Genomic DNA, 57671 nt, shown 5'->3' on the forward strand with positions numbered 1-57671 from the left:
TGTGACCCCGGAACAGATGCATCAGGACCTTGCAGCAGGGATTATCGCTGAAAGAAAAAGAGTATTGGGAAAGCAGCAGAAACTTCGTAAAATGTACTGGTCAGCAAATCAAACAACCGGAAGCGGGCTGTAGTTTATTGGAAACCCGTTTCGCGACATCATCCAAAAATCACGCCGCTTGATTGGTATTTTGAGTCCTTGTTTTATTTTGCGGTTTCAATTCTGGTTTTACCTGCATATTTTGCCTTTATTAACAAGGCTCTCCGCCGAAGTTAAGGGTATCTCTAAGAATTGAGTTTTGATATAATAAATAGTACACTATTGTGGTCTTGAAAAAGTATTGGCTTGTGGTATCATGGGATGGTTTCCCTCAATATGCGGCTAGGCTTGTTCGTGCTGTAATTGAGCGTATTGAGGTTCCGTGTTTAGTTATTGGTACTCATCCTAATGTGCCAATTGATGGTATGGAGGATGCATTAGGTCAAGCTGTTACATGGGTTGATGGCGGGGATCAGATGACGTGGAGTCAGCTTGGTTTAAAACCACCATCAATTTTTATTCAGTCTGGGTGGAACAGGACGGCTTTTTCATCGCTCGGACGTGAGGTAAAGCGAGCGGGGGGTCTTGTGATCGGGTTGAGTGATGCTAATTGGCGAGCAGATTATAGGCAACTTGTGCTTGGGCCGATAGCGTTTAGGTTGCTATATAAGTCTCATTTTGATGGCATGATTGTTCCTGGGAGTCAAGGAACCCGATTAATGAAATATTTTGGCGTGGATAAATTGTGTATAAGGGAGGGCATGTATGGTGCTGATTCGAGTATATTTAAATCAGGACCTCCTCTTAATGAGCGTTCAAAGACTATTCTCTATGTGGGTCAGTTTATCGAGAGAAAGAATGTATTGCGACTCGTGGACGCCTTTCTTAAGTTTGTAGATAAATATCCTGAATGGAAATTGCATTTGGTAGGGTCTGGAAGTTTAAAAAATAAAATACCAAAAAGTGAAGGTGTTGTTGTCGAGGATTTTGTTCAGCCTGAAAAGTTAGCTCGTTACTATCAAGATGCGAAGTTTTTTGTTTTACCTTCTCTTGTCGAGGCGTGGGGATTAGTTGTTCATGAAGCTACGCTTTGCGGATGTGGTTTATTATTAAGTAATGCTGTGGGGAGCGCTCCTGATTTGTCGAATGATGTGAACTCTGTTAAATTTGATCCTCGTGATACGCTCTCGATTCAGCACGCTTTCGATGTGATGGCATCAATGGACGAGGTTCGTTTATCTGCGGTCGAGTTAGAGTCATATAGATTGTCTTGCCGCTTCGGTCCGGATCGATTTGCGGAGTCGTTTTTTAGTCTTGTTGACTATCTGAGCGTCACAGGAAACGCAAATGGAGTTGCAAGAGAAAAATGACCACTTTAAGGGATCTCCGCCGGCCAGAATGATATATCAAAACTCAATTCTTAGAGGTCCCCTTAAGCAGCAGTCTTATATAGCCCGGGTTCCTGCCTTGGACCTGTGCGATCAATATTGTTTTCTCCAAGCCACAGTCAAAACATCTCGTGGTCTTGGCGGTCCGATGCAGAGTTTGATTAATCTGGTTGATGTAATCCGTGGCCGTGTTAGCCAGGCGGTTAAGGGCGCTCGTGATTATACTAAAGTTACGAGTCTTATTCGCTGACTTAATAGCAACGCTATTAAATATATAATAACAAACATTCATGAGTAAAAAAGTATTGGTAACCGGTGGTGCCGGGTTCCTCGGCTCCCATTTATGTGAGCGATTGCTTGAGCAAGGGCACGATGTCCTTTGTGTCGATAATTTCTTCACCGGCACGAAGCAAAATGTCATGCACCTCATAGGTCATCCTTACTTTGAGCTCATGCGTCATGATGTCACTTTTCCCCTTTATGTGGAGGTTGATGAAATTTACAATCTTGCCTGCCCCGCCAGCCCGATCCATTACCAGTTTGATCCAGTACAGACTACTAAGACCAGCGTGCACGGTGCTATCAACATGCTGGGCCTTGCTAAACGCCTCAAGGCTCGGATCCTTCAGGCTTCAACCAGCGAGGTGTATGGTGATCCTGAAGTCCACCCGCAACATGAGGGGTATTGGGGTAAAGTGAATCCTATCGGTATCCGCAGCTGCTACGATGAAGGCAAGAGATGCGCTGAAACTCTCTTCTTCGATTACCACCGTCAGCATAATCTCGACATCAAGGTGGTGAGGATATTCAACACATACGGGCCGAGGATGCATCCGAATGATGGGCGTGTTGTCAGTAACTTCATCGTTCAGGCTCTTAAGGGGGAAGATATCACCATCTATGGCGACGGCACACAGACAAGAAGCTTCTGCTATGTCGATGATATGGTAGAAGCGTTCCTGCTCATGATGCAGACTAAGGCTGGATTTGTGGGGCCGGTCAATGTTGGCAATTCAGGAGAGTACTCCATGCTTGAGCTTGCTGAAAAAACACTCAGTCTTGTCGGGGGTAAATCCAAGATTGTTTATCAACCATTGCCGCAGGACGATCCGAGGCAGAGAAAGCCGGATATTACGATTGCGGAGTCAAAACTCGGATGGTCGCCGACTGTGCCCCTTGACGAGGGACTTGAACGGACGATTGGGTATTTCAAAGAACACCTATTTGGACATGAATTGAGCGATTAATATCTGACCGGCAGCATCAGCCGGTGAAAAAATCCCGGTTGTCCCTATAGGGCTACCGTTTTAATATTTTGTTCTGGTCCCCGGAACAGATGCATCAGGACCTTGCGGTAGGGATTATCGCTGAAAGAAAAAGAGCATGGGGAAAGCAGCAGAAACTTCGTAAAATGTACTGGTCAGCAAATCAAACAACCGGAAGCGGGCTGTAGTTTATTGGAAACCCGTTTCGCGACATCATCCAAAAATCACGCCGATCTCATATGTCGGCGGAACGATCTGCAATGGGCTGGACGGTTCCTTCTGTTGATGGCCTCTGTCTGCATATTGCTTCGACGAAGGAGGATGCTTCCGCTCTGGCGTATTCTGCGTCAGGAGAAAGCATTCACCTGACGCAGGGACTTCGTTCCAATGGGGTGGTTTCTGCTGCACAGCGCGTGATTGCCCAGCGCGGTCTGAGGCATCTTTCTCTCATAGAGTCCATCGACTTTCGTGGGCTGGCTGGAAGGGTTCGCCCCTTGCTGTATGGGGCGCTCCTACTGCGCTGGCGAAATAGATTGGAGGGGGTGCTGGCAATTGGGGCCGATACTTCCGCCTGGCTCTCAAGAGTCGCTCCTGCCGGCCTTAATGTCCGGCCGTTCGCTTATTTTTTGGCGGAGAATTCACAACCGCGTTATACGAGTGATGGGGGACTTTTCCGGGTCCTGTTTGTTGGTGCGCTGATCCCTCTGAAGAGGGTCGGTTTGTTGCTAGAGGTGCTTGGGCGGCTTGCAGAGTACCCCTTTGCGGTGGATATCGTCGGAGATGGTCCCCAGCGACATGAGTTGGAAGAAGTTGCCGGACGGTGTTTGGGCGGTAGGGTCCGTTTCCATGGTACACAGTCTATTGACGGTATTGCGAGCTGGATGCAGCGGGCAGATTGCCTTGTCTTGCCTAGCGCTCATGATGGCTGGGGGGCTGTAATATCGGAGGCGCTTCAGGCAGGGACACCGGTCATCTGCAGTTCCGCTTGTGGTGCAAAGGCACTCGTCTCCGCTAGTGGCAAGGGCGGGGTTTTTGATAAAGACGACACTGCTGAATTTCTTGATATGATGCGAATACAGCTGGATATTGGGCGGGTGAGTATAATGGATCGTCAAGAGCTGAGTCGGTGGGCTCGTTGTGCCGGAGCACAGGCTGGCGCGAAGTATCTTGAAGAGTTGCTGGTTGGGGCGATGGTTACGCCGGTATTGCCGCCGTGGGAAAAAGGGTCCCTTTAGGAGGCATTCTGTATGAGAATGATTGTTTTATGAGAATTGCCCATGTGACATCTGGACTGGCTCGTTCTGCGGCCGGGGTTCGCGAAACCGTGATGGCCCTTTCCCGAGAGCAACAGAATCTTGGCCACGAGGTTGTCGTATTCGGATTAAATAGCTCTGAATGGGCTGACGATGCCGGCGTATGGCGTGGTGCGCCTGCCAAAGCTTTTGATGTTCGTGGTCCGCGTGCGCTTGGCTATGCGCCAGAAATGGTTGCAGGGTTAGCCGGTTTCGATCCCGATATTGTGCATCTCCATGCCTTATGGATGCATCCCGGGCGAAGCGTCCTGCAATGGCACCGACGAAGCGGCAAGCCTTTCATCCTTTCTCCGCACGGAATGCTTTCGCCGGTGGCGTTGCGGTTTAGCCCGTTGAAAAAGCGGCTGGTGAGATGGTTGTTCCAAGATGCGGTTTTCGATGCAGCCTCAGCGATCCATGTTACTTCGGAGAATGAAGCTCGAGAGGTTCGGGATTTCGGGATTGAGTCTCTAAGTGTGGTTTTTCCGAACGGGGTGCCGAAGATGGATCGGCCCGAAGGGTGTTCGGAAGGGTTTTCTTCACGGGTATTATTTCTTGGGAGGCTGCACCCCATAAAAGGTTTGGATATCCTGATTCGTGCATGGGCGTTGCTGGGGCCTGAATTTCCGGAATGGCAGTTGGACATTACCGGTCCTGATGAGGGGGGGGAGTTAGCGCGCCTAAAACAGCTTGTGGCCGAACTTGGCCTTCGTTCGGTATGCTTCGGGCCGCCTGTGTTTGGCGACCAAAAAATTGCTTGTATGGCTGATGCCGAAATCTTTGCTCTTCCTTCGCTCAGTGAGAATTTTGCAATAACAGTTGCTGAAAGTTTGATGTTGGAGGTGCCTGTCGTTGTCTCAAAAGGAGCGCCGTGGAGCGGTGTCGAAGCCAATAAGTGCGGGTATTGGGTGGAAATTGGGGTGGAACCTATGGCTGAAGGGCTGCGAAAGCTCATGCTGGCGAGTTCCAGAGAGCGTCGAAGTATGGGGCGAAATGGACGTGAATGGATCCAGCGCGAGTTTAGTTGGCCTATCATCGCTGCCGGTTTGATTACTGCTTATCGACGTGTTCTTGGGTTGCCATGATGGGAGTGGGATACTTCTCCGCATTAGTAAATTGTGTTCTTCGCTGAATTAAGTGGGAATGCGGGAGGAAATGGATAGCTTGACAGTAGTCTCAAGCCTCACCAATCCAGCCCGCAGTACCGTTATGGAATCCCTGATCTCTCATTACCAGCAGCTTCTTGGCCTTCCTTCAACCTGAAACGTCGACAACGTGGATCTCTCCTTGCCACACAAGCGGGTGACCATCAAGCTCAAGTATGTCGGTCAGGACGTCATATGCCCGGAATGCAAGGCATCATCCAGCATCTCGGCATCGACGAAAAGAGCTTCAGGGCCGGTCACCAGTACGTGACGATCATGAACGACCTGGACGGCGGGAGAGTCCTTGATGTGGTCGAAACCAGAACCACCAAAGCCACGGTAAAGCTCTTGACCAGCCTTGCTGCAAAGCAGCGGAAGCAGGTGCTGTCAGTCTCGGTCGACATGTGGAATCCATTTGCCCATGCCGTCCGGAAAAAGGTTCCCCAGGCAGACCTCGTGCACGACCGTTACCACATCAGCAAGTATCTCAATGATGCCGTCGATGCTGTTCGGCGTCAAGAGTCCAGAGCGCTCAAGTCGGCCGGCGACAAAACACTCATCGGCTCGAAGTACGCCTGGCTCCGCAACCCGGAAAACATGAGCGACAAACAGCGCGCCGACTTCGACCAGCTGATGACCTGCGAGCTGCAAACCGGCACCGCATGGTCGCTGAAGAACATGTTCAGGGCGTTCTGGGTGTTGACCAGCAGAGACGCCGCCGAGTACTTCTTCCAATACTGGAGCGATGCCGTCGACCGCTCCAAACTGAAGCCGATAATCAAGGTCAAGGACATGATGGTCCGTCATCTTGAGGGTATCCTGAACTTTTTCCGGCACCGCACAACCAATGCGGTTTCGGAAGGGCTGAACAGCAAGATCCAGTTGATCAAGGCCTCAGCCCGTGGGTTCCACAGCTTCGAAAGCTACCGAACCCGAATCCTGTTTTACTGCGGGAAGCTCGACATGGCAATCTGACAATGCAGTAGTTTGCCGAAGAGCGACCCACTAAATTCGACGAAGGGCCATTACAATAGCTCGTTTTGGCGTCGGGTTATCTCGGCATTGTCGTTTTCCATAGCTGCATTTCTCATAACGGGCTCAAGGCAGGATACACTATTCCTGTGGCTGGTGAGTTGTTTGGCTATAGCGATTAGGCGTGATTTCGCATTGATTGCGATCCCATTTATTTACGGCTTTATGCCTGTTTTGACTTACGTGTATTCGCTTTTTCTCAACTCGCATGACACGATTGTTGTTAGGGCTACGTCTATATTAATTGCACTGTCAAATGTGACTTTATTTGGGCATGGCATGATCCCTCCTGTCGCAGAGTTCGTTTCAACATTTTCTTTTGGGTATTTTGTTCCTGCGGATATACTCTATCTTGGTCTCATCTATGAAATGGGGGTTGTTCCGTTTATTGTTTAAGATGATGTTTCTTGTCTATTTGGCTAAATCTTATTGGGGGCGGGTGAATAATGCCACAATAGCTGTGGCTTGTTCTGTCGGAATTTTTGAATACAACCTTACTCATATGGTGTTTGAGTTTGCAGTAAGCGCTATCGTGTTTAAGTTTACAGCGTTTCGTTTGGGTTCGGACTAAACACGGCTTTTCTAGATTTTTATGTTGATTATTAAGCCGGCAAATAAAACTCGCAATTATGATATAAGATCGTTATATTGCGAGCATGGAAAAAATCGATATCAGGCAACTCTCTGACCGAGAGCGCGCATTATTGCGGAAACAGGTCATTCGGCTCCGAAAGCAAGGGCAAAGGCAATAAAGAGGTCGCAGAGCTTTTAGGGCTATCTGTTCAAACAACAAGCCGCTGGTGGCAATGGCATCTGAGAGATGGAAACGCGATGCTTGCCGTGCCGAAACGGGGCCGAAAGCATGGTGAAAAACGGCACCTCTCGGCTGAACAGGAAAAGCAGATCCAGAAGATGATCGTCGATCATTACCCGGATCAGCTGAAGTTGCCCTTTGCGCTCTGGGACCGCCAGGCGGTCCGGCAGCTGATCAAGCTGCAGTTCGGCTTCGAGATGCCTATCCGCACCGTCGGCGAGTATCTCTCCCGGTGGGGCTATACTCCCCAGAAGCCGATCCGGAAAGCCTATGAGCAGCGCCCGGTCGAAGTCGCCCGTTGGATGGATGAGTCGTATCCGGCCATCCATGCGAAGGCAAAGGACGAAAATGCCGAGATTTACTGGGGCGACGAGACCGGTCTCTCAACCCAGGGCAACCTGGTGCGGGGCTATGCCCCGGCCGGAAAACCCCCTGAGCTGAGACTGAATGCCCGGAAAGAACATGTCAGCATGATTTCGGCAGTCAACAATCAAGGAAAGCTACGGTTCATGCTCTATGACGATGCTATGAACAGCCAGCGCCTCATCGAGTTCATGAAACGACTGGTCAAGGATGCCGGTCGCAAGGTGATCCTGATCCTTGACAACCTGCGGGTCCATCACAGCAAGCCGGTCAAGGCGTGGCTCGACGAAAACAAAGATAAGATCGAGGTGTTCTATCTGCCTGCGTACTCACCGGAATTGAATCCGGACGAGTATCTGAACAACGATCTGAAGAGTGCTGTGCATGGAAACAAGGGCGGCGTAGCACGCAACAAGGAGACAATTCGGAAGAAGACAATTTCGCATCTGAGACATCTGCAGAAATCGCCTGGAAAAGTTGCAAAGCTATTCAACCACCCCAAAGTTCGTTATGCGAAGGCTTCGTAGTTTTAATTGCCGGAGTAATAACAGGTTTGGAGCCACTCGGTACGACCCGGCAGTGCGATCTGCTCTCGATTCACCGGTCTGGCTTGTACTGCCAGCCGAAAAAGGCCTCCAGCCTTATGTGTCGTCGGGTAACAGCGGTGCATTGCTACACCCCTGCTACCCGACGACATAAGGCGATAAGTTTGATTTGTTTCCCATAAGCTGCCTTTGCCAAAACCCCCTATGAAAGCAGGCCTGTTTACTTATCATTTTAGCGACAACTACGGTGCGCTCTGCCAGGCTTATGGGCTAAGGCAGTGGCTACGCGAGCGCGGTATTGATGCTGAATTCATCAACTATCAGCCCACCTATGTGGAGCAAGGCGGCCCACTCGATCGTCCCTGGATGCCTTCCCTCTGGCGCAAAAACCTGACCATCCTGTACATGAAGCAGGCTTTTCTCCGACATAAGTTTTTTGGCGACAAGGCGCAGCATAAACTCTTTGAGAGCTTTCGCCATGAAGTGTTGGGGGTCACCGGTCCGCGCATCAGACATCACCAAGACCTTGCTCCACTGATGTCAGACTATGACATGCTAGTTTGCGGATCGGACCAAATCTGGAACCCTTCGATTCAGAAAGGCTTGGATCCGGTCTATTTTCTGGATATTTCGGGTTCCGATCACGCGCATAAAGTGGCCTATGCGCCGAGTTTCGGCCGGAGTATGATCCAGCCAGAATATCACGCTGACCTCGCTGCCCTCGTTAGCAAGCTTGATGGGGTTTCTGTACGCGAAAAGAGCGGCCTTGATGTGCTGAAAGCAGCGGGCATCAAGTGTGAACACGTTCAAGTTGCTCCTGATCCAACTGTTTTACTTGGGAATTTTGATGCGCTTTTGGACGATGACGCGGACATAGATAACAGTGTTTTCTGCTATGCACTGCGAACTGATGAGGTGATCCGCGACGTTGCGAAACAGGCCGCGCAACTGAGTGGCGGTCCGCTTATTTCGCCGCGCTCCATTCACCAACGTTGGAGCGATATCGGTCAGGGCGTCACGCCCGGGCCAGTGGAGTGGCTGCGGATGCTGGCAAGGGCACGGGTCGTGGTGTCAAACTCGTTCCACGGAGTGGCGCTAAGCGTGTTGCTTAATAGGCCCTTTATCGCCGTTGGATTGCCGGGCAAACGCGCCAAGATGAATACGCGGGTACAGAGCCTTCTGACCATAGTGGGACTCACTGACCGCATCTTGGACATCGCCGATCCCCCCGCTGTGTGCGCCTTAATGAACATCCCCATCAACTGGAAGGCCGTCAACGCCCGTCTGGCTGCCGTGCGCACAGATGCTGAAGCCTATTTGGATAATCACATCGCACAGGCGAAGTTCAAACAAAAGACACGGTATAAATGAGCGAGACCATTAATCAGGTTCTGAAATCAGGGTCCTGTGTCGGTTGCGGAGGCTGTGCGTTTGCAGCTAGCGGGAAGATGGCTCTTGATGCACACGGATTTTATGCCCCCCAGCTTAAAGGAGCAGAATACGATTCTGCGTTAGCCTCAGCATGTCCCTTTCTTTCGCCCGATCTAAACGAAGATTTTTTAGCGGACCGCTTCTTGCCGATGTTGCCCCATCGCGATCACAAGATCGGCAAGTATGACGCAGTCTTTGCCGCACATGCCGAAGAAAACAGCTTTCGTCGAGCAGGCAGTTCCGGTGGAATTGGATCATGGTTTGCAGTGGAACTGCTACAGAGAAAGCTCGTCGATGGGGTGATCCATGCGCGCCCCGTACCCCGTCGCGGCGCCGAAGACCCGTTCTTCCGCTATGGCATCAGCCGCAATATTGAAGACGTAAAAAAGGCAGCCCATTCCCATTATCACGTGGTCGAGATCTCGGAGGTATTGGACGAGGTTAAACGCACTCCTGGTCGATATCTGTTTATCGGTGTTCCCTGCATGGTAAAGGCTGTCCGTCGCGCACAGTTGCGCGACGGACAGATGGCGGACAGGATCGTATACACGATGGCACTGGTCTGCGGGCATCTCAAAAGCGTGCATTGGGCGCTGTCATTGGGTTGGGGTGTGGGCACCATCCCTGAAGATATCGAGTCTATTACGTTTCGTGTGAAATCCAATAATGTCGCCGCTAAAGCCTATTACTTTGGCATCCGAAAACGGGGGGGAACTGTACTGGAGGTCCACGATTCTGCACCTCTGACCGGGGGGAAATTCAATCTGGGGGCCATGATGCCTGACGCCTGCAATTATTGTGACGATGTGGTTGGCGAGACCTCAGATCTGACCATCGGAGACGCTTGGCTGCCGCGCTATGCCTTAGATTCGCGGGGAAAAAACATGATCGTTTCGCGCAATCCAGAATTAACTGCACTGATGCAGCGTGCAGATAGAGACGGTCGCATTGTAATCGAGCCGATGACCGCGAAAGAGGCTGCTGATGCCCAGTCTGGGGGGTTCCGGCAGCGCCGAGAGGGGCTGGCACATCGTCTAGCCCGTCGCCGCTTAGGCGGCCTTTGGGTGCCGATCAAACGTGATTTGCCCGACATGGTGCGTCCAGGCCTACTTAGAGCACGCATCTACGATCTGCGGGAACAGGTTTCGGTACGGTCTCGAAAGAGCTTCAGACGTGCGCTCGACCAGAGGGATCTTTCCGTCTATGAGCGCGAAATGGCCACAACGTTCAAGCAACTACGTCTGATGGAAATATTCGCCTCGGCGACTCGCATTGCGTCGGTGCGGTTGCGTGCTCTATTTTCCCGGAGGCGATCTTGACAACCGCATCACGTTTGTACGTGGACAGCCGCAGCAAACGCGACAAGATTTTACGCGCACTTTGGCAGGTCGTGCGGGCGCTGTTTTTCGCCGTGCTGCCAGGACCGTTATTTAAACGCTGGCGGTTGTTTGTATTGCGATGCTTTGGTGCAAAGCTCGGCAAAGGGTGCCGAGTCGAAGCCTCTTGTATCGTCTGGTGGCCCGGTAATCTGGTGATGGGGGACTACGCTTGCCTCGCGCAAGGAGTAGATTGTTACAACGTAGCTCCAATCGTCATCGGAGATTATGCAACGATTAGCCAGCGGGCTTTTTTGTGTTCAGCCAGTCATGCCACAGATTCATTGGCACGCCCGTTAGTCTTTTCACCGATTTCGATCGAATCACATGCATGGGTTGGTGCCGAGGCTTTCGTTGGTCCGGGTGTCACCGTCGCCGAGGGGGCCGTGCTTGGAGCGCGAGCGGTGGCGATTCGAGACCTGTCAGCATGGTCGATTCATGTGGGCAATCCGGCGAGAGCCATCAAACAGCGCGAAATCCGACAATGACCTTGACTATCATAATCTTAACTCGCGATGAGGCCCAACACATCGGACGAGCCATCCGGTCTGTGCAATCAGTGGCAAATCGCATTGTCGTCGTCGATTGCTTTTCGACCGATTTGACTGTCGCCATAGCTCAATCGCATGGCGCAAGGGTCTTGCAGCATCCCTGGGTGAATTATTCCATGCAATTCAATTGGGCGTTGAGTCAGTTGCCTGCGGATACGGAGTGGGTATTGCGATTGGATGCTGATGAGTACCTCACCGATGAGTTGTCTTCTGAGATCGCCTCAGCGCTTGCTACGGTTGATCCGTCCGTTGAAGGAATAAATTGTCATCGTCGCATGACGTTCCAGGGGCGCTTGATTATGCACGGGGGCGTTTTTCCAATTAGGGTCCTGCGATTGTTCCGCTATGGCTGCGGTGAATGTGAGAATCGTTGGATGGATGAACACATCAAGGTGTCCGGATCGACCCTGGATTTGAAGGGAGAGATTATCGACGACAATTTGAATTCCCTCACATGGTGGACGGAGAAGCACAATAAATATGCCAGTCGAGAGGCCGTGGATTTACTCAATCTGGATCATGGCTTTATGCCGCATGATTCGGTTGCACAATTTCGCGGGGGTTCAGAGGCCGGTTTCAAGCGCTGGCTGAAAGAGCGGGTCTATGCCCGTATGCCGGGAGGGTTTCGGGCATTCGTCTATTTTTTCTATCGGTACGTGCTCCGTCTTGGCTTCCTGGATGGTCGGGAGGGTACTGCCTTTCATTTCCTGCAGGGGTTCTGGTACCGTTATCTGGTCGATGCCAAGGTTGAGGAGGTGAGGCGTTACATGCGCGAGCGGAAGGTCGATGCGCCTCAGGCTATTTTGCAGGTGCTGGGTATAGATGTTGCACGATGAGCTCCGGGCGTGAGGGGTGTATGCGTGCCCGTGCGTTCAGCGTGTGCTGTTGTCTCATCGTGGATGTTCACCCTTTGAGCGGTACGTTGCTAGCATGGTAAAGATCTCTGTCATTACCGCCGTCTATAACCGGGTCGGTACCGTGGCCGGAGCGGTCATGAGCGTGAGACGGCAGTCGTATGCCGCCGTCGAGCATGTGGTCGTCGACGGCGCTTCATCTGATGGTACTGCCGCGCTGCTGAACAGCATGGCCGATGAGCGTGCGCACGATATGCAGTTCCTCAGTGAGCCCGACGGGGGGATTTATGATGCGCTCAACAAGGGGTTTGCGCTCTCATCGGGCGAGGTCATCGGTCTCATGCATTCGGATGATTTCTTTGCCGACGATTATGTTTTGGAACATGTCATGGATGCGTTCAAAGATCCTTCCGTTGATGCCGTCTATGGGGATTTGGATTATGTCGATAAGGACGATTCCTCAAGGGTGGTTCGCCATTGGCAATCCGGTCCGTTTCATCGCTCGCGGCTTTCCTGGGGCTGGATGCCGCCGCATCCGGCCCTTTTTCTTCGCCGCCGGGTGATTGAGCAGTGGGGCGGGTATGATACGTCCTACCGTATCGCTGCGGATTACGACGCCATTCTGCGCTATTTCAGTAAAGAGGGGTTTCGTGCGGCATATATCCCGCGCGTGCTCGTCAAAATGCGCGTGGGGGGAGAGAGCAACCGCTCGATTGGAAAAATCCTCTTGAAATCAGGGGAGGACTACCGCGCGTTGAAGAAGAGCGGTGTGGGTGGTCTCGGGGTGCTTGCCTGCAAGAATCTCGTGAAGATCGGCCAGTTTTTTTAGTTGTTGTTGCTTGTTTGTTCTTCCTGCCCTCCATCCCTTCCTTCCCCCCCCCCTCCATCCTCCATCCTCCAGAATTATTGCAAGATGATGCATTCCTCGATGCCTGGGCCCGTGTTGATTCCGGTCGTGCTTTCCGGCGGTGCGGGTACCCGGCTCTGGCCGGTCTCGCGTGAAGGCCACCCCAAGCCGTTCATGAAGATGGCCGACGGCGAAAGCCTTCTCTTGAAGACCTATGCCCGTGCGGCAAGACTCGCCTCTTCCGGGGAGATCGTGACCGTGACCAATCGCGACTACTTGTTCATGTCGGGCGACGAGTTCGCCCTCTTGGCGGATGCGGCGGGCTGCAAGGCGCGCTACATCCTCGAGCCGTTCGGCAGGAACACGGCGCCGGCAATAGCGCTGGCGGCCTTCCACGTTGCGGCGGAGTACGGGGAGGAGGCATGCATGCTGGTGCTCGCGGCCGATCATCTGATTGCCGACGAGGAGGCCTTTGCGGCTTCCGTCCATCTAGCGGCGGCGCTGGCCGAGGAGGGGCTGCTGGTGACCTTCGGCATCGTGCCGGAGGGGCCGGAGACCGGGTACGGCTATATCGAGGCCGGAGACCGGGTCGGTGCTGGGCGCAGGGTCCGCCGGTTCGTCGAAAAGCCGGATGCCGGCACCGCGGCGGCCTACGTCGCTTCGGGGGAGTATTTCTGGAACTCGGGCATGTTCTGCTTCAGGGCGGGGCGGCTGCTGCAGGAGCTGGCGGAGCATGCGCCCGAAGTGTTCGGGGAGGCGAAGGCGTGCTGGGAGGAGATGCTCCGGCAGCCTCGCCCCGGCGATGAGGCGTTCGAGATCCCGGCCGGCGCATTTGGGCGGGTGCCCGGCATCTCCATCGATTACGCCTTGATGGAGCGCTCGAAGAATATTGCGATGGTGCCTGCCGCGATCGGGTGGAGCGACATCGGTTCCTGGAAAGCGATCAGCCAGCTGGTCGAGCCCGACGGGGACGGCAACCGGGCCGACGGCGAGGCGGTGTTCGTGGAGACGAGCAACACCTTCGTCTCCAGCCGGGATCGGGTCGTGGCGGCGGTCGGCCTGCAGGACCTGCTGATCGTCGATACGCCGGACGCCCTGCTCGTGGCCCATCCCGACAAGGCCCAGGAGGTGAAGGCGGTCGTCGGGAGACTCAAGGAGAACGGCCACGATGCGCACAAGCTGCATCGCACGGTATCGCGTCCCTGGGGGACCTATACGGTGCTCGAGGAGGGTCGCGGGTTCAAGATCAAGCGCATCGAGGTCAAGCCCGGCGCGTCGCTCAGCCTGCAATTGCACCGGCACCGAAGCGAGCACTGGGTGGTCGTCAGCGGGGAGGCCGATGTCGTCAACGGTGAGCGGTCGCTGCGGGTGCAAACGAACGAGTCGACCTATATTCCCGCAGGGCACAAGCATCGGCTGGAGAATCCGGGCGCCGAGACCCTCGTCATGATCGAGGTGCAGAGCGGCTCGTACCTCGGCGAGGACGATATCGTGCGTTTCGAAGACCGGTACGGGAGGAACTGATCCTATGGAGCTCAGCGCATTCAAGGCCTACGACATCCGGGGAAGGGTTCCCGAAGAGCTCGACGAAGGGTTCGCCTACCGGCTCGGGCGGGCGTATGTCGAGAAGTTCGCGCCGGCTTCTGTGCTCGTCGGTCACGATGCCCGCCTGGAGAGCCCGGCGCTTGCCGCCGCCCTGGCGCGCGGGGTGAGGGAGGGCGGCGCCGATGTCGTGGACATCGGGCTCTGCGGAACCGAGGAGGTGTATTTCCAGACCTTCCACCGCAAGACCGGCGGGGGCGTCATGGTCACCGCCAGCCATAACCCGAAGGGGTACAACGGCATGAAGCTGGTGCGGGAGGGTTCGAAACCGGTCAGCGGCGACAGCGGCCTGCACGACCTTCGGGAGATGATGCGCGAGGGGGGATTGGGTGAACCCTCCCGAACGGGTCGGCTGTTTGCCGAACCCGATAAGGGGGTCTATGTCGAGCATCTGCTCGGCTATGTCGACCGGGCGGCCCTCAGGCCGTTGAAGATCGTCGCCAATCCGGGCAACGGCTGCGCCGGCCCGGTTGTCCGCCTGCTTGAAGCCCGTCTGCCCTTCGAGTTCGTCCTCGTGCAGGAGGAGCCGGACGGGGAGTTCCCGAGCGGCATCCCGAACCCCCTGCTTCCCGAAAACAGGGCGGCCACGGCAGAGGCGGTCGTCCTGCACGGAGCGGACTTCGGGATCGCCTGGGACGGCGATTTCGACCGGTGCTTCTTTTTCGATTCGAAGGGTAGGTTTATCGAGGGCTACTACCTCGTGGGACTGCTTGCCGAGGTGATGCTGCGGAAGCATCCGGGCTCGAGGATCATCCACGATCCCCGCCTCTGCTGGAACACGATCGAGCAGGTTCGGGCGGCGGGCGGCGTTCCCGTCCAGTCGAAAACCGGCCATGCCTTCATCAAGGAGCGGATGCGTGCAGAGGATGCGGTGTATGGCGGGGAGATGAGCGCCCATCACTATTTCAGGGAGTTCGCCTATTGCGACAGCGGGATGATTCCCTGGCTGCTCGTTGCCGAACTCGTCTCGAAAACCGGCAGATCCCTTGCCGAGCTGGTCGAGGCCCGGATGCGGGCCTTCCCTTGCAGCGGGGAGATCAACTACCGAGTGCTGGACGCCGCGGCGGTTATTTCTCGCATAGAGGCGCGCTACGCAGCCGAGGCGCTGCGGCTCGATCGGACGGACGGGCTCAGTATGGAGTTCGAGGGGTGGCGTTTCAATCTCCGCTCATCGAACACCGAACCCCTGCTCCGGCTGAACGTCGAAACCCGCGGCAGCCTGGCCCTCCTCGATCGGCAGGTGGGGGCGCTCGAAACCCTTATCCGGAAAGGCTGAACGGCGGGGTTTGCGCCGAAGGGGGTTTCCTGTTGCTTCGCTCCGCTTCCCCTTTGTCTGGAGCCGCACACTCTGCGGCGTGAATTTCCACTGGTAAACTGATTGTTCCTATGTGTGGTATCGTTGGCTATATCGGCAGCCGCAAGGCTGCGCCGTTGCTCCTGCAGGGGTTGAAGCGTCTCGAGTATCGGGGGTACGACTCGGCCGGGGTTGCGATGCCGGGCGAGGGTGGGCGGCTCTGGGTGCATAAGCAGAAGGGCGACGTGGCCGCCCTCGAGGCCGCCATGGGGGCGTCGGGGGATGTTCCTCCGGCCACCATCGGCATCGGCCATACGCGCTGGGCGACCCACGGCGATCCGAGCGACAGGAACTCCCATCCCCACGTGAGCATGGACGGCTCGATCGCCCTGATCCACAACGGGATCATCGAGAACCATGCGGCGCTCCGCATCGAGCTCGAGGAGCACGGCTACCGCTTTATGAGCGATACCGATTCGGAGGTGCTGGTGCACCTTATCGACCATCTCTGGAAGCAGATTCCCTTCGCCGCCTTCGAGTCGGCGATCCGCCAGGCGCTCAGCGTGGTGGAGGGGGCTTACGGCGTCTGCGTGGTCTCGAGCCGCGAGCCCGACATGATCGTCGTGGCCCGTCACGGCAGCCCCATCGTGATCGGCATCGGGGAGGGAGAGTATTTCGTGGCCTCCGATGCGGCGCCGCTGGTGGAGTATACGCGCCGGGCCGTCTACCTGGCCGACGGCGAGATGGCCGTCCTGCGCCGCGACGGCTTCAGCGTGCAGTCGATCGGCAGCGTGAAGCAGGAGGCGGCGGTCGTCGAGCTCGACATCGAGCTCGAGGAGATCGAGAAGGGGGGCTACGAGCATTTCATGCTGAAGGAGATCTTCGAGCAGCCGGAGGTGATGCGGGACGTGATGCGCGGGCGGGTCCTTCCCGGCGAGGGGATCATCCAGCTGGGGGGCGTCAGCGGCTATCTGGCGGCCCTGCGCAGTGCGCCGCGGATCCATATCTGCGCCTGCGGCACCAGCTGGCATGCTGGGCTGATCGGGGAGTACCTCATCGAAGAGTTCGCGCGCATCCCGGTGGAGGTCGACTACGCCTCGGAGTTCCGGTACCGTTCGCCCCTCATCGGGCCGGAGGACGTGATGGTCGTGATTTCCCAGTCGGGGGAGACCGCCGATACGCTTGCCGCGATGCGGATGGCCAAAGAGCGGGGGGCTACGGTCCTTGGCATCTGCAACGTCGTCGGCTCGACCATCGCCCGTGAGAGCGATTGCGGAATCTACACCCATGCCGGTCCGGAGATCGGGGTCGCCTCGACCAAGGCGTTCAGTGCGCAGGTGGTGGTGCTGGCGATGCTCGCCCTGGCTCTCGGCAGGGGCCGTGCGCTCACGGAGGAGCGGTTTGGCGAGGCGGTGCGGGAACTGCACGAACTGCCCGGGAAGATGCGGCGCATCCTCGAGCGGCATCAGGAGGTGGAGCGCATTGCCGGGGAGTACGCCGGGGCCGATCACGCCCTCTACCTCGGGCGGGGGTACAATTTCCCCGTGGCGCTCGAAGGGGCCCTGAAGCTCAAGGAGATCTCCTATGTCCATGCCGAGGGCTATCCTGCCGCCGAGATGAAGCACGGCCCCATCGCCCTCATCGACGAGGAGATGCCGGTGGTGGTGCTGGCGCCCCAGGACGCCAACTACCGGAAGGTGCGCAGCAATATCGAGGAGGTGCGCGCGCGCGGGGGGCGGGTCCTTGCCGTCGCGACCGAGGGCGACAGGGAGATCGCCCGGGCGGCCGATCACGTCTTCTACGTTCCCGATGCCGCCCCCTTCATCGTTCCGCTGCTTTGCGTCCTGCCGCTCCAGCTGCTCTCCTATCACGTGGCCGCGCTGCGCGGCTGCAACGTCGACCGGCCGCGCAACCTGGCCAAGTCGGTCACGGTGGAGTAGTCCCGGTCGGGGTTTTTTCCCGGGGGGCGGGTTTCCTTTGCCCGGCGAACGGGAAAAAATGCGGGGTCGGCCGTGTTGGCGTATTTAGATCGTTCGTTCCTGCCGTACTTTGGAGAAAGAAGCAAGAGTTCGGCGGCATGAACTGAAAACGGCTGGTCGTATGCAAGAGAGCGCAACCTCGATATCCTCCATCCTCGGCGTCCTGCCGGTCCTGCCCGGCGAGTCCGACCGGGAGTACCAGAAAAGCCTGCAGTCGCTCCTCCTGGAGCTGGGCGCCACCTCTCCCCTGCAGGTCTACCTGGCCGAGAAGATCCACGAGTGCCTCTGGTGGATGCACCGCTACGCGCAGCAGAAGCGGGCGGCGGTCATCGCCGCGATGGCCACCTCGCGGCGGGACTTCTTCCTGAAGGACTCGCCCTCGGCCGAGCATGTGCGCACGATGCTGTTGGCCGATACGATCGACCAGAAGACCTCGCGGTTCTGCTCGGCCGGCGGCAACACGCTCGAGTCCACCCGCCAGGACGCGATGCGGCGTGGCCAGGAGGAGCTCGAGCAGCTCGACCGCCAGATCGCCCTGCAGGCCAAGATCCTCACGGGGCTGCAGAAATCCTTCGAGGTGGCCGTCAACCGCCGCACGAACGCGGAGCGGCTGCAACTGCAGAACGCGCTCCTGCGCCGCCAGCTCGCAGCAGCGGGGGCGCAGGCCGAAGAGGAGGGGGAGGGTGGCCGGTAGCGCGGGGCGGCGGGCAGCGAACCGGATGAACGCGGAGCGTTCGACCGGTCCCCGGAGCGGGGAGGGGAAGCGTCGCTCGGCGCATAACGCCCTGCGCCACGGCCTCACCGTGCCGCTTCTCTGTTCCGCCTGGGGGGAGTATCTGCCGAGGCTCGAGGCGCTCCTTCGAACCGAAGGGTTCCCGGAGCGGCGGGCCGGCTCGATGGCCGTCGCCCTCCTCAACTACGAGCGCGCCCTCAGCCATCAGCGCGACCAGTTCCCCTTGGAGCCGGGGGGCGGGGACGAATGCGCGCTCCGCCAGCTCGACCGCCATCTGCGCCGGGCGGCCAATCAGCTCTTCCAGCAGTGCCGGGAGTCGGCCCGTGAGGGGAGGGGGGGCTTGTGGGAGGATATCCGTATTTTACAAAACGAACCCATTGCGAGGTGAGCTTGCGTGGTGAGAAACCGGTTGGTGGAACTCGTATGAAGAACCCTGTTTGGCTGAGGCCCGCGTTCTTGCCGTGGGCGATGTACGCTGCGGCGTTTGTCTACAGTCTTGCCTCTGTCGAGTTTGAGCGGATTGTAGGACGGGCCGACTATGCCGCGCTCTTCGTAACGGTTGTGGCGGTCGTGTGGCTGGAGCGGGAGGCCGTGCTCGCTTCCCTCAGCGGAGAGGGCGGCGGGGCGGCGGCGGCGGGAACGGCGGCGTTTGTTGCGGGGCTGCTGTTTTTTCTGCTGGGCCAAACGATGCAGGAGGCGTTCACCTTGTCCCTATGGGGGCAGTTTCTCATGCCGGCCGGGCTTGTGGCCGTGTTCGCCCCCCGCAGGTATTTGGGCTCCGCCCGATTTATGGCGCTTGCCGGTACGGCGGTCCTCGTCGTGGCGATGGTGATTACACGCGTCCTTTCCTCGAACCTCGCCGTCACAATCGCATCTGCCGCGGCCTCGGTGCTCAACGCCGTGTCCGTTCCGGTCGTCTCCGACGGCGTGGTGCTCTATTTCGGGCCCTACAGCGCCGAGGTGACCGAAGGGTGTTCGGGGCTGCGTTCGATGTTCTCGCTCGCTGCGCTCTCGGTCGTCTACCTGCGCGACGGGGCGCATCGGGGGGGCTGGCATGTGGTGCTGCTGGTGGCGGCGGTGGTGCCGGTGGCCGTCGCGGCCAACCTCGGTCGGGTGGTGCTTCTGGTGCTGGCCACGCTTTCCCTGGGAGACAACTTCGCCCAGGGGCTGTTCCACGACGCGGCAGGCATCATGGCCTTCCTGCTGGCGCTCCTCATGCTCTACGGCGTCGACGGGTTTCTGGGACGTGTCTTTCGAAAGAACGCAAAGAAAAATGCAGGCAGGCATGCAGAATAAGAAAGAGACGGTGCTGGCTGTGGCGTTTTCCCTGGGCCTGCTGATTGCCATCGGACTTGCCGCGTTCGAGCACGTGCTTGACGATGGGATCAGTACTTCGGGCCGGGGGCCGGGAATCGAGCGGCTGGTGTCGACTACCCCTCCCGGCTGGGTTCCTGTCGGGGGGGCGGTCATCGATCCCGACGGGCTGGCGGCTGCCGAGCGCTCGTACGACCGGGTGGTGGGCCAGACGTATCGCAATGCCGACGGGCGGGTGGCGAGCGTTGTGATGACCTGGAGCGCGGACGGGGCGAGACGCAAGGGACATGTGCAGCAGGTGTGCTATCGTGGCGGGGGGTATGATGTGGGGCTGTCGCAACCGACGGAAGTTTCCCTCGGCGGTGCCCGCTCGCTCAGCGGGATGGCGTTCCGGGCTGAACATCATGGCGAAAACGAGGAGGTGTTCTACTGGCTCGTCACGGGCGGGGAGCAGGAACAGGGCTCCGATTTGGTGCCGAATGGCGGCATGCGGCTGCGATGGAGGCAGGTTGTCGCTAAGGTTCGGTACGCAGTGGCGCGAATATTTCATAGGGAGATCCCCGACAACCTCATGGTGCGCGTCTCGTGCCGGGTGCCTCCGGGGCGGGAGCGGTGCGGTGCGCATCTGGAGTTCGTGCGGGAGTGGATCGCCGCGCTCTCTCCGGGCGACCGGGAGCTGGTGCTGGGGCGGTGACGCATCGAAGGCGAAATTGTTTGTGTAATGAAACGGAAAATTCTTATTTTAGAAAAAATGAAGAGGTCAAGTAGCGTGGCAGGAGGCTGTGCGGCCGCTCGTAGAGGCCCGACGGTGATGGGTTGCAACGTGAATCCCCTTAAAATCCCCGGATAATGGATAAGATCAAGCAGGTGATAAGAAAAGGCGTGCTCGCCGCATGCATGGCGCTGGCCGGGACCCTTGCGACGGGCAGCGGGCTGCAGGCAGCTCAAGGTGATTTGATCAATATCAAGTTTAATACAACCTATACGGGTGCAGGGGCTATTGGCGACGGCAATGATATATGGAATATTGTCTACCAGACTGGAGATGCTTCCTCCTCAAAATACGATCTCAAAAACAGCGACAACACCACCATGACCGATGTGGATTTTTCCGCGACGTGGACGGGGTCGACCACTGACACTAACAATACCTTTGTCTCTAACATATACTCGGAAAACGCAAGCAGTACCATGCAGTTCAGCGGATTATCTGCTGGAGAGTACGACTTGTATATCTATACGCAAACGGGAGTCGACAACTTCGACTATTCCGTTGCGAGCGGGTCGTCATGGATGTCTACAGAGTCGATCACGGCCGGAGGGAACGCGTTCGATGTGGTGGTGTTGACGACAACGGTCGGCGACGATGGGCAGCTCTTGATCAACTATGGCGATACGGGAATTGACTACGTCAACGGCATCCAGCTTCTGCAGACTTCCGAGGCCGCACCGGTTCCCGAACCGGCGACGGTTATGCTGCTCGGCGTTGGCGGCATTGGCATCGCTTTCATGAGGCGGCGCCGGATGATGATGAAGTCGGCCTGACCGGCGGCGGGGCGCCTCGCAAGAGGCGCTTCACGTTTCGTTCCGTATCGGTATCGATGGTATATCCCTGAAGGTTTTCAGGGATTTTTCGTTCAGTCTCAAATTTTTCCGATTCAGGTGCCTCAGATTCGATTTTTCGGCAGCAAGCGTCCTGTCGTGCGCTGGTTTCCTGGCCTCCTCCTTTTTCTGGCGGTCCTCGGCGGGTGCTCCTCGCCCGCAACGCCTGCGTCTTCGAGTCGCGTTGCGGCTTCGGTGAACGGGGTGGAGATCACCGCGCGCGAAGTCGATTTCCTCTATGAGCGCGGGGCCGATCCCGGAGCCTCGGAGGCCGACCGGCTCAACCGCCGCCGCATGATCCTCGGCGGGCTGGTGCGCTCAGAGCTGCTCGCCCAGAAGGCCCGGGCCTCGAAGCTCGACAGGACTCCCGAATACATCCTCTCCATGCATACGGCCGAGCGGGGCGTGCTGGCCTCCATGGCCGAACGCCGGCTCCAGGACGGGGTCGAATCGGTCTCCCCAGAGGAGGCCCGGCGGGTCGTGACGGCCAATCCCTCATCCTTCGCCGAGCGCAAGCTTCTCGTCTACGACGAGGTGCTGCTCCCCGACGTCGACCTTCCCTTCCTCGACTCCCTGAACGCGATGGCCGGCCGGGGGGCTTCGTTCGAAGCGCTGATGCGGCGGGTCTCCTCCAGGAAGAAGGCCTACCGGCGCACGAAGCGGGCGCTCGCTTCCGAGCAGGTCCAGCCGGCGATCCTCAAGGTGCTTCTCGCCCAGAAGCCGGAGCGCCCGCTCGTCGCCCGCGTCGAGGACCGGTTCGCGATGATCCTCGTCCTCCACTCCGTTACATCGGCCCCGATCACCGGCGAGACGGCCGTCCGGGCCGCAAGCGGGAGCCTCGGTTCCGCCAGGCGTAAGGCCGCCGTCTCCAGGGGGGTCGCCGAGGCGCTCGACGGCGCCAAGATCGACTACTTCGGGGAGTTCGCGCCCGATGCCCGGCGCGACAGCCTGCTTGCGGCACTTCCGGAGCCGAGCGAGGCCCGCATCGGGTTCCGCCGCCACCGGCTGCTCAAGGCCGGCCTGGCCCTCTCCGGCGTCTTCGGCGTCGGCGTGCTCCTGCTCGTCTCGCTGCTCGGCATCGGGCGGGGTGCGCCGTGGTCCCCCTTCCCCGGGGCGCACTCCGGGAAGGGGGCGGGCATGCGGGCCATCGAGAAGTATCTGGTGGAGCGTCCCGTCCTCTCCCCGCTGCAGCGTGTGCTGCTCTTCGCGGTATCGGTCTCGGGGCTCGCCCTGCTCGGCTTCCAGCTCCTGCTCGTCTGGGGGAGCGCCTCGCCCCTCGAGCTTTTCGGTTCCGCCGCCGGCGGTTCGCTGGCGGGGTTCCTGGCGGGCCTCCTCTACGCCCGCCTGCCGCTCTCGCGCTGGGTGTTCCGCCGCGCTTCGCGCCAGATGCTCTCGCTCCTGCTCCTGCTGTTGATCCTCGCCGCCGGGGTCGCCTTCACCCGCTTCTCGTTCGGCTAGGCTCCGAGGGTGCGACCTTTCGCTCTTCTGCGGCCGCTGCGGCCGCTCCTGCCGCTTCTTCTCCTCCTCCTTTTTCCGTTCGGGGCCGGTGCCGCCGTGCCCGCCCTCGTCGTCGACCGTCCGGAAGGCGTGGCGCTCGGCGGCCATCTCGAGGCGCTGGAGGATCCTTCCGGCCGCCTCGGGCTTCCGGAGCTGCTGAAGGGCTCCGGCGGCCGGGTTTTCCGTCCGTTGCCCGGCGGGCTGCTTGCCGGGTATACACGCTCGGTCTGGTGGGTGCGCTGCTCGCTGCGTGGCGGGGCGGAATCCGAGCGGGAGGCGCGTCTTTTCCTCAAAGCGGAGCGCCCGGAACAGATGGAGGTGTTCGTGCAGCGGCCGCGAAGCGATCCCCGGCTCGCCTCCTCCTACCGCTCCTGGCGGTTCGGGCGGGGGGAGGCGGGTTCCGGCCCCGGCGAGCCTTCGGTCCCCCTCGAGCTCGATTCCTCCGCTCCGGTGCGGCTCTTCGTCCGGCTCCAATCCTCCACCCCCGTCGTCCTGGACGGTACAGTGGTGGCGCTCTCACGGGCTGCCGCCCATGCCGGCCGCGACCTCGTGGCGAACGGGCTCTTCCTTGGCGGGGCATCGGTCGCCGTCTTTGCCAGCCTCCTCTTCTTCCGGGTTTTCGCCGATTGGCGCTTCCTGCTGTTGGCTCTCTACGTCGCCGACATGTTCGTCTACTACATGGCGCTGCGCGGGATGGAGGGCTATCTCCTTCCGGCCGGGGGCTCCGGTTTCGTCTCCTTCTGGTTCCGCATCTCCGACGGGTTCGCGGCCCTCGTCTTCTCGCTGCTGGCCCATCGCCTCTTCGGCGAGCAGGCGCCCGGCTGGGCCCTTGCGGTGCTGCGCGGGGTGTCGGTGGCCGGAGCGCTCAGCATCGGGGGGCTCGCGGCCGGGTACGGGGCGCTTACGGCGCCGCTCTTGGCCGCATCGGTCTTCGTGATGCTGGTCGTCCTCTCCTGGGTGAGCGGGCGCATGCTTCCCCGCGTCTCGCGGTGGTGGGTGCTGCTCTTCCTGGCCTTTGCCGCCGCCGTCGTGCTCTATGTGCTCTACTTCCTCCGCCTGCTCGGCCTGGCGCAGCCTTCCGCGGTCTCCATGGAGGTCATGCAGTCGGCCTCTGCCGTGCAGGTTCTTTTCGTCCTGGCGTTCCTGGTGGCCGTCGTGCTGCGCCAAGGGGAGTCGCTTGTGGCAAGCGTCCGATCCGCCGAGGCCGAGGGGCGTCGGATCGCCGACGGGCTGACGGCACACCTGCGGGTGCGGCGGGGGCGGCTCGAGTCCTCGATCATCCGCCAGCACCAGGAGGGGGCGCGCCTGACGCGCTTCCTCGCCCTGCTCTCGCACGAGTACCGCACACCCCTGGCCATCATGCAGGGGGCCGTCGAGCTCTACGAGCGCCGCGGGGCGGAGGAAGCCGGGCTCCCCGTGCTCTCGAGGATGCGGCGGGCCCTCAGGCGGCTCATGGAGGTAATGGAGCGCTCGCTCGAGCGGAGCCGGCTCGGCGACGAAGGCGAGGAGCCGGCCTTCGGCCGGGTCGTTCTAGGGGGCTACGTGCAGAGGCAGGTCGAACTGGCCGGGGCGATGTGGCCGGAACGGCCGTTCCGCTTTTCGGAGGCGAGGTGCCGGGGGAGTGTTCGGGGCGATCGGGCGCTGTTGAATACGGCGCTCTTCAACCTCCTCGACAACGCCCGCAAGTATGCGGTGGCCGGTACCGAGGTGGAGGTCCGCTGCCGGCTTGAGGGGAGGGAGGCGGTCGTCGAGGTCCGGAACCGGGCCGTGGCCGCGGCGGCGGCGAGGGTTCGGGAGGCGGCCTTCGCCTTCGAGGGCGCCGGGCCGAACCTCGAATCCCGGAAGGGGGGCGCCGGGCTCTGGATCGTGCGGCGGATCCTCGTCCGCCACGGCGGCCGCCTCGAGTGCTCGTTTTCGGAGCCGGACGGGGTCTTGGTTTCGATGCGCCTGCCGCTCTCGGCAGAGGAGGGGCGGTGAGGGGGGCGCTGCTTGGGTGCTGGATGCTCCTGTGGCTCCTGGCGGCCGGGGAGGCCCGCTCGGCCCCGATCGTGCTCGGCAGCGGGGAGCGTTACGAGCTGGCCGGCAGTCTCGAGGTGCTCGAGGATCCCTCCGGCGCCTTAGGGGTGGCGGAGGTCGAAGCCGCCGCCCGGAGGGGAGGGTTCCGTCCGCTCCGGGGCGCGTTCAAGAGGGGGTACTCCCGCTCGGCCTTCTGGCTGCGCTTCAGCGTGGTCCGCACCGCGGGGTTCCCCCGGCGTTCGTGGCTGCGGCTCTCGCCGGCATGCCTCGAGCATATCGATCTCTACGTGCGTCGTCCCGGTGCCGGGAGGGTGGAGCTCGGCTGCGCCGCTCCGACTTGGCGCCGGCCGATGCTCCACCCCGAGCCGGTCGCGCCGCTCGAGCTGCCGCAGGACGAGCCGGTCGAGATCTACCTGCGCCTCAGGGGCACCACCTCCATCGGGCTCGTCGGCTCGATCCACACGCCCGAGGACTTCGCCCTCGCGACCGGCCGCCACCTCTTCTTCCAGTCGCTCTATATCGGCATCGCCACGCTCCTGTTCCTGCTTGCGCTGATGGTCCGGCTGGTTGCCGGGGTCCGATATTTCGGCTGGTTCGCCCTCTTCATTCTCTCGATCGTCCTTTCGCTGCTCGTCGTGCAGGGGATGGCCGTCTACGTGGCCCCCGCCTTCTCCGAGCGCTACATGCCGCTCTTGGCGCACCTTGTTCCGGGGGCGGCGATGGGCGCCTTCATCCTCTTCGTCCACTCCCTGTTCCAGGGGGAGCTCTCGGTGCCGGAGCAGAGGGCGCTGCGCCTTTTCCTCCTGCTCTCGCTCCTCTCCATGGCGGCCTATCCCCTCGGCGTCCGCCAGCTCGCCCCGGCCTTTCTCTATGGCTTCCTCGTCTCTCTTCCCCTTCTCTTCGCCCTCATGGTCCGGCTGGTGCGCCGCTCGCCCTCGAAGGCCCTGGTGGTGCTGATGTCGAGCGTGCTGAGCCTGCCGGGCTACCTGCTGTTCTTCCTGCAGCAGCTCGGCTACGTTTCGAGCTCGGCGGAGAGCCTCGAGGGGCTCCAGCTCTCCACCATCGCCCATCTCGGGCTGCTCTTTCCGCTGCTGCTGTTCTTCATGCGCGGCCGGCAGCGGCTGCTCGTCGAGTCCTCCGCCGAGACCGGGCGGCTCTCGACGGGGATCGCCCGGGAGACGAAGGCGGCGCTGCGTGAGACCAACGAGCGGCTGCTTCTCTCCCTGCGCCATCTGCGCCATCTGCGCCGGCAGTCCGACGGGCTCAACCAGTTCCTTTTGAGGGTGTCGCACGACTACCGCGCTCCGCTGGCCGTGATCCGGGGAGCCCTGGAGCTGCAGGAGAAGCTCCTGGAGCGAGCCGGCCGACCGTTCCCGGCGGAGTTCACGATCATGCGGCGGGCGGCCGACCGGCTCGAGGGGGTGATCGAGCGCTCGGCGGAGCGTGTGCTGCGGCCTGAAGGGGGCCGGCGCCTCCCGCCGGGCGGTGCCGGGCTGCAGGAGCTGCTCGAAGGAGCCGCCCGCGGGTTCGGGGCGCTCTGGCCGGAACGGGAGTTCCGGGTGGAGGTTGCCCTGCGCGGCCGGCGGGCGGCCGGCCGGACGGAACTCTTCGAGCATGCGCTCTACAACCTGCTCGACAATGCCCGGAAGTACTCCGAGCTCGGCACGCCCGTTCTGCTGACGGGATGCATCAGGGAGGAGATGGGCTGCATCAGCGTCGAGAACGAGGCGGCTGCATCCCCGGGCGACGAGCTCGAAGGGCTCTTCGAGCAGTACCGCCGGGGTCCGAACGCCGTCGGCCACGACGGGGCGGGGCTCGGCCTCTGGATGGTGCGCGAGGACGTCGGACGGCTGGAGGGCAGGGTGCGGATGTTCCGGCTGCAGGGGAATCGGATCGCCGTGGAGATCTCGGTGCCGCTCATCCGGGGCGCTGGGGATCTCTGAACGGTTGCGTTATATTGGAGGGAAGAGGAACAAGCAACCCCTAAGCGGATATTTCCATGGGATATGAAGCACATGCGGCGGAAGGGGGCGGTGCCGGGCTGAAGGTGCTGCTCGTCGAGGACGATTTCGACCTTGCCTTCTGCATCGAGGAGTACCTGGCCCTGGAGGGGTTCCGGGTCACGAAGGTGGGCTCGGCCCTGGCCTTCTACCGCGAGATCGACGGCGGGGAGTTCGATGTGGCGATTCTCGACCTCTCCCTTCCCGACCAGGACGGGCTGGTCCTTGCCCGCTACCTGAGGCAGAATACCCGCGTTCGGGTCGTCATGCTCACGGCGCGCTCCTCGATGGACGACCGCCGGATGGGCTACGAGGCCGGTGCGGAGATCTATCTCGTCAAGCCGGTCGATCTGCAGGAGCTTGCCGAGGCCGTCGCAAAGCTCGGCGGCCGCCAGGCGGACCCCGCCGGCCCCGCCTGGCGGCTGAAACGCGACGAGTGGGTGCTCATCGCTCCGGGCGGGGAGGAGGTCAACCTCACCTCGAAGGAGTTCGAGATGCTGCGCCTCCTCGGTGCGGCCGGAGGGGAGGTGGTAGGGCGGAAGGAGCTGCTCGGGGCGCTCGAGTATCCCCACAGCCAGCACGGGCTCCGCGCGATCGAGTCGCTGGTCTACCGTCTGCGCAAGAAGGCGGCCGAGGCGGTGCCGGGGGAGATCCTGCCGCTGAAGACCTCCCACGGGCTGGGCTACGCCTTCACCGCCCCGTTGGCGCCCGGCTGATTGCGGTGCCGGGCCGTTGAGGAAATTTGAGCATTTGTGTGTTGGCTGCGTTGCGTTCAGGTGTTACTATTGGGATGGTAGCATCGGCATGCTGTAGAGGCGGCCGTTGCGGCAGAGAATACCGAAGGAAGGAAAGAGTCGACTATGATCAAGCTTGCATTCGTTGCGGCAGGTAGCAGCATGCTGGTGCGTCCGCACCAGCCGGACGGCCCGCGGCGGCCGGAGGGCCCGCCTCCGACCATCGTCGTCGGCCGCCAGGAGTGGATGGCCGAGAACCTCCAGGTGCGTCGTTTCCGGAACGGGGACCCGATCGAGCTCGTCACCGACGGCTCGGCGTGGATCGAGGCCGACCGGCCCGCCATGTGCTGCTACGACAACGACGAAGGGCTCAGCGAGCTCTTCGGCTGCCTCTACAACGCCCATGCGGTGACGGACCCGCGGGGGCTCGCCCCGGAGGGGTGGCGGATCCCGACCGATGCCGACTGGCAGCAGCTCGTCGACGGGCTCGGCGGGCGGGAGTACGCCGGCAGCAACCTCAAGAAGAGCTGCGATCGGCTCTGGAAGGAGGAGAACTACAATGCGCGGGACGGGGTGCATTTCGGGGGGCTTGCCGGCGGCATGCGCAACCGCTACGGCGGCTTCGATTTTCTTCGCTCGTTCGGCTACTACTGGTCGTCGACGCCGATGAACGCCTCCCATCTCTGGTCGAGGCGGCTCTCCTATGCGGATCCCGGCGTCCAGCGGCTGGGAGCGGTCCTGCAGTCCGCCATGTCGGTGCGTTGCGTGCGCGACCTTGGAGCATGAGCGCCTCAGATGCAGAGAGAGAGAGAGACACGACACAGCAACGCAACCCGGGAGGCTTGAGATATGAGTGTACGGATCGGACATGAGGAGTGGATGGGGGAAAACCTCTCGACGCTGCGCTTCCGGAACGGCGAGGAGATCCCGGTGGCCGATGATGCCGCCGAGTGGGCCGCCATGGCGAAGGGTGGGGTGGCGGCGATGTGCTGGTACGAGGGCGAGCGGGCCGACGCCGGCGGGTACGGTCCGCTCTACAACGGTCATGCGCTCCAGGATCCCCGGGGGCTCGCTCCGGAAGGGTGGCGGCTGCCGACCGACCTGCAGATGCAGGCGATGATGGAGGAGCTTGGCGGCCGCGCTACGTGCGGCGGCCGGCTCAAGGCCGCCGGCTGGACCCACTGGATGTATCCCAATGCCGGGGTGAAAAACAGCAGCGGGTTCTCGGCCCTCCCCGCCGGCATGCGCGACATGTACGGCCAGGACGAGCACCGTCAGGCCTACGGGTATTTCTGGTCCTCGACCCTTTCGGGCGAAGGGCGGGCGTGGGCCTACCGGCTCGGCTATTTCGACGCAGAGGTGCAGCGCATCGGGGTGCCGCTCGGCACGGGGTTCTCGGTCCGCTGCCTGCGCTAGGCAATCTTTCCGGCAGGGTTGCAAGTGTGCCGGAAAATTTCGTAGGTTTCCCGTACTGGATTATCGCATCCGGCTCGTCCGGGCGCCCGGCTTTCGAACCCCCCTCCCCCACAGATGAAAGTACTGAACCGTTCGCTCCTGCCGCTCCTTATGGCCGCGGCCTTCCTCCTGCACCCGGCCGGCCGGGCACAGGCCGACGAAGCCGTCGTCAATGCGCCGGCAGTCGCCCTTCCCAACATCCACGGCAAGTCGCTCACCACCCCCGTCGGCTGGGGTGCGGCCTTCGGCAGCGCCTTCGTCGGCATCGGCGGCACCAGTCCGGCGCCCTACGCCGACAGAGCGGATGGGGGCATGGCCTTCGGCGTCGGCCTGGGCAACCCCGTCAAGCAGGTCGGCCTGCAGGTCAGCGCCAACGTGCTCGACCTCAGCGAGTTCGACCTGTTCTCCCTCTCCGCGGTCCTGCACCGCTACATCGGTTCGTCCACCTCGGTGGCGATCGGCGGCGAGAACATACTCATCTCCGACGAGGCCCAGTCCGACGGCAGCGCGAGCTACTACGTCGTCGTCAGCCGCGGCCTCACCCGCTGCAACACCCTTCTGAACCGGCGCACCATGACCTCGAAGCTGCACTACAGCATCGGCGTCGGCAACGGGCGCTTCAGCAAGAAGAGCCCGCTCGACGAGGCGAGAGGAAAGGGGAGCCGGGGAACGGCGGTATTCGGCAACGTCTCCTACGAGCTGTTCGACGCCTTCAACGTCGTCGCCGACTGGAACGGCGTGAACCTCAACGCCGGCGCCGCGAAGACCTTCCTCATCAACGATACCACGCCGGTCTCGCTCACGCTCGGCCTGGCCGACCTCACGGACTATTCCGGTGACGGTGTGCGCCTCATCGGCGGCCTCGGCGTCGGGTTCCTGTTCTAAGCGGCCGACCTTAACCCCCAACTCCTCTCGCACCATGAACGGAAAGCATCTTCTTGCCGGAACCCTTGCCGGGGCGGCGCTCATGGCCGCGGCTCCCGCCGACGGCCTCGCCGATCTCAGCGGCAACGCCTCGAACAACGTCACGACCTCGATCACCACCTCTATTTCCACCAACACCGTCAGCACCGGCGGGGCATCGGTGAACTGGATCCAGAGCGGCAGCTCCTATGTGTCCGGCGGAACGACCACGACCACGACTCCCACGACGACCACAACAACGACTCCCACGACGACCACGACGACCTCCAGCCCCTCCACGACCTCGTCGTCGACGACGGGCACGAGCACGACCTCGTCGTCGACCACGACCACAACGGATACGGGTACGACGTCAACGTCGACGTCGACGGGTACGACGGATACGGGTACGACGTCAACGGCCACGGGTACGACGGATACGGGTACGACGTCGACCTCCGATACCGGAACCGTTGGCACGTCGAGCGACAGCGCCACGGGCACGACGGACGGCGGCACGACCTCGACGTCCGAACCCGCTCCGGCCGAGACTGGCGAGTCGGCCGACACGGGAACGACGGCGGAAGCGGGTGCTGAAGAGCAGTCCGTCGAAACCACCGAGTCCGCCGGCGACGATAGCGGCGCTCCGGCCGATTCGGATCAGGACGGGGATGGCTCCAATGAGCGCAGGAGAGTAAAAAGGAACTGAGCTCCGACGCTAATCCTTACGGGGGCGCTCCGAAAATCGGGGCGCCCCTTTTTTTTGTCCGTAAATGTCGTATCCTATCTCCATGAAGCAATCCAGGCAGAGAAGACGAACGATATGGCGCCGGTTCCGGGCCGTGGCCGTGCTTGCCGCGCTGGCGGCGGGGCTGCTGGCACCGTCGGCGGGATCGGCCGCCCCGGCGCCCGGCCTTGAGGATCAGGGACAGCGGCTGGACGTCGCTCAGGGCGGCCTCTCCCCGCTCTCGAGCCTCGGGCGGACGTACTACGAGGGGGAGGGGGTCCGGCAGGACTATGCCGAGGCCCTGATGTGGTTCAGGCTTGCGGCCGAACAGGGGGACGCCGACGCCGAGAACTACCTCGGGGTGATGTACCAGTACGGCCAGGGCGTCGAGGCGAGTGCGCTCGAGGCGGTGCGCTGGTACCGGCTCTCCGCCGCCCGGGGGAACCGTTACGGCCAGGGCAATCTCGGGCTGATGTACGCCGCCGGGTACGGGGTGGAGCGGGACTATTCCGAGGCGGTGCGGTGGTTCCGGCGTGCGGCCGAGCAGGGCTACGTCCTTGCGCAGTACAACCTCGGGGTGGCCTATGAGCGCGGCCAGGGGGTGCGGCGGGATATGGGGAAGGCGATGGCGTGGTATGCCGAAGCCTGCCGGAACGGCTTCCGGCAGGGCTGTGAGGCCTTTCGGAAGCTCGGCGGGCGGTAGGGTCCGCAGAGGGGGAGGGCTCTCTCTCTCCGCTACGAAAGGAAAAGCCCGCCGGGGGAGTCCCGGCGGGCTTTTTGTGTGTTTAGGCGTGCAGGGCCAGTTTGGTGACGAGGGCGCTCATGGCCAGCAGCAGGAGCAGCACGAGGAGGGGGAGTGTGCGCCGCTTCTTCGTCAGGGGGCCGAGCGGGGAGAGGGCGAAGAGGTAGCTTCCGCCCACTCCGAGCAGCAGGCCGGCCAGTGCTCCGAGGGCGAGCACCCACCAGGGGGCAATGGGGGACAGCGTCAGGAGCATGTGCCCGATCGCTCCGGAGGCAACGACGCCGGCGAGGAACACCGCCGTCCGGTCGAGCGGGGTTGCTCTCCGCTGGTCGAGCGGGTTCTGGTGGTGCGGGGCGTTTTTCTTGAAGGGGAGCCATGTCTTCTTCTTGAGTACGCGCACGGCGGCCGACAGGAGCATCATGGCGAGCAGGAAGGCGGCGCCGATGGCCGCCGCCGCCTTCAGCCGGCGCATGTTCCTGGCGGCGATCTGCTGCTCGTTCTTCTGCGGCAGCAGGAGACCCGCTGCGGCGGCCAGGGAGGAGTCGGGGGAGTACTCGTCGTAATAGGTGATCTCCGAACCGTTGACGATCTCCTGCATCCTCTCCGAAAACGCCCTGGCCTGTTTCGCCTTCAGCCCGCCTGCTCCAGCCATCTGGACGGCCGCTTCGCCCTTCAGGGGGTCGGCCGCCACGTAGCGCTTCAGCAGGATGACGCCGACCTTGTCGTTGACGAGCATGATCTTCGGCCGGCCGAGTTCAGCGTTGAGCAGCACGTTGCGCAGCGCGGCCGGAATCGCGTCGGTGCGTGAGAGTTTTACCTGGCGGCGGTAGCCTATCTTCTTGGCCTCGAGCATCGCAAGCAGTTCCCGGAAGGATGAACCCGACGTGGCGGCCCGGTCGAGCGGCCCCAGCATGGCGGCGTCCGGGACCGGGAAGACCGCCTCTTCGTAGAAGATCGCCTTGCGGCGCAGGAAGATGTCGGGGTTGCGGGTGACGATGGCGGCTTTTTCGGACTGGTCGAGCTCCGGGACCGTCTCGACGATCTCGCGCTCGGCCAGGCCTGAAAGCATGGTGCGGTTGAGGGTATGGGTCGCCATGACGAACTCGGGCGTTCGGTCGAGTTTCATGTTCCTGGCCTCCTGGGCGAGCAGTTCGGCGCGCACGATGCCCGCCAGGATCCGGCGTTTCTGCAGCACGGCCACGGAGTCCGGCAGGGTCCTGCCGTTGCGGGTCCGCTCGAACTGGAAGTCCACTTCGCGTTTGGTGATTTCGACGCCGTTGACCTCGGCGGCGATCCGTTTGTTCGTTTCGTGCTCGGAACCCGACGAGCAGCCTGCGATGAAGAGGAGCGCCGTGAGGAAAAGCCATGCGGATTTGCCTGCGGATTTGTTCATGGTAATGGGTCGGTTTGTTGGAATTGTCGGGGATGGTGCCGTTATGCCGGGGAGGCCGCCCTTCTGCGTCTGGCGGCCATGACGAGGGTGCAGCCGACCGCCGTCAGCGCGATGGCGGAGGGTTCGGGGACGGGGGCGGCGCTTGAGGAGTAGGCCAGCCAGTCGACGTCCCATCCGATGACGTCCATGGCGATGAGGTCGGTGCTGGTCAAATAGAGCTCTTCGCCGGCCGCCGCGGTCGGGTCCATGATCCCGATCCCCTCGTCGTCGATCCAGTGGCTTGCCTGGTCGCCGTCGCCATCGGTCACCCCCGTCGAGAGCAAGGCGAGCTCCGTCTCTCCGCCGTCGATCGAGAAGTACTTCTCCGTTTCGCTTGTCGTCATGTCGATCACACCCTCCGCCAGGCTCTCGTCGGAATAGCGGTAGAGGTCCAGCGAGGTGGCCAGGATGTCGTTCTCGGTGTAGGTGGTGCCGTCGAGGAAGTCGACTCCGCTGACGAAGCCGAGCGCATGGCCGATTTCGTGCACGGCGACGCCGACGAAATCGTAGGATCCCGCATCGATGCCGTCCGAGGGGTCGTAGTCCCAGCTGAAGCTGTCGCTGAAGGTGATGGCGGCGTCGTACCCGGTGTAGGCGCTGAGGTCGTAGCCGAGGGCCATGGCGTTGGCCGTCGTCAGGTAGATCGAGGTGTTGTTGAGGTTTGCGTCGCTGCTGAGCGGGTTCACTTTGCTGTCGACATACGCGGTGGCGTCGCCGGGGTTGACGTACATGTTGAACCAGTTGGTGGTGGAGAGCGAGGAGACGGCGGTGGCGTCGTAGGTGCTCGACTGGTCGAGGTTCAGGAGGTCGTAGGTACCCGAATACGACGTGGTTATGCTGGCGCTGCCGGACTGGCCGAGTATGTTGGGGTCGAGGGTGGCCGTGCCGACCTGCATCGAGACGGTGACGTCGTCCGTCAGCCAGGAGGACCAGATGTCGCCGGCCGCTGTGAATGCACTGTTGGCTTCGGTGCTGCTTGTTCCGAGAAAGTCGAAGTCGAAGGTGAGGGCCTCGGCGGCGCTCGGCCATGAGAGGCAGGCCGGCAGGAGCAGGAGCAGGAACAAAAGCAGGACGGGGGCGCGTAGAACGGGATAATGCATATCGCTTGATGCGGCAAGGGTTGTTTACGAAGTGTCGTCGGTGCCGTTGGGGCGGTTAATATACGAAACTACGCAGTATTGTTCCAATATGGGGCAGCGGAGCTTCTCGTGAACCTCTTGGCCGTCTTGGCGTTTCGTCGGTTGCTTGGAAACGCGCGTGTTCCAGAGGGAGGCGGAACCCACCATGCGGGCGTGAGCAGCGCGGCCGGGACGTGGTGTGTTCGAGCGCTGTTGGCGTAACGGCCGGCCAGATCCAGGAGGAAGTTGCAAGGGGAGCGCGATTCATTTTGCAGGGGGCGGGGGAACGACGGCGCTCGGGTTTCCGTTTCTTCACGATACTGTGTATCTTCCCTAACCTCTGCCCCGGAACGAAGGGGCGGTCCCCGTTTTTATCGACCACCTAAAGCCCATACCGACAATGGCAAACATCAACTTCGGCTTCGACCACCACGCCCGCAAGCTCTACTCGGGCGCCATAGAACAGGGGATCGAGAGCACCCTCGTGCCGATGGTCATCGAGACCTCCGGCCGCGGCGAGCGCTCCTTCGACATCTTCTCCCGCCTGCTGCGCGAGCGCATCATCTTCCTCGGCACGGGCATCGACGAGCATGTCGCCGGCCTCATCATGGCGCAGCTGATCTTCCTCGAGTCGGAGGATCCCGAGCGCGATATCTACATCTACATCAACTCTCCCGGCGGCAGCGTATCGGCCGGCCTCGGCATCTACGACACCATGCAGTACATCCGCCCCCAGGTCTCGACCGTCTGCGTCGGCATGGCCGCCAGCATGGGCGCCTTCCTGCTCGCCAGCGGAGAGAAGGGCAAGCGCGCCTCGCTGCCGCACTCGCGCATCATGATCCACCAGCCCTCCGGCGGCGCCCAGGGCCAGGAGACCGACATCATCATCCAGGCCCGCGAGATCGAGAAGATCCGCCGCCTGCTCGAGGAGATCATGGCCAAGCATACCGGCCGCGACGTGGCGCAGGTGCGGGAGGATTCCGAGCGCGACCGCTGGATGAACGCGGAGGAGGCCCTCCAGTACGGCATCATCGACCAGGTGTTCCAGAAACGTCCTGCTCCCGAGAAGAAGGACTGAGCCCGGAAGCAAGAGAGAGAACACAGTACCAGCATAACCGATTCCCCGCCTTGAACATGAGCGAAGAGCACGCCCCCCGGAGCACGCCCCAGACACCCTTCAACCTCGAAAAGACCTACAGCCACGCCGACGTCGAAGCACGCTGGCAGAGCTCCCGCTGGGAGGAGCTCGGCACCTTCCACGCCGAGCACTCCCGGGTGCTCGAAGGGGGCCGGACCCCCTACACGGTGCTGATGCCGCCTCCCAACGTCACCGGCAGCCTGACGCTCGGCCACGTCCTCAACCACACCCTGCAGGACATCTTCATCCGCTACAGCCGCATGTCGGGCAAGGAGGCCCTCTGGCTTCCCGGCACCGACCACGCCGGCATCGCCACCCAGACGGTCGTCGAGAAGAAGCTCCGCAAGGAGGGGATAAGCCGCCACGACCTCGGTCGCAAGGATTTCCTCGAGCACGTCTGGCAGTGGCGGGAGGAGTACGGCGGGCTGATCGTGCGCCAGCTCAAGCGGCTCGGCATCTCCTGCGACTGGAGGCGCAACCTCTTCACGATGGACGAAGGGGCCTCGGAAGCGGTCGTCAGCGCCTTCGTCGCGCTCTACCGCGACGGGCTCATCTACCGCGGCAAGCGGATCATCAACTGGTGCCCGGTGTCGCAGACCGCGCTCTCGGACGAAGAGGTGACGATGAAGCCCCGCCGCGACCAGCTGGTCTACGTGAACTACGCGCTCGCAAAGGATCCCTCGCGCTCGATTACCATCGCCACCGTCCGGCCCGAGACGATCCTGGCGGACGTGGCCATCGCCGTCAACCCGAACGACGAGCGCTACCGCGACCTCGTCGGCGAGATGGTCGTCGTCCCGATCGCAGGCCGCCATGTACCCGTCATCGCCGACGACTACGTCGACATCGAGTTCGGAACCGGCGCGCTGAAAATCACCCCGGCCCACGACCCCAACGACTACGCCGTCGCCGGCCGGCACAACCTCCCGGTGATCTCGGTCGTCGGCAGGGACGGCCGCATGACCGACGAGTTCGGCTACCGCGGCATGGACCGGTTCGACGCCCGCAAGAAGATCATCCTGGACCTCGAGGAGCTCGGCCATCTCGACCGCGTCGAGGACTACGAGCACAACGTGGGATACTCGGAGCGGGCCGACGTGGTGGTCGAGCCCTATCTCTCGGAGCAGTGGTTCGTGAAGATGAAGCCGCTTGCCGAAGACGCGCTGAGGGTGGTGAACGATGGTGAAATCCGCTTCCACCCCCCGCACTGGATCAACACCTACCGCCACTGGATGGAGAACATCCAGGACTGGTGCATCTCCCGCCAGCTCTGGTGGGGGCACCGCATTCCCGCCTGGTACGACCCCGAGGGGCAGGTATGGGTCGCCGACTCGTACGACGAGGCCTGCCGCCTTGCCGGCACCGACAAGCTGGTGCAGGACGAGGACGTGCTCGACACCTGGTTCTCCTCCTGGCTCTGGCCGCTGACCACGCTCGGCTGGACCGGCCCGAAGAGCGACAATGCGGACCTCGGGGCCTTCTATCCCACCCAGACGCTCGTCACCGGCCCCGACATCATCTTCTTCTGGGTGGCCAGAATGATCATGGCCGGCATGTACTTCAAGGGGGACGTGCCGTTCCGGGACGTCTACTTCACCAGCATCATCCGCGACATGAAGGGCCGGAAGCTCTCCAAGTCGCTCGGCAACTCGCCCGACCCGCTGAAGGTGATCGACACGTACGGCACCGACGCCCTGCGCTTCACCATCATCTACATCGCCCCGCTCGGCCAGGACGTGCTCTTCGGCGAGGAGAAGTGCGAGCTCGGGCGGAACTTCGCCACCAAGATCTGGAACGCCTCGCGCCTCGTCTTCATGCAACGCGAGAAGCATTTCGGGGGGATGGAGGAGTTTGCCGCCTACTATGAAGGGTTCGACCCCTCGAAAGAGTCCTTCGACCTCGCCGGCCGCTGGATCCTCTCCTCCTTCGATGCGATGCTCGAGCGTTACCACTCGGCATTCGCCCAGTTCCGCATGAACGACATCGTCAAGACCGTCTACGACTTCTTCTGGGGCGACTACTGCGACTGGTACCTCGAGGCCTTGAAAGTCACCCTCCGGGAGGGCTGCCCGCCGGAGGAGGCGCGGCGTGCCGTCGCCCTCGCCGTCCACGTGCTCGAGGGCACCCTCCAGGCGCTCCATCCGGTCATGCCCTTCATCACCGAGGAGATCTGGCACTCGATCCTGCCGCGCACCGAGGCCGAGAGCATCGCCTCCTCGAGCCTCCCCCGGCCTTCCGGGTGTGTCTCTGGCGACGGCGCCTTCGAGCTCGTGCAGAAGCTCGTCACCGAGGTGCGCAGCCTCAAGGCGCTCTTCGGCGTCCCACCGGGAATGCGCGCCGAGGTGCGCCTGAAACCCTCCGGCGCCGACGCCCTGGAAGCGGTGGAGGGCGGGCTCGCCTACATCGCCCAGCTCGGCCAGTGCGAGCCGTCGCTGCAGCTCGAAGGCCCCCGGCCGGCGCACGCCGCCGCCTCGGTGGTCGACGGCCACGAACTATTTATGCTGCTCGAGGGGTTGATATCATTCGAGAAGGAACGCGCAAGGCTCCAGAAAGAGATCGAAAAGGTGACGGGCTATGTCGCCCAGCTCGAAAAGAAGCTCTCCAATTCCGGTTTTGCCGACCATGCTCCCAGAGAGGTAGTGGAGAAGGAACGCGAGAAACTCGCCGATGCGAAGGCGGGGCTCGTGAAGCTGGAGGGCAACTTGGACGTGCTCAGCGACTGAGGGCGATTCCTGATCGGGAAAATCGGCTTTTTGGTTTATCCAACGAGAGACTATATTGTAATTTTGCCGGCTTCCACGGATGCCGGCCGCGCCGGTTCAACACAAGCGAACATTCGAGGGGGAAAGAGTTTCTATGAGGCAGCTTAAAATCAGCAAACAGATCACCAACCGCGAGAGCCTGTCGCTCGACCGCTACCTGCAGGAGATCGGCAAGTACGACCTCTTGACGGCGGACGACGAGGTGCGGCTGACGAAGGCCATCAAGGAGGGCTTCGACATGCCGGTCGACACCACGGAGTACAAGCGTGCCAAGCGCGCGCTCGACAAGCTCATCAAGGGCAACCTCCGCTTCGTCGTTTCGGTCGCGAAGCAGTACCAGAACCAGGGCCTGACGCTCGGGGATCTCATCAACGAGGGCAACCTCGGCCTCATCAAGGCGGCAAAGCGCTTTGATGAAACGAGGGGCTTCAAGTTCATCTCCTACGCCGTCTGGTGGATCCGCCAGTCGATCCTGCAGGCGCTGGCCGAGCAGTCCCGCATCGTGCGCCTGCCGCTCAACCGCGTTGGAACCCTGAACAAGATCAGCAAGGCCTACAGCCAGCTCGAGCAGGAGTACGAGCGCGACCCGAACACCAAGGAGCTGGCCAACCTGCTCGACATGGATTCGCAGGATGTCGCCGACACGCTCAAAATCGCCGGCCGGCACGTCTCGGTCGACGCTCCGTTCGCCCAGGGCGACGACAACCGCCTGCTCGACGTCCTGCAGAACGACGGCCACCTGCCCGACCACGGGCTGAACCGCGACTCGCTCACGCTCGAAGTCGAGCGCTCCCTTTCGGTGCTCGCTCCCCGCGAGGCCGACGTCATCAAGTCCTACTTCGGTATCGGCATGGACAACCCGCTCACCCTCGAGGAGATCGGCGAGAAGTTCAAGCTCACGCGCGAGCGCGTCCGCCAGATCAAGGAGAAGGCGATCCGCCGCCTCCGCCAGTCGGCCTACAGCAAGGTGCTGAAGGAGTACATCGGCGGGTAGGAGAGAGCGTCCGCCGGCATAACAACAGGAAAGGCCGTTACGGAGACAATGCCGGAACGGCCTTTTTTGTTTTTAGATGGTTCTCGTAATTGCTAACTTCTCGTATGGGTTTCGATATTGAATATTTCCATCCGAGTATCGAGGCGACCATCAGTGGATGGCCCGTGAGCGTCAAGGCGGATTATCGGCGCATTTCGTTGCTGTTGACAGAATATGGTCCCCAGGTACGGATGCCTAACACGAAAGCTCTCGGGTCAGGGCTGTTTGAGATGAGGCCGAAGGGTCGGGATGGAATCGGCAGGGCATTCTACTGCTATGTCAAGGGGAAGAAAATTATTGTGTTGCATGCCTTCATCAAGAAAACCCAGAAAACGCCGCTGAAAGAGATGAGGTTGGCAAGAAAAAGATTGGAGGAGGTCCGGTAATGGAAGATTTGAAGTATCAGCCCGTACGCTATGACGTCAAGGAGGCAATCCGTAAGGATCTTCAAGATGAAGCCTTTCGCAGGGAGTATGAGGCTCTTGAGCCGAAATATGCATTGATACGCGAGCTGCTTTCCGCACGTCAGCAGTCTGGGATGACTCAGGAGGCCGTTGCAAACAAGATCGGGACGACGAAGAGCGCGATTTCGAGGTTGGAGTCAGGGGGCAAGCATGCGCCATCCATTTCCACGTTGAGGAAGTATGCCGAGGCCGTCGGTTGTGACCTGGTCATCAAGCTGGAGCCGAAGCGCAAACAGAGAGAAGCCTGATAAGTCGAGAGACGGGGAAGGCATGGAAGAGTTCATTTGCACTGCACGTGCGGCCAGTCACCCAGCGGCTGGCGACATGCACGATGCCGGAGCCGTCAGCAAGCATATCCTGCGCCGCTGAGCCTCTTCAGTCCAGACTGTTTTCAAACCGTTTCTCCCACTTTTTTAAGAGGGCTTCGCTGTCGATGACCCTTCCTGCCTTCGCGTCTTCCAGTCCTGCTTCGATGCTTTTCAGCTGCCATTCATTTTGGGTGAGATGAGGGTTGATCGCCTCTTCCGCTGCAGCCGTTTTCGTGTGGCTCGTGGCGTGGGCAAGCTCTTCAGGCCGCATTGTGGTATCGGCTTCTGTTTTGCATCTGACCTGTTCTCTGTTCATTGTCGAGATCCTGGCGTTATGAGGTGAATGGAATGAACGGCTCAGCCGCGCTCCAGGCGCACGAGGTCCCCGCGCCCGAGCCCGAAGCGATCGTGGGCGCTGCCGTTGCGGACGGCGATCTCCAGGTTCCCGAAGCTTCCCCGGTAGGCGAGCGCCTCTCCCTCCCCGGCTTCCCCGTAGGTGCCGAGCAGCGGAACGGCGGTGCCGTCCGAAAGGACCACCCTCCACGCTGCTTCTTCTCCCGCCAGCTCCGAAGGGATCGAGGTGACGAGGTTGCCGTAGCGGTCGCGGAAGACGACGCTCCCTTCCCACCCTGTTTTTCCGTCGACGGGCCGCACTCCGGGCATCGGGATGCGCCGGCACTCCTCCTGCATAATCGCGCTGCCGAGCTCGGCGATCGGAACACCTGAGGCGGCGTGGGCCGCCGCCGGGGCGAAGATGTCCCGTCCGTGGAAAGTGCTGCTTCTGAGCGGGCGCATGTAGCGCCGCTCGGTGATTTCGACAGCGGCGCCGACTTCGTGCTTTTCCAGTATCGGGGTGAAGAGCCCGTTGTCGGGGCCGATGAAGATGCGGCCTCCCGACTCGACGGCAATGGCTTTCCGCTCAGTTCCGACGCCCGGGTCGACGACGGCGACGACCACGGTCCCCTCCGGCAGCACGGGAAGGGCCCGCTCGAGCAGGAACGCACCCTGCACGATGTCCTGCGGGGGGACGGCGTGCGTGAGGTCGATGATCTGGGCCCGGGGGGTGATGGAGAGGATGGCGGCCTTCATCTGCCCGACGTAGGTGTCCTCCAGGCCGAAGTCGGTGAGGAGGGCGATGAGGGGCGGCTGCTCCTGCATGGGCTCAGTCGGGCGAGTAGCGGTAGAGGGCGTAGCCGACGCCGAGGAAGAGCAGGTTCGGCAGCCAGGCGGACAGGATCGGCGGCATGACGCCGTTGTAGCCGAAGGTGGCGATGGTCTTCTGGAGGCCGAGGAAGAGGAACCCCGCGAAGAGGCTGATGCCGATTTCGGTGGCCAGCCCGCCCCGCTTCTTCTTGGCCGAGAGCGGCACGCCGATGAGGATGATGATGAGCGATGCGAAGGGGAGCGAGAACTTGGTGTGCAGCTTCACCGAGCTGCGCTCGAGCCCCGCGAACCCCGCCTGTTTCTTTTCCGAGAGGTACTCCCAGTGGCTGTTGATGTTCATCTCGTCGGGGCGGAGGTTCAGTTCGGCGAGGGACTTGAGGGTGAGGGTGAGGGGGACGGGGAGGTGGCTGAGGGAGCTGAACCGTTCCCTGCCGCCCTCGAACGTGCGCTCCGAGACATTCGACAGCACCCACTCGCCGCTCTCCCGGTTGTAGCCGAGCGAGTCGGCGTCGAGCCTCGAGACGACGCCCTCGGGGCCGAACTGTTCGATCGAGACGTCGTCGGCGCTCCGCATGTCGGGATTGAGCAGGCCGAGCGTGACGATGCGCTCGCCCGGTTCGAGAATGTGGAGGTTGCGGCTCCTGTCCAGGTCGTTCTTCTGCTGCTTGTTGAGGTAGCGCCGTTCGAAGTCGTTGTTGCGGAAGGTCGTCGCCGGAGCCAGCCAGAACGAGTTCATGAGGTTCAGGCCGCTGATGAGCGCTCCGCCGATCATGAAGGGGTAGAGCAGCTGGCCCATGCCGATGCCCGCCGAGCGGATGGCCGGCAGCTCGCTGGAGACGGCGAGCCTTCCTGCCACAAGGATCGATGCCAAAAGCGAGCTGACGGGCGAGGTGATCAGCAGGATCTGCGGTACGGCGAAGAGGTAGTACTGCAAGATGGCTCCCCACCCCTGACCCTTGTCCATGAAGCCGTCGAGGTTCTCCACCATGTTGATGAGGGTGAAGAGCGACAGGAACGTGAGGCTCGTGAAGAGGAAGGTCCTCAGGAACTGCAGGAGGATGTAGCGGTCGAGGATTTTCATGCGCTGGACTCAGTACCCGAATATGTTTTCAAGCGAGAGCTCATGGACCTCGCCGTACTTTCTGAGCGTCTCCATATCGAGCTCTCCGCGTTTGCCGAGCACCAGCATCACATGCTTCCGGTTCCGGAAATGACGGTCGTGGAATCGCTTCACCTCTTCCAGCGTCATCTTCCCCGCCCCTTCGTAGACGTCCCTGCGGATGTCGTGCGAGAGGCCGAGCCGTATGGCGTCCTCATGGTTGAAGAGCACCTCGGTGCGGGTGAGCCGCTCGCTCGAGATCTTCTGCAGGATGCCGCTCTTGGCCGAAGCGAACAGCTCCGGCGACTCCGGCAGCTCCTGCATCAGCCCTCCGATGCCTTCGAGCGCCTCCGGCAGCTTGTCGGCCTGTGTGCCGATGTAGCTGAAAATATAATTATGTTTTCCTTTCTGCTTCGGGGTCCGGTAGACGGAAAACACCGAATAGGCCAGCGCCTTGGCTTCGCGGAGCTCCTGGAACACCACCGACGACATTCCTCCCCCGTAATACTCGTTGAAGAGTGAGATGAGCGGCACCTCTTTCGGGTCGTAGCGCTCGTCGCGCGTCAGCATGATCACCTCGGCCTGCGTCATGTCGTAATCGACGACGTAGACCCGGTTCTCCGTCTGCTCGAGCTCCTCGAACGGGTCCGCCGAGGGCGGGGCCTCCGCTTTGTCCGGGTAGCGGCGCACCGCCCTGAGTTCCCTGAGGAGTTCTGCTTCGGGCTCCGGCCCGTAGTAGAGCACCCGGTGGCCGTACTGCATGAGGGTGCGGACCTCCAGGAGGAGCTCTTCGGGGGTGAGGGCTTCGAGCTCGCTCTCCGAAAGCACGTTGGTGAACGGGGAGCGCGGGCCGTACTTGCCGTAGTTCGCCATGGCCTCGAACAGGATCTTGCGCTTGGAGAGCTTGTCGTCGGAGCGCTCCTTGCGGATGCCGTCCTTGAGCTTGCGGAGCGCTTCGGGGTCGGGGCTTGCGCTGGTGAGGAGCGTTTCGAGCAGCCGCAGCGCCTGCGGGAAGTTCTCCCTGAGGCCCGAGAGCTTCAGGTAGACGAAGTTCTCGGAGGTGAAGGCCGAGAAGCTGGTTCCGAGCCGGTAGAGCTCGCGGCTGAACTCTTCCGGGGAGAGCTCCGGGGTGCCGAGGTAGGAGAGGTAGTCGAGGGCGAACTCGATGTTGCGGCTGTGGTTCTTGCCGGTGTCGAAGACGTAGTAGAGCGAGTAGAGGTCGTTCTCCCGGTTCTCGACATAGCGGAGCTCGACGCCCTCGGCGACCGTTTCGAAGCGGATGTCGCGCCGGTAGTCGAGGAAGACCGGTTCGGTGCCTTTCGACTCCATGGCGAGCAGCTCGCCGGCGAACGAAGAGAGTGTGTCGCGGTTGACCTTCAGCGGGGTGATCGGGGGCTTCTGGATCTTGGCTTCGCTTTTCGGGGTTCCGTGTTCCTTGAGGATCTCGACGTAGTTCCGGCGGTAGTGCTCGCGTGCGAAGTCGACGAGCTCTTCCTTCGTGATCTTTCCGAGCCGATCGATCTGCGAGCTGTACTGCTGCCAGTCCATGCCCCAGATGAAGGCGTCGACATAGGCCTCGACCCTGCCGCGGTTGCTTTCGTAGAGCTTGAGCTGCTCGATGCGCAGGTCGTTCACGGCGGCTTCGAGCAGCCAGTCGGGGAAGTCGCCCTCCTTCAGACGCTCGACCTGCTCCTGCAGGAGAGTGGACACCTCCTCGAGCTGCTGGCCCTCACGCGGCTTGGCGCTGAGGATGTGGGCCGAGTAGTCCTTCATCAGCACCAGCATGGAGCCGGCGTCGAGCACCCGCTGCTTCTGGTTGAGGTTCAAGTCTATCAGCCCCGCCGTCTGGTTGTAGAGCACCTTGTCGAGCAGGGTGAGCATGTCCGCGTCGCGGGTGTTGACCCCTCCGAACCGGTACCCGATCACCACCTCTTCGGCTTCGGGTCCCTTGACGCGGACCACTTCGGGTTTTTTGATCGGCGCTTCGACGGGCGGCACGAAAATCGGCAGCTCCTTCGGCTCGAGGACCGAGAACTTCCTCTCGATGAGGCGGATGGTCTCGTCGGGGTCGAAGTCCCCTGCGATGCAGAGCGCCATGTTGTTCGGTACGTACCAGGTGCGGTAGTAGTCCATGACGTTCTTGATGGAGGGGTTCTTCAAATGCTCCGCCCTGCCGATGGTGGTCTGGGTGCCGTAGGTGTGCTTCTTGAAGAGCCCGGCGAAGAGGTTCTCCCAGATCTTGCGGCTGTCGCTGTCCATCGTCATGTTCTTCTCCTCGTACACCGTTTCGAGTTCGGTGTGGAAGAGCCGCATGACCGGGTTGCGGAACCGTTCGGCCTCGATCGTGAGCCACTGCAGGAGACGGTCGGAGGGGATGTCGTTGAGGTAGACGGTCTGTTCCACCCAGGTGTAGGCGTTGGTGCCCTGCGCGCCGATGGAGTTGAGCAGCTTGTCGTACTCGTTCGGCACGGCGTAGCTGGCCGCAACGTTCGAGACGCTGTCGATGTCGCGGTAGATGGCGGCCCGCTTTTCGGGATCCTCGGCCGCGCGGTACTGTTCGTAGAGCTCGGAGATCTTTTCGAGCTCCCGGTGCTCTTTCTCGTAGTCGAGCGAGCCGATCGAGTCGGTCCCCTTGAAGAGCATGTGCTCGAGGTAGTGGGCCAGGCCCGTGGTCTCTGCCGGGTCGTTCTTGCTGCCGGCCCGGACGGCGATGGAGGTGTAGATCCTCGGCTCGTCGCGGTAGGGGCTCATGTAGACGGTGAGGCCGTTTTTGAGGGTATATATCCTGGTGTGGAGGGAGTCTCCGGATATGGTCCGGTAGGGGAGGCCAGGGGTGTCGGCGGTGCTGTTCATAGTCGGCTTGCAGGAGGTTACAAAGAGGAGGATGGCCCCGGCGGCGAGCAGAGAAACGAGTATGCCCTGCACGGAACGGTCGGCAGCTCTTCGGGGTGAAAAATTAAAATGGGATTTATGGGGCATAATTGCAACCGTATCCGTGTGGCTTCAGTCACCATGGGGCGCGGCATCAGCCGGATCCCGGTGGCGGGCTATCTTCAATGATATCGCATATCGGGATGAAGAACTAACAATTGACCGGAATAGTTCTTTTATTACGGAACAAACGGCCGGATTCCGGATTTTGCGGAGCGGCCCCGAACATCATCTATCCAGCAGGAACAGCGAGTGGCAAAGAGTGGAGAGGGCACGGGCGAGGAACAGGGCATCTACCGGCTGAGAAGCCCGTACGAGCCGGCAGGCGACCAGCCGAGGGCGATCGCGGAGCTTTCGGAGGGGCTGCGCCAGGGCAGCCGGTTCCAGACGCTGCTCGGCGTGACCGGATCGGGCAAGACCTACACCATCTCGAACGTGATCGCCCGGGCCGGACGCCCGGTGCTCGTCATGAGCCACAACAAGACGCTGGCCGCGCAGCTCTACGGCGAGCTCCGCCAGTTTTTCCCGGACAACGCCGTCGAGTACTTCATCAGCTACTACGACTTCTACCAGCCGGAGGCCTACCTCCCCTCCATCGACAAGTACATCGCCAAGGACCTGCGCATCAACGACGAGATCGAGCGGCTCCGGCTGAAGGCGACGAGCGCCCTGCTCAGCGGCCGTCGCGACGTGATCGTGGTCAGCTCGGTCAGCTGCATCTACGGACTGGGTTCGCCGGAGGAGTGGAAGAGCCAGATCATCGAGCTGCGCACCGGCATGCGGCGCGAGCGGGACCAGTTCCTCCAGGAGCTCGTCTCCCTCCACTACGTGCGTGACGACGTGGAGCCGGGATCCGGAAAGTTCCGGGTCCGCGGCGACATCGTCGATCTCGTGCCGGCCTACGACCAGCTCGCGCTGCGCGTCGAGTTCTTCGGCGACGAGATCGAGAGCCTGCAGACCTTCGACCCCTCGAGCGGGGAGATCCTCGGCAGCGACCCCTACGCCTTCATCTATCCCGCCCGGCAGTTCGTCGCCGGCGAGGAGCAGCTGCGGCGCGCCATGCTGAAGATCGAGGACGAGCTGGCCGGAAGGCTCAACGAGCTGCGCGAAGCGGGGCGGTTCGTCGAGGCGGGCCGGCTCGAGGAGCGCACCCGCTACGACCTCGAGATGATGAAGGAGCTCGGCTACTGCTCCGGCATCGAGAACTACTCGCGCCACATCGCCGGACGCAAGCCCGGCGAACGGCCCTACTGCCTGCTCGACTATTTTCCTGAGGACTACCTGGTGGTGGTCGACGAGTCGCATGTCACCCTGCCGCAGATCCGCGGCATGTACGGCGGGGACCGTTCGCGCAAATCCATCCTCGTCGAGCACGGCTTCCGCCTGCCCTCGGCGCTCGACAACCGCCCGCTGCGTTTCGAGGAGTTCGAGGAGATGGTGCCGCAGGTGATCTGCATCAGCGCCACGCCGGGCGATCTGGAGCTGGAGCGTTCGGGCGGCGTCGTCGTCGAACAGGTGGTGCGCCCGACCGGGCTGCTCGACCCGCCGGTCGAGGTGCGTCCCGTCAAGGGCCAGATCGACGACCTCCTTGCCGAGATCCGCCGCCACACGGGGCGCGGCCAGAAGGCGCTCGTCATGACGCTCACCAAGCGCATGAGCGAAGACCTCAACGACTTCCTCCGCAAGGCCGGCGTGCGGTGCCGCTACCTCCACTCCGAGATCAAGAGCCTCGAGCGGATGCAGATCCTGCGCGAGCTGCGCACCGGGGAGATCGACGTGCTCGTCGGCGTCAATCTCCTGCGCGAAGGACTCGACCTGCCGGAGGTGTCGTTCGTGGCGATCCTCGACGCCGACAAGGAGGGGTTCCTGCGCAATACGCGCTCGCTCATGCAGATCGCCGGCCGTGCCGCGCGCAACGTCGAGGGCACGGTCGTGCTCTACGCCGACACCATCACGCGCTCGATCCGGGAGGTGCTGGACGAGACGGAGCGCCGGCGCCGGATCCAGAAGGAGTACAACGAACAGCACGGCATCACCCCGCGCTCCATCCAGAAGTCGGTCGAGGAGATCCTCGACACGACGAGCGTCGCCGACGCCGAAGAGCGCTACCGCCGCAGGCGCTTCGGCCTCGAACCCCGTCCCGAACGCTTGCTTTCGGGCGTGCTCGACTCCATGAGCGCCGAAGAGCGCCTGGCGATGTCGGCCGAGCTCCGGCTCGAGATGCAGCGTGCCGCCGAGTCGATGGAGTACGAGAAGGCGGCCTACCTGCGCGACGAGATCGTGCGGCTCGAAGAGCGCGGGGAGGGTGCAACCGGAGGGGAGCAGGCGGGCGGCGGCTGAGGCCGCGCTCTTTTTTCTTCCGCCATTGTTTTGTTATGGATGAATAATGTTTTATAGAGAGTAGGAGGGGGAGGGGACTCCTTCCTTCTCCTGATCCCATACCACCAGATTCCAACGGAGCGTTAGAGGCTATGCTGGCCCAGATAGAAAAGGAGCACTACCAGAAACTCCACGACATCCTGCGCCTCGCGCGCCAGAACCTCAAGCAGGTCGACGAGTCGCTGATCCAGCGGGCGTTCTTCATGTGCTACCGCGCCCACGAAGGGGAGAAGCGCGCCTCCGGCGAGCCCTATTTCTACCATCCGGTCGAGGTCGCCACGATCCTGCTCAACGAGCTGCCGCTCGACGGCGTCTCGGTCGCCGCCGCGCTCCTGCACGACGTGATCGAGGACAGCGGCTACACCTACGAGGACATTTCCGCCGAGCTCGGTTCTGACGTCGCCGACATCGTCGAGGGGCTGACGAAGATCTCGGGGATCATGATCAACCGGGAGACCACGCAGGCCGAAGGGTTCCGCAAGATGCTGCTCTCGATGGTCAAGGATATCCGCGTGATCCTCATCAAGTTCTGCGACCGGCTGCACAACATGCGCACGCTCGAGTCGCTTCCCGAGCACCGCCGGCTGAAGATCGCCCTCGAGACCCGCGACATCTACGCCCCGCTTGCCCACCGCTTCGGTCTCGGAAAGATGAAGGTGGAGTTCGAGAACCTCGCCCTCAAGTACATCGATCCGGAGATGTACGAGTTCCTCCAGCAGAAGGTCCGCCTCTCGCGCGGCGAGCGGGTCGGCTACCTCAACAAGATGATCGCCCCCATCCGCCTGGACCTCGAGCGGCAGGGGTTCCAGGTCGAGGTGCAGGGCAGGGCCAAGCACCTGTTCTCGATCTACAACAAGATGCGCAACAAGAACAAGACCTACGAGGACATCCACGACCTCTACGGCATCCGCGTCATCATCGACACGGAGCGCATCGCCGACTGCTTCGCCGTCTACGGTTTCATCACCCAGAAGTATCCGCCGGTCCCGCAGCACTTCAAGGACTACATCTCCATACCCAAGCACAACGGCTACCAGTCGCTCCATTCGGCCATCATCGGCCCCAGGGGCAACATGATCGAGCTGCAGATCCGCACCCGGCGCATGCACGAGTTCGCCGAGTTCGGTGTGGCGGCCCACTGGCGCTACAAGGAGAAGATCAGCAAGGACGACGCCAGCATCGACTCGTTCCTGCGCTGGGCGCGCGAGCTCATCAAGGACGCCGATTCCGCTGCCGCCTTCATGGAGGGCTTCAAGCTCAACCTCTACCACGACGAGATCTACGTCTTCACGCCGAAGGGCGACATGAAGACGATGCCGGCCGGGGCCACCCCGATCGACTTCGCCTACGCCATCCACACCGAGGTCGGCAACGGCTGCATCGGCGCCAAGGTCAACGGCCGCATCGTGCGGCTGAATGCCGAGCTCAAGTCGGGCGACCGCGTCGAGATCATCACCTCGAAGAACCAGCAGCCGAGGGCGGACTGGCTGAAGCTGGTGGTGACCCACCGCGCGAAGCTGAAGATCCGTTCGGCCATCAACGAGGAGCGCCGCCTGCAGATCGAGAAGGGCCGCGGCATGTGGGAGAAGATGCTCTCCGGCACCAAGAAGCTCCTCTCGGACAACGACATCGTCCGCTACGCCCGCCGCTACGGCATCAAGACTCCTGCGGACTTCTTCAGCGCGCTGGCCAGCCAGCAGATCAACGGCGAGGAGGTCATGCGGCGCGTCACCAGCGATCAGCGCGAGCCGGAGCATCACGAGGTCCGCGAGGAGCAGGCGCAGCTCGAAGAGTACCTGCGCACCGCCCGCGAGGCCCCCGAGGACCGCAAGGAACCCTCGAAGCGCAAGGACGAGGTGACGATCGCCGGTATGAACAACATCGCCTACGCCTACGCCAAATGCTGCCAGCCGGTGCCGGGCGACGACGTCATCGGGTTCGTGACGGCCGAGGGTGTGGTCAAGATCCACCGCAAGAACTGCGTCAACGTCAGCAACGAGAACCTGCAGAAGAGCGAGCGGGTGGTCTCCGTGTCATGGAACCGGAAGGTGGAGACCGACTTCCTCGCCGGCATCCGCATCGTCGGCGAAGACCGCATCGGCATCACCAGCCAGCTCACCTCGGTCATGTCGAAGTCCGACACCAACATCCGCAGCATGTCGCTCAACGCCCGCGACGGGATGTTCGTCGGTACCGTCATGGTCTACGTGCGCAACACCGAAAAGCTCAGTGTCCTCATGGAGAAGCTGCGCCGGGTCGCCGGCGTCTTCAGTGTCGAGCGGCTTATCAGCTGAACGGACTGTGCTTATGAACTGTTTATCAAACCGAACCCTGAACCTGTCTAACCCCATACTCCCCATGAATACTTCCCGCATGAAACCGATGTTCAGCCGTCCGATGCAGCTCCTGGCGGTGCTCTTCTTCTTCAGCTCCCTTTCCGGGTGCGGATACAACAGCATCCAGCAGAGTGACGAAGCCGTCAACCGCGCATGGGGCGACCTCGAGTCGCAGCTGCAGCGCCGTGCAGACCTCGTGCCGAACCTCGTCGCCACGGTGAAGGGAGCGGCGGACTTCGAAAAGGAGACCCTCACGGCCGTCGTCGAGGCGCGCGCGAAGGCCTCTTCGGTGAGCCTGACGCCCGAGATGCTCAGCGACCCGGCCGCCATGCAGCGTTTCCAGAGCGCGCAGGGCGCGCTCTCCCAGAGCCTCTCCCGCCTGCTTGTGACGGTCGAGCGCTATCCGGAGATCAAGGCCAACCAGAACTTCCGCGACCTGCAGAACCAGCTTGAGGGAACCGAGAACCGCATCGCGGTGGCCCGCCAGCGCTACAACGGTGCCGTGGAGAGTCTCAACTACTCGATCCGCCGCTTTCCCAACTCCCTGACCAACTCGATGCTCCTGAAGCTGAAGCCGAGGGAGTATTTCAAGGCCGACGAAAGCTCCAGGGCGCTGCCGGAGGTGAAATTCTGAGGACAGGACGCGCCCCCGCCACCCGAACCGCGAGCAGCATGAAGGCCCTTTTCCGGAGGACTTCGGGTCTGCTCGTCCTTCTCTTCGCCTTTTCTTCCCCGCTCCTCCACGCCCTCGAGGTTCCCGCGCTTGCCGGCAGGGTGAACGACTATGCCGGGATGATCTCGCCCGCGACGCGCAGCGCCATCGAGCGGGCCCTCGAGCGTCTCGAGCGCGAGGAGTCGACCCAGGTGGCGCTCCTCACCGTCCCCTCGCTCGAGGGGGACTCCATCGAGGAGTTCTCAATCAGGGTCGCGGAGCGATGGAAGATCGGCCGGAAGGGGAAGGACAACGGCGTGCTCCTCATCGCCTCGCGTGACGACCGGAAGCTGCGCATCGAGGTCGGTTACGGCCTGGAGGGGAGCCTGACGGACCTCGTGGCGGGGCGTATCGTCCAGAACGAGATGGTGCCGCTCTTCCGCGCCGGGCGCATCGACGAGGGGTTCCGCCGCGGGGTGGCCTCCATCATCGCCGCCGTGCACGGGGAGTACCGGGCTGATTCCCGCGGGAACGGCAAGGGCGGGCGGGTATCGCTGCCGCTGCTCATGCTGGTGCTCTTCTTCATCTACTTCAGCGGTCTCTTCAACCGCCGCAGCGGAGGCGGAGGACCCTTCATCTTCGGCGGCCCGGGGGGCTACTACGGCGGAGGCGGAAGCTTCGGCGGCGGGAGTTTCGGAGGCGGATTCGGAGGCGGTGGAGGCGGTTTCGGCGGAGGCGGCGCCTCCGGGAACTGGTGAGGCTGAGTCAACTGCATAAACCCATCGACAGGAGCATGGCAAACGATCCGGTAACGAGGCTTCTCGGCGAAGCAGGGAGGCGGAAGGTGGAGGAGAGCATCAGGGCCGCCGAGACGCGGACCTCCGGCGAGATCGTCGTGATGGTGGTAGAGTCGAGCGCCCGCTACCGCCACCAGGCGATGGTCGGGGCCCTGCTCTCCTCGATGGCGCTTTCCGTGGCGTCCGCCCACTTCCTGGGCGGTGACGGCATGTGGGCGTTCCTCTCGCTCTTCGTTCCCCTCTTCGTCGCCTTCCATGAGCTGCTCGTGCGCATGCCTTCCCTCCGGCGCCTGCTGGCCCGGAAGGCGGAGATGGAGGAGGCCGTCGGGCGGGCCTCCCTCGCCGCCTTTTACGAAAAGGGCATCACCGGCACCGAGGGCCGTACCGGCGTATTGATCTACATTTCGCTTTTCGAACGGATGGTCCGTGTCGTGGCCGACCGCGGTATCAACGACAAGGTGGACGAGGGTGCATGGACGGGAGTGGTCGAAGGGATCGTCCGGGGCATCAGGGGGGCGGATGCCGCCGGAGCCCTGTCTGCTGCGGTCGAGCAGTGCGGCAGGCTGCTCGAGAGCCACTTCCCGATCCAGTCCGGCGACCGCAACGAGCTCAGCGACCGCATCCGGAGCTGAAGGAGGGATCATGAAGAAGCTATGCCGGCTCGCGCAAAAGGAGACGGAGCGCCACGCGGAGCTGCTGGCGCGGGAGGGCGGCGCCCGGTTCGTCTGCCGCCGCTGCGCCCGCGCAGCAAGAAAGAAGGACGCGCTCTGCAAGCCCCTGAAGACCCGTCGCCGCCGGCCGAAAGCCTCCACGTGAAAAGTTCGGCGCCCTCTTCGCCATGCGCTGCGGATTCGTATATTGAGTGACCGCAGGTTCAGGCCCCGGCGCCTGCAGCCTGAACGGCGCAGTTCCGTGAGGCCAACACCAGAAGATGAAGTACATGAAAAAAACAGCATTGTATCCCTGGCACGAGAAGGCCGGGGCGAGGATCATTGATTTCGGCGGCTGGCTGATGCCGGTCCAGTACTCGGGCATCATCGCCGAACACAAGGCGGTGCGCAGCGGCGCGGGCCTGTTCGACGTCTCGCACATGGGCAACTTCTCCGTCAGGGGCCCGCGCGCCCTGGAGTTCCTCCAGTACATGACCACCAACGACCTCGGCCGCGCCGTCGACGGCCAGGCGCAGTATACCGTGATGCTCTATCCCGACGGAGGCATCGTCGACGACCTCATCATCTACCGTATCGACAGCGAGACCTTTTTCATCATCGTCAACGCCGGAAACTGCGAGAAGGATTACCAGTGGTTCCGGGAGCATGTCGGAGCGTTCGACGGGGTCGAGCTTGAGGACCGTTCTCAGGAGCTCTCGCTCATCGCACTCCAGGGCCCGAAGGCCTTCGGGGTGCTCCGAAAGGCGCTTCCTGCAGTCGACGCCGAGACTCTCGGTTCGTTCCACTTCCGCAAGGCGGAGTTCCGGGGCGCTGAGATCGTCGTCGCCCGCACCGGCTACACCGGAGAGGTCGGCGTCGAGATCGCGGTCCCCAACGCCATGGCCGTCCCGCTCTGGGAAGCTCTGCTCGAAGCCGGAAAGGAAGAGGGCATCCTGCCGATCGGCCTCGGAGCGCGAGATACCCTGCGCCTCGAGATGGGCTACTCGCTCTACGGCCATGAGATCGACCGCGACACCAACCCCCTCGAAGCCCGCCTGAAATGGGTGGTGAAGCTCGACAAGGGGGAGTTCATCGGCCGGGATGCCTGCCTGAAGGTGGACGCCGATCCGAAGCGTTCGGTCGCCGGCTTCGCGCTCGACGGCCGCGCCCTGCCGCGCCAGGGATGCCCGGTCTTCAGCGCCGGGGGAGAGGAGATCGGCCGGGTCTGCAGCGGCACCCTCTCGCCGACCCTCCAGGAGCCGGTCGGCACCTGCAGCGTGCTGCGCGAGTATGCCAAGGTCGGTACGCCGCTCTTCGTGGAGATCCGCGGCGTCCGCCAGCCGGGTTCCATCCGCCGGCTGCCGTTCGTGAAAACCTCCCTCTCCTGAAGACGGGAGAACCCATAGCAATCTGTAAGTGGAAAAGGGGTGAAGAAGAAAACGGAGAACGCAAAGAGAGGGCCGAAGAAGCCCGGAAACGGAAAGCTCGGCCGCGAGATCGGAGGGCTTGCGCTGATGCTTCTGGCCCTCTTCCTCGCCGGTTCGACCCTTACCTTCCATCCCGCCGACCAGGCGGTCTATAGGGGGCTGGCATGGTACGACCTTACCGGCCCGGCCGCACGCGAGGCGGTTTCCAGGATCCATACTCCCTTCGGGATGCTCGGCGCCAGGACCGGTTCGTTCTTCGTCCGCTCTTTCCTCGGCTTCCCCTCGGTGCTGCTTTTTTCGGCCGTCTTCTTCTGGGGGCTTTCGCTCTTCCGCTCCCGGAGCCTGAAGCCGGCCCTGCTCTTCTTCCTCTACAGCGTCCTCGTCTCGCTCGACCTCTCCGCCATGGGCGGACTGACCGCCTTCGCCTTCAGCGACCTGCTTGCCGGAAGCATCGGCAGGATGCTGGCCGAGCTCCTCTCGACCCTTCTCGGCGCCGCCGGCGCCTGGGCTCTCCTCCTGGCGGTCGGCGCCGTTCCGTCGTACTATCTCGGTCGCACCGTCCTTGCCCGCATGCCGGAGGGATCCCTGCCGGAGGTGCGTTCCCCCTCCCGCATGCTCGAGCGTATCGGCCGGGTGTTCGGAGCGCTCCGCAAAAAAAAAGCCGTTGACCCCCAGCCGGAGCTGAAGCCCGACGTTCCTTTCGCCGGGGCCGCCCGTTCCGCCGCTCTCAGTTCCCTCGCCGCGCCGCCCCATGCTCCCGGGCCGTCCGCCGCGCCGCCTTCCGTCGCACCCGCTCCGAAGGAAGGGGACGACGACGGTGTGCCGCTCGTCGTGCACGAGGGGGTCCGTGAGGCCGGGGTCGGCCATGTCGACCGGCCGGGGAAGGAGCGCAACGGCTACCGCCGTCCCTCCCTCGACCTTCTCGAGAAGGGGCCGGAGGACGAGGGCGGCATCGACGAGGCGCACATGGCCGAAAGCAAGCGCCGCCTGCTCGAAAAGCTCTCCATCTACAAAATCGAGGTGGTGCGTATCGACGCCACCGTGGGGCCGAGGGTGACGCTCTTCGAAATGGAGCTCGCCCCCGATGTGAAGGTCAGCCGCGTCACGGCGCTCGAAAACGACCTGGCCATGGCCCTTGCGGCCAGGGGTATCCGCATCATCGCGCCGATTCCCGGCAAGAACGCCGTCGGCGTCGAGATCCCCAACAGCCGCGCCGAGACCGTCATGCTGCGCAGCGTGCTGCAGGCCGAGAAGTTCAGGAACAGCGGCTGCACCCTGCCGATTGTGCTCGGCAAGACCATCGCCAACGAGGTATGGATCGACGATTTGACCGCCATGCCGCACCTGCTCATCGCCGGTGCCACCGGTTCGGGCAAGTCGGTCGGCATCAACGTCATCCTCTCGAGCCTCCTCTACTCCTGCACCCCCGACAAGGTGAAGTTCGTCCTCGTCGATCCGAAGCGGGTGGAGCTCTTCCACTACCAGCATATCAAGGAGCACTTCCTGCTCCGCTTTCCCGGCTTCGACGAGAGGATCGTCACCGATCCGCCGAAGGCGGTGGAGGCCCTCCGGAGCGTCGTCAAGGAGATGGAGCTGCGCTATATCCGCCTCGAGCAGGCCGGGGTGCGCAACATCAAGGACTACAACGCAAGCGTGCCGGAGGGGGAGAAGTCCATGTACTACATCGTCGTCGTCATCGACGAGCTCGCCGATCTCATGATCACGGCCGGCCGCGACGTCGAGGAGCCCATCACGCGCCTGGCCCAGCTGGCCCGCGCGGTCGGCATCCACCTGATCGTGGCGACACAGCGCCCTTCGGTCGATGTCATCACCGGCATCATCAAGGCCAACTTCCCCTCCCGCATCGCCTTCCAGGTGGCCAGCAAGGTGGACTCCCGCACCATCCTCGACTGTTCGGGCGCGGAACAGCTGCTCGGCGACGGCGACATGCTCTACCAGCCCGCCTCCATGCCGAGGCCGGTCAGGCTCCAGGGCCCCTACGTCTCATCGCACGAGGTCGAGGCGGTGACCCGCTTCATCGCCGGCCAGCCGCTGCTCACGGAGGACGGCGACGTCCTTCTTCCGAAGGGCGATCCCGGACGGCGCGGGGCTCAGGATTACGGGACCGGAGGGCAGTCGTCCGGCGGTTCCGACGAGGGCAAGGATCCGGCCTTCGACGATGCGGCCCGCCTCGTCGTCATGAGCCAGCAGGGCAGCACCTCGCTGCTGCAGCGGCGCCTGCGGCTCGGCTTCGCCCGCGCCGGGCGCGTCATGGACCAGCTGGAGGATGCCGGCATCGTCGGGCCGCAGGACGGAAGCCGCGCGCGCGACGTCCTGATTTCCGACCTGTCGGAACTCGAGGTACGGCTGAACGCTCCTCCTGAAGAGGACTACTGAAAAGGGTCGTAAGAGGGGAGATGAAGGCCGGCGCCCGGGCCGGAGGGGAGTGCGGGATCGGTTCCCGGACCGCAGGGGCCCGGGTCGATTGACGGAGCGGGTCTCAGACGGATTCCACGCGGACGATTTCGGGGATGGCCTTCTTGATGGCCTGCTCCACGCCGGCGCGCAGCGTGAGGGTGCTCATCGGGCAGCTTCCGCATGCTCCGAGCAGCTTCACGTCGACGACCATGTCCTTGGTGATGCCGACAAGCTGGCAGTCCCCACCGTCGACCTGAAGGTAGGGGCGTACGGTTTCAAGTGCGGCGATCACACGGTCGTAGAGTGCGTCGCTGTTCGGCAGGTAGTCTTTGCTCATGGCTTACATCGTTAGTAATTAGGAAATACAGGTGAAGCTCCCTCTGGGGATCAGTGACAATATCAGCCCCGATCCCCAAAAAAACAACTCAAAACCGATCCTTAGTTCCCGCATCCGCACCCGCTGCCGCATCCGTGGCCGCGTTCTTCCCCTCCGCACGAGGCGTTGGCGATGGATACCCTGCGGGCCGCTTCCATGGCGGCCGCCTTCAGCGCTTTTGCCGAGGCGGAGTCCTGACGGCCGATGACGCAGGGGGTACCGCTGTCGCCGCACTCTCCCACGCCGCTCTCGATCGGTACGGCGCCGAGGAACGAGAGCCCCTGGGCCTTGGCGAACCGTTCACCGCCCTTCCGGCCGAAGATGAAGTCCTTCGATCCGTCCGGGAGTTCGTACCAGCTCATGTTCTCGATGAGCCCGAGGATCGGGACCTGCACCTTGGCGAACATGCTGACCGCCTTGGAAACGTCGGCAAGCGCCACCTCCTGCGGGGTGGTGACGATGACCGCTCCGGTGACGGGGATGGTCTGGACCAGGGTCAGCTGGATGTCTCCGGTGCCGGGAGGAAGGTCGAAGACCAGGTAGTCGAGTTCGCCCCAGTCCACGTCGGTGATGAACTGCTTGATGGCGCTCGAGGCCATGGGGCCGCGCCAGATGACGGCCTGGTCGGTCTCGATGAGGAAGCCGATCGACATCAGCTTCACCCCGTACTTTTCGAGCGGCTGGATCTTCTTGCCCTCCATGACGGGTTTCTCGCTGTGGAGCCCGAACATGGTCGGGATGCTGGGGCCGTAAAGGTCGGCGTCGATGAGGCCGACCTTCGCTCCGCTTTCGGCGAGGCTGACGGCGAGGTTGACGGCGACGGTGGATTTGCCGACCCCGCCCTTGCCGGAGGCGACGGCGATGATGTTCTTCACGCCGGGGAGCGGTTTGTCATGGGCGCCGCACCCTTCTCCCGAGCACTCGTGCCCTTCGCCGTGTGCGTGTCCGTCGCCCTGCTGGTGGCCATGGCTGCAGCCGGTGGTGACCTGGGCTTCCATCGTGACGCTGACGGCGCCGACCTCCGGTACCTCGCGCCTGACGGCCTCGATGCAGGCCTGTTTGATCTCCTCCTTCAGGGGGCATGCCGGCGTTGTGAGCACCACCGTGAAGGAGACGTCGCCCTCGGGGGTGAGGGAGACGTTCCGGATCATGCCGAGGGTGACGAGGTCCTTCTTGAGGTCGGGCTCCTGGACCGTGGAGAGTGCCCGGAGTATCTGCTGCTGGTCTATTGCGGCCATGGTGTTCTGGTCTGGGTTGAGTGTTTGGCGAGCCCTACTTCTGCATGAAGCGGAGCGAGATGGCGACTCCCTCGAGCTTGAACTGCTCGCGCAGCCGGTTCTCGAGGAACTTGCGGAAATTGTTCTGGACAAGCTCCGGATTATTGCAGAAAAATGCAAATACCGGCCAGGGGGCCTCGATCTGGGTCATGTACTTGATCTTCAGCTCCTTGCCCGTGCGGGTGGTGGGACGGTTGGCCGCAAGCGCCTCTTCGAGGAAGCGGTTGAGGGCGCTCGTCGGGATCCTGCGCGAGCGGTTCTCACTGATCTCCTTTGCCGTGTCGATGGCCCGGTAAAGGTTCTTTTTCGTGAGGGCCGAGGTGAAGATGACCGGGATGTAGGAGAGGTTGCCCATGTGGCTGCGGAGCGT

At 62.1% G+C, this 57671-nt stretch carries 49 protein-coding genes and 1 pseudogene (1 of these 50 running past the window's edge); 40 read left to right on the forward strand and 10 right to left on the reverse strand.

Annotated elements, in window-relative coordinates; all coding sequences use genetic code 11:
* Window positions 1–329: 329 nt before the first annotated feature.
* The 26 genes and pseudogenes from E0L29_RS06640 (at window position 330) to E0L29_RS06770 (ending at window position 30053) form a co-directional block, all read left to right on the forward strand.
* The gene (locus E0L29_RS06640) at window positions 330–1409 is read left to right on the forward strand and encodes a glycosyltransferase (RefSeq protein ID WP_165498842.1); all 1080 of its coding nucleotides are present in this window, start codon (window positions 330–332) and stop codon (window positions 1407–1409) included.
* A gap of 308 nt (window positions 1410–1717) precedes the next feature.
* Entirely contained in the window at window positions 1718–2674 is a 957-nt protein-coding gene (locus E0L29_RS06645; RefSeq protein WP_131356654.1) for a UDP-glucuronic acid decarboxylase family protein, read from the forward strand.
* A 257-nt stretch (window positions 2675–2931) separates the two neighbouring features.
* Window positions 2932–3927 carry a glycosyltransferase gene (locus E0L29_RS06655; RefSeq protein WP_131356657.1) on the forward strand — a complete coding sequence of 332 codons (996 nt, stop codon included), beginning with the start codon at window positions 2932–2934 and terminating at the stop codon, window positions 3925–3927.
* Window positions 3906–5069 (forward strand): glycosyltransferase, encoded by a 1164-nt coding sequence (locus E0L29_RS06660; RefSeq protein ID WP_131356660.1) that lies wholly within the window; start codon window positions 3906–3908, stop codon window positions 5067–5069. Before E0L29_RS06655 ends, E0L29_RS06660 begins: the two co-directional genes overlap by 22 nt.
* 264 nt (window positions 5070–5333) lie before the next feature.
* Window positions 5334–6104, forward strand: a complete 771-nt coding sequence (locus E0L29_RS06665; RefSeq protein ID WP_242664309.1) for an ISL3 family transposase — start codon at window positions 5334–5336, stop codon at window positions 6102–6104.
* A 713-nt stretch (window positions 6105–6817) separates the two neighbouring features.
* A pseudogene (locus tag E0L29_RS06670) lies at window positions 6818–7865 on the forward strand (IS630 family transposase).
* A gap of 222 nt (window positions 7866–8087) precedes the next feature.
* Entirely contained in the window at window positions 8088–9254 is a 1167-nt protein-coding gene (locus E0L29_RS06675) for a polysaccharide pyruvyl transferase family protein (RefSeq protein WP_131356663.1), read from the forward strand.
* The gene (locus E0L29_RS06680; RefSeq protein WP_131356665.1) at window positions 9251–10633 is read left to right on the forward strand and encodes a Coenzyme F420 hydrogenase/dehydrogenase, beta subunit C-terminal domain; all 1383 of its coding nucleotides are present in this window, start codon (window positions 9251–9253) and stop codon (window positions 10631–10633) included. The genes E0L29_RS06675 and E0L29_RS06680 overlap by 4 nt, the downstream gene beginning before the upstream one ends.
* A gap of 20 nt (window positions 10634–10653) precedes the next feature.
* On the forward strand, window positions 10654–11178 hold the full coding sequence (locus tag E0L29_RS06685; RefSeq protein WP_131356667.1) for a putative colanic acid biosynthesis acetyltransferase: 525 nt from the start codon (window positions 10654–10656) through the stop codon (window positions 11176–11178).
* Complete coding sequence (locus E0L29_RS06690; RefSeq protein ID WP_131356670.1) at window positions 11175–12077, forward strand: glycosyltransferase family 2 protein; 903 nt, start codon at window positions 11175–11177, stop codon at window positions 12075–12077. Before E0L29_RS06685 ends, E0L29_RS06690 begins: the two co-directional genes overlap by 4 nt.
* 94 nt (window positions 12078–12171) lie before the next feature.
* The gene (locus tag E0L29_RS06695) at window positions 12172–12924 is read left to right on the forward strand and encodes a glycosyltransferase family 2 protein (RefSeq protein WP_131356673.1); all 753 of its coding nucleotides are present in this window, start codon (window positions 12172–12174) and stop codon (window positions 12922–12924) included.
* 99 nt (window positions 12925–13023) lie between these two features.
* Window positions 13024–14466, forward strand: coding sequence for a mannose-1-phosphate guanylyltransferase/mannose-6-phosphate isomerase (locus E0L29_RS06700; protein WP_207387759.1), 1443 nt, complete (start codon window positions 13024–13026; stop codon window positions 14464–14466).
* Between the two features lie 4 nt (window positions 14467–14470).
* Window positions 14471–15820 carry a phosphomannomutase gene (locus E0L29_RS06705; protein ID WP_131356675.1) on the forward strand — a complete coding sequence of 450 codons (1350 nt, stop codon included), beginning with the start codon at window positions 14471–14473 and terminating at the stop codon, window positions 15818–15820.
* 110 nt (window positions 15821–15930) lie between these two features.
* Window positions 15931–17778, forward strand: coding sequence for a glutamine--fructose-6-phosphate transaminase (isomerizing) (gene glmS / locus E0L29_RS06710; RefSeq protein ID WP_131356679.1), 1848 nt, complete (start codon window positions 15931–15933; stop codon window positions 17776–17778).
* Between the two features lie 160 nt (window positions 17779–17938).
* Complete coding sequence (locus tag E0L29_RS06715) at window positions 17939–18511, forward strand: hypothetical protein (RefSeq protein WP_131356703.1); 573 nt, start codon at window positions 17939–17941, stop codon at window positions 18509–18511.
* Between the two features lie 25 nt (window positions 18512–18536).
* Window positions 18537–18938 carry a hypothetical protein gene (locus tag E0L29_RS06720; protein WP_131356705.1) on the forward strand — a complete coding sequence of 134 codons (402 nt, stop codon included), beginning with the start codon at window positions 18537–18539 and terminating at the stop codon, window positions 18936–18938.
* A 35-nt stretch (window positions 18939–18973) separates the two neighbouring features.
* The gene (locus E0L29_RS06725; protein WP_131356707.1) at window positions 18974–19846 is read left to right on the forward strand and encodes an archaeosortase/exosortase family protein; all 873 of its coding nucleotides are present in this window, start codon (window positions 18974–18976) and stop codon (window positions 19844–19846) included.
* Complete coding sequence (locus tag E0L29_RS06730) at window positions 19836–20558, forward strand: exosortase-associated EpsI family protein (RefSeq protein WP_165498843.1); 723 nt, start codon at window positions 19836–19838, stop codon at window positions 20556–20558. Before E0L29_RS06725 ends, E0L29_RS06730 begins: the two co-directional genes overlap by 11 nt.
* A 155-nt stretch (window positions 20559–20713) precedes the next feature.
* Window positions 20714–21409, forward strand: coding sequence for a PEP-CTERM sorting domain-containing protein (locus E0L29_RS06735; protein ID WP_131356713.1), 696 nt, complete (start codon window positions 20714–20716; stop codon window positions 21407–21409).
* A 156-nt stretch (window positions 21410–21565) separates the two neighbouring features.
* The gene (locus E0L29_RS06740; RefSeq protein WP_165498844.1) at window positions 21566–22924 is read left to right on the forward strand and encodes an EpsD family peptidyl-prolyl cis-trans isomerase; all 1359 of its coding nucleotides are present in this window, start codon (window positions 21566–21568) and stop codon (window positions 22922–22924) included.
* 9 nt (window positions 22925–22933) lie between these two features.
* Window positions 22934–24940, forward strand: coding sequence for a sensor histidine kinase (locus E0L29_RS06745; RefSeq protein ID WP_131356720.1), 2007 nt, complete (start codon window positions 22934–22936; stop codon window positions 24938–24940).
* Window positions 24868–26922, forward strand: a complete 2055-nt coding sequence (locus tag E0L29_RS06750; protein WP_131356723.1) for a 7TM-DISM domain-containing protein — start codon at window positions 24868–24870, stop codon at window positions 26920–26922. The genes E0L29_RS06745 and E0L29_RS06750 overlap by 73 nt, the downstream gene beginning before the upstream one ends.
* A gap of 56 nt (window positions 26923–26978) precedes the next feature.
* Window positions 26979–27695 (forward strand): response regulator transcription factor, encoded by a 717-nt coding sequence (locus E0L29_RS06755; RefSeq protein WP_131356726.1) that lies wholly within the window; start codon window positions 26979–26981, stop codon window positions 27693–27695.
* Window positions 27696–27839: 144 nt separating this feature from the next.
* Complete coding sequence (locus E0L29_RS06760; RefSeq protein ID WP_131356729.1) at window positions 27840–28499, forward strand: fibrobacter succinogenes major paralogous domain-containing protein; 660 nt, start codon at window positions 27840–27842, stop codon at window positions 28497–28499.
* A 63-nt stretch (window positions 28500–28562) separates the two neighbouring features.
* A complete protein-coding gene (locus E0L29_RS06765; protein WP_131356732.1) occupies window positions 28563–29129 on the forward strand; it encodes a fibrobacter succinogenes major paralogous domain-containing protein in 567 nt (188 codons plus the stop codon).
* A 114-nt stretch (window positions 29130–29243) separates the two neighbouring features.
* Window positions 29244–30053: a hypothetical protein gene (locus tag E0L29_RS06770; RefSeq protein WP_165498845.1), complete on the forward strand. Its 810-nt coding sequence runs from the start codon at window positions 29244–29246 to the stop codon at window positions 30051–30053.
* A 225-nt stretch (window positions 30054–30278) separates the two neighbouring features.
* On the opposite strand, the gene E0L29_RS06775 is transcribed toward E0L29_RS06770, so the two are convergent.
* Window positions 30279–30641: a hypothetical protein gene (locus E0L29_RS06775; RefSeq protein ID WP_207387760.1), complete on the reverse strand. Its 363-nt coding sequence runs from the start codon at window positions 30639–30641 to the stop codon at window positions 30279–30281.
* 221 nt (window positions 30642–30862) lie between these two features.
* On the opposite strand from E0L29_RS06775, the gene E0L29_RS06780 reads away from it, so the two are divergent.
* A complete protein-coding gene (locus E0L29_RS06780; protein WP_165498846.1) occupies window positions 30863–31501 on the forward strand; it encodes a tetratricopeptide repeat protein in 639 nt (212 codons plus the stop codon).
* 82 nt (window positions 31502–31583) lie between these two features.
* Here E0L29_RS06780 and E0L29_RS06785 read toward each other — a convergent pair whose 3' ends face one another.
* On the reverse strand, window positions 31584–32933 hold the full coding sequence (locus tag E0L29_RS06785; protein WP_165498847.1) for an EpsD family peptidyl-prolyl cis-trans isomerase: 1350 nt from the start codon (window positions 32931–32933) through the stop codon (window positions 31584–31586).
* Window positions 32934–32974: 41 nt separating this feature from the next.
* A complete protein-coding gene (locus E0L29_RS06790; RefSeq protein ID WP_131356741.1) occupies window positions 32975–34072 on the reverse strand; it encodes an NF038122 family metalloprotease in 1098 nt (365 codons plus the stop codon).
* Between the two features lie 418 nt (window positions 34073–34490).
* On the opposite strand from E0L29_RS06790, the gene clpP reads away from it, so the two are divergent.
* From clpP to E0L29_RS06815, 5 genes are all read left to right on the forward strand, one after another.
* Entirely contained in the window at window positions 34491–35168 is a 678-nt protein-coding gene (gene clpP / locus E0L29_RS06795) for an ATP-dependent Clp endopeptidase proteolytic subunit ClpP (RefSeq protein ID WP_131356744.1), read from the forward strand.
* A gap of 56 nt (window positions 35169–35224) precedes the next feature.
* On the forward strand, window positions 35225–37951 hold the full coding sequence (locus E0L29_RS06800) for a valine--tRNA ligase (protein WP_131357107.1): 2727 nt from the start codon (window positions 35225–35227) through the stop codon (window positions 37949–37951).
* A gap of 133 nt (window positions 37952–38084) precedes the next feature.
* Window positions 38085–38984: an RNA polymerase sigma factor RpoD/SigA gene (locus E0L29_RS06805; RefSeq protein ID WP_131356747.1), complete on the forward strand. Its 900-nt coding sequence runs from the start codon at window positions 38085–38087 to the stop codon at window positions 38982–38984.
* Between the two features lie 104 nt (window positions 38985–39088).
* Window positions 39089–39409 carry a type II toxin-antitoxin system RelE/ParE family toxin gene (locus E0L29_RS06810; protein ID WP_131356750.1) on the forward strand — a complete coding sequence of 107 codons (321 nt, stop codon included), beginning with the start codon at window positions 39089–39091 and terminating at the stop codon, window positions 39407–39409.
* A complete protein-coding gene (locus E0L29_RS06815) occupies window positions 39409–39735 on the forward strand; it encodes a helix-turn-helix transcriptional regulator (RefSeq protein WP_131356752.1) in 327 nt (108 codons plus the stop codon). The genes E0L29_RS06810 and E0L29_RS06815 overlap by 1 nt, the downstream gene beginning before the upstream one ends.
* A gap of 127 nt (window positions 39736–39862) precedes the next feature.
* On the opposite strand, the gene E0L29_RS06820 is transcribed toward E0L29_RS06815, so the two are convergent.
* The 4 genes from E0L29_RS06820 to E0L29_RS06835 are packed head-to-tail and all read right to left on the reverse strand — an operon-like array spanning window position 39863 to window position 44911.
* Complete coding sequence (locus E0L29_RS06820) at window positions 39863–40111, reverse strand: CopG family transcriptional regulator (RefSeq protein ID WP_131356754.1); 249 nt, start codon at window positions 40109–40111, stop codon at window positions 39863–39865.
* Between the two features lie 41 nt (window positions 40112–40152).
* Complete coding sequence (locus tag E0L29_RS06825; RefSeq protein WP_131356756.1) at window positions 40153–40953, reverse strand: SAM-dependent chlorinase/fluorinase; 801 nt, start codon at window positions 40951–40953, stop codon at window positions 40153–40155.
* Window positions 40954–40957: 4 nt separating this feature from the next.
* The gene (gene lptG / locus E0L29_RS06830; RefSeq protein WP_131356759.1) at window positions 40958–42040 is read right to left on the reverse strand and encodes an LPS export ABC transporter permease LptG; all 1083 of its coding nucleotides are present in this window, start codon (window positions 42038–42040) and stop codon (window positions 40958–40960) included.
* A 9-nt stretch (window positions 42041–42049) separates the two neighbouring features.
* Window positions 42050–44911 carry an insulinase family protein gene (locus E0L29_RS06835; RefSeq protein ID WP_242664310.1) on the reverse strand — a complete coding sequence of 954 codons (2862 nt, stop codon included), beginning with the start codon at window positions 44909–44911 and terminating at the stop codon, window positions 42050–42052.
* A gap of 330 nt (window positions 44912–45241) precedes the next feature.
* Between E0L29_RS06835 and uvrB the strand changes: the two genes are divergently transcribed.
* From uvrB to E0L29_RS06870, 8 genes are all read left to right on the forward strand, one after another.
* Complete coding sequence (gene uvrB / locus E0L29_RS06840; RefSeq protein ID WP_131356765.1) at window positions 45242–47329, forward strand: excinuclease ABC subunit UvrB; 2088 nt, start codon at window positions 45242–45244, stop codon at window positions 47327–47329.
* A 131-nt stretch (window positions 47330–47460) separates the two neighbouring features.
* Window positions 47461–49662: a bifunctional (p)ppGpp synthetase/guanosine-3',5'-bis(diphosphate) 3'-pyrophosphohydrolase gene (locus tag E0L29_RS06845; protein ID WP_131356768.1), complete on the forward strand. Its 2202-nt coding sequence runs from the start codon at window positions 47461–47463 to the stop codon at window positions 49660–49662.
* A gap of 88 nt (window positions 49663–49750) precedes the next feature.
* Window positions 49751–50338, forward strand: coding sequence for a LemA family protein (locus tag E0L29_RS06850; RefSeq protein ID WP_165498853.1), 588 nt, complete (start codon window positions 49751–49753; stop codon window positions 50336–50338).
* Between the two features lie 38 nt (window positions 50339–50376).
* A complete protein-coding gene (locus tag E0L29_RS06855) occupies window positions 50377–51114 on the forward strand; it encodes a TPM domain-containing protein (protein ID WP_131356771.1) in 738 nt (245 codons plus the stop codon).
* 35 nt (window positions 51115–51149) lie between these two features.
* Window positions 51150–51785, forward strand: a complete 636-nt coding sequence (locus E0L29_RS06860) for a hypothetical protein (RefSeq protein WP_131356774.1) — start codon at window positions 51150–51152, stop codon at window positions 51783–51785.
* Window positions 51786–51795: 10 nt separating this feature from the next.
* The gene (locus tag E0L29_RS11525) at window positions 51796–51969 is read left to right on the forward strand and encodes a hypothetical protein (protein ID WP_165498848.1); all 174 of its coding nucleotides are present in this window, start codon (window positions 51796–51798) and stop codon (window positions 51967–51969) included.
* A gap of 124 nt (window positions 51970–52093) precedes the next feature.
* Window positions 52094–53191 (forward strand): glycine cleavage system aminomethyltransferase GcvT, encoded by a 1098-nt coding sequence (gcvT, locus tag E0L29_RS06865; protein WP_131356777.1) that lies wholly within the window; start codon window positions 52094–52096, stop codon window positions 53189–53191.
* A gap of 39 nt (window positions 53192–53230) precedes the next feature.
* On the forward strand, window positions 53231–55627 hold the full coding sequence (locus E0L29_RS06870; RefSeq protein ID WP_278248904.1) for a DNA translocase FtsK: 2397 nt from the start codon (window positions 53231–53233) through the stop codon (window positions 55625–55627).
* A gap of 103 nt (window positions 55628–55730) precedes the next feature.
* Here E0L29_RS06870 and E0L29_RS06875 read toward each other — a convergent pair whose 3' ends face one another.
* The 3 genes from E0L29_RS06875 to der form a co-directional block, all read right to left on the reverse strand.
* Window positions 55731–55985 (reverse strand): NifU family protein, encoded by a 255-nt coding sequence (locus E0L29_RS06875; RefSeq protein ID WP_131356780.1) that lies wholly within the window; start codon window positions 55983–55985, stop codon window positions 55731–55733.
* A 101-nt stretch (window positions 55986–56086) separates the two neighbouring features.
* The gene (locus E0L29_RS06880; RefSeq protein ID WP_131356783.1) at window positions 56087–57262 is read right to left on the reverse strand and encodes an Mrp/NBP35 family ATP-binding protein; all 1176 of its coding nucleotides are present in this window, start codon (window positions 57260–57262) and stop codon (window positions 56087–56089) included.
* A gap of 34 nt (window positions 57263–57296) precedes the next feature.
* On the reverse strand, window positions 57297–57671 hold the final stretch of the coding sequence (der, locus tag E0L29_RS06885) for a ribosome biogenesis GTPase Der (RefSeq protein ID WP_131356786.1). 936 nt of this gene lie beyond the right edge of the window; the window shows 375 of its 1311 coding nt (coding positions 937–1311); its start codon lies beyond the right edge, outside the window; its stop codon occupies window positions 57297–57299.

Origin of the sequence: Chlorobium sp. N1 (genome assembly GCF_004332115.1) — a bacterium.
In the GTDB taxonomy this organism is placed as follows: Bacteria; Bacteroidota; Chlorobiia; order Chlorobiales; family Chlorobiaceae; genus Chlorobium.

Excerpts from the sequence above, each read along its gene's own strand:
- E0L29_RS06785 (WP_165498847.1), bottom strand. The coding sequence starts at position 32,933 with ATGAACAAATCCGCAGGCAAATCCGCATGGCTTTTCCTCACGGCGCTC.
- gcvT (WP_131356777.1), top strand. The coding sequence starts at position 52,094 with ATGAAAAAAACAGCATTGTATCCCTGGCACGAGAAGGCCGGGGCGAGG.
- E0L29_RS06725 (WP_131356707.1), top strand. The coding sequence starts at position 18,974 with ATGAAGAACCCTGTTTGGCTGAGGCCCGCGTTCTTGCCGTGGGCGATG.
- E0L29_RS06875 (WP_131356780.1), bottom strand. The coding sequence starts at position 55,985 with ATGAGCAAAGACTACCTGCCGAACAGCGACGCACTCTACGACCGTGTG.
- E0L29_RS06730 (WP_165498843.1), top strand. The coding sequence starts at position 19,836 with ATGCAGAATAAGAAAGAGACGGTGCTGGCTGTGGCGTTTTCCCTGGGC.
- E0L29_RS06765 (WP_131356732.1), top strand. The coding sequence starts at position 28,563 with ATGAGTGTACGGATCGGACATGAGGAGTGGATGGGGGAAAACCTCTCG.
- clpP (WP_131356744.1), top strand. The coding sequence starts at position 34,491 with ATGGCAAACATCAACTTCGGCTTCGACCACCACGCCCGCAAGCTCTAC.
- E0L29_RS06860 (WP_131356774.1), top strand. The coding sequence starts at position 51,150 with ATGGCAAACGATCCGGTAACGAGGCTTCTCGGCGAAGCAGGGAGGCGG.
- glmS (WP_131356679.1), top strand. The coding sequence starts at position 15,931 with ATGTGTGGTATCGTTGGCTATATCGGCAGCCGCAAGGCTGCGCCGTTG.
- lptG (WP_131356759.1), bottom strand. The coding sequence starts at position 42,040 with ATGAAAATCCTCGACCGCTACATCCTCCTGCAGTTCCTGAGGACCTTC.
- E0L29_RS06845 (WP_131356768.1), top strand. The coding sequence starts at position 47,461 with ATGCTGGCCCAGATAGAAAAGGAGCACTACCAGAAACTCCACGACATC.
- E0L29_RS06835 (WP_242664310.1), bottom strand. The coding sequence starts at position 44,911 with ATGAACAGCACCGCCGACACCCCTGGCCTCCCCTACCGGACCATATCC.
- E0L29_RS06755 (WP_131356726.1), top strand. The coding sequence starts at position 26,979 with ATGGGATATGAAGCACATGCGGCGGAAGGGGGCGGTGCCGGGCTGAAG.
- E0L29_RS06770 (WP_165498845.1), top strand. The coding sequence starts at position 29,244 with ATGAAAGTACTGAACCGTTCGCTCCTGCCGCTCCTTATGGCCGCGGCC.
- E0L29_RS06815 (WP_131356752.1), top strand. The coding sequence starts at position 39,409 with ATGGAAGATTTGAAGTATCAGCCCGTACGCTATGACGTCAAGGAGGCA.
- E0L29_RS11525 (WP_165498848.1), top strand. The coding sequence starts at position 51,796 with ATGAAGAAGCTATGCCGGCTCGCGCAAAAGGAGACGGAGCGCCACGCG.
- E0L29_RS06820 (WP_131356754.1), bottom strand. The coding sequence starts at position 40,111 with ATGAACAGAGAACAGGTCAGATGCAAAACAGAAGCCGATACCACAATG.
- E0L29_RS06735 (WP_131356713.1), top strand. The coding sequence starts at position 20,714 with ATGGATAAGATCAAGCAGGTGATAAGAAAAGGCGTGCTCGCCGCATGC.
- E0L29_RS06790 (WP_131356741.1), bottom strand. The coding sequence starts at position 34,072 with ATGCATTATCCCGTTCTACGCGCCCCCGTCCTGCTTTTGTTCCTGCTC.
- E0L29_RS06695 (WP_131356673.1), top strand. The coding sequence starts at position 12,172 with ATGGTAAAGATCTCTGTCATTACCGCCGTCTATAACCGGGTCGGTACC.
- E0L29_RS06655 (WP_131356657.1), top strand. The coding sequence starts at position 2,932 with ATGTCGGCGGAACGATCTGCAATGGGCTGGACGGTTCCTTCTGTTGAT.
- E0L29_RS06855 (WP_131356771.1), top strand. The coding sequence starts at position 50,377 with ATGAAGGCCCTTTTCCGGAGGACTTCGGGTCTGCTCGTCCTTCTCTTC.
- E0L29_RS06810 (WP_131356750.1), top strand. The coding sequence starts at position 39,089 with ATGGGTTTCGATATTGAATATTTCCATCCGAGTATCGAGGCGACCATC.
- E0L29_RS06805 (WP_131356747.1), top strand. The coding sequence starts at position 38,085 with ATGAGGCAGCTTAAAATCAGCAAACAGATCACCAACCGCGAGAGCCTG.
- E0L29_RS06800 (WP_131357107.1), top strand. The coding sequence starts at position 35,225 with ATGAGCGAAGAGCACGCCCCCCGGAGCACGCCCCAGACACCCTTCAAC.
- E0L29_RS06705 (WP_131356675.1), top strand. The coding sequence starts at position 14,471 with ATGGAGCTCAGCGCATTCAAGGCCTACGACATCCGGGGAAGGGTTCCC.
- E0L29_RS06850 (WP_165498853.1), top strand. The coding sequence starts at position 49,751 with ATGTTCAGCCGTCCGATGCAGCTCCTGGCGGTGCTCTTCTTCTTCAGC.
- E0L29_RS06680 (WP_131356665.1), top strand. The coding sequence starts at position 9,251 with ATGAGCGAGACCATTAATCAGGTTCTGAAATCAGGGTCCTGTGTCGGT.
- E0L29_RS06825 (WP_131356756.1), bottom strand. The coding sequence starts at position 40,953 with ATGCAGGAGCAGCCGCCCCTCATCGCCCTCCTCACCGACTTCGGCCTG.
- E0L29_RS06690 (WP_131356670.1), top strand. The coding sequence starts at position 11,175 with ATGACCTTGACTATCATAATCTTAACTCGCGATGAGGCCCAACACATC.
- E0L29_RS06880 (WP_131356783.1), bottom strand. The coding sequence starts at position 57,262 with ATGGCCGCAATAGACCAGCAGCAGATACTCCGGGCACTCTCCACGGTC.
- E0L29_RS06780 (WP_165498846.1), top strand. The coding sequence starts at position 30,863 with ATGAAGCAATCCAGGCAGAGAAGACGAACGATATGGCGCCGGTTCCGG.
- E0L29_RS06675 (WP_131356663.1), top strand. The coding sequence starts at position 8,088 with ATGAAAGCAGGCCTGTTTACTTATCATTTTAGCGACAACTACGGTGCG.
- E0L29_RS06715 (WP_131356703.1), top strand. The coding sequence starts at position 17,939 with ATGCAAGAGAGCGCAACCTCGATATCCTCCATCCTCGGCGTCCTGCCG.
- E0L29_RS06665 (WP_242664309.1), top strand. The coding sequence starts at position 5,334 with ATGCAAGGCATCATCCAGCATCTCGGCATCGACGAAAAGAGCTTCAGG.
- E0L29_RS06760 (WP_131356729.1), top strand. The coding sequence starts at position 27,840 with ATGATCAAGCTTGCATTCGTTGCGGCAGGTAGCAGCATGCTGGTGCGT.
- E0L29_RS06720 (WP_131356705.1), top strand. The coding sequence starts at position 18,537 with ATGAACGCGGAGCGTTCGACCGGTCCCCGGAGCGGGGAGGGGAAGCGT.
- E0L29_RS06700 (WP_207387759.1), top strand. The coding sequence starts at position 13,024 with ATGCCTGGGCCCGTGTTGATTCCGGTCGTGCTTTCCGGCGGTGCGGGT.
- E0L29_RS06645 (WP_131356654.1), top strand. The coding sequence starts at position 1,718 with ATGAGTAAAAAAGTATTGGTAACCGGTGGTGCCGGGTTCCTCGGCTCC.